Origin of the sequence: Pseudomonas sp. P105, assembly GCF_032614175.1 — a bacterium.
GTDB classification, from domain to species: Bacteria; Pseudomonadota; Gammaproteobacteria; order Pseudomonadales; family Pseudomonadaceae; genus Aquipseudomonas; species Aquipseudomonas rhizophila.
Genome location: NZ_CP126693.1, coordinates 56927 through 113424 on the forward strand (window position 1 = coordinate 56927; position 56498 = coordinate 113424).

A 56498-nucleotide genomic window follows, 5' to 3' on the forward strand; every position below is an offset into this window, starting at 1 on the left:
ACCTTGAAGCGCAATACACCAATCACCTGGCCATTTTCCGTCAGCACCCGCACCTGCCATTTACCGGTGGGGTCTTCCGGGAAGTTCTGCTTGTGGGTCCAGGCGCGATAGCCTTCCTTGCGCCCGCCATGAATGTCCAGGGCAATACGGTCCACTTCTTTGCCGTTGAATTGCCAGACGTGATAAATCCGCTCATCGAGCCCTCGCGGCGCATTGATAGCGGTGTAGGCATACAGACCGTTGCCGCGGATCTGGTCAGCGGTGACTTCCTTCAGGCTGGCGCCCGGCGTGCGGTCCTCCAGTTGGGTGCTGATCGCCACCTCGGTCATCCACAAGGTTGCCGGCGGCACCCAGGAGCGCAGCACCCACCCGGCCGCGCCGATCCCCACCGTGATGCACAGAATCGCCAGGGCGTTGCGCACGGTGCGGATCGGAAAGATCGAAGCCAGGCTGGGGAACGACAACAGCATGGCAGTGCCCAGCGCCAGCTTGAAGCTCTGGTCGGTGGTCAGGTGCAGGATGATCGGCAGTGCGGTGAGCAGGGCGGCAAACAGCGTCAGGGTGTGCAGCGCCAGGAACGCCCAGCGCCGGGGCGCCAGCCATTTGTAGTACAGCGGATCAATGATCGAGACCAGTGCCGAGGCCGCCAGCAGGCCGGTGAAAATCACTTGGCTGCTGTTCCAGGTGGTGGTGATGAAAAAGAACGGCAAGACGAAAAACAGGCTTTCCTGGTGAATCATCTGCGTGGCGTAACGCAGCAGCGGCTGGGGGATTTCCCGTTTGAATATGCGGGTAAAAAGCCGGGTCAGGCTGTTCTCCAGCATCAGCCAGAGCCAGCTCACCAGCATGATGATGGTGATCCAGGTCGCAAGACCCTGCTGGCGGTCCACCAGCATGAAACTGCCGACTCCAGAGATGAAGCCACCGAGTGCGATGACCCCTGGATAGCGCTTCATCAATTCGAGAAGGCGCTGGATGTAGTGAGTCAGGTTCGGCATTCGGCAGTTCACAGTGAGTCGTAGGAAATATCCCTGACAGAGTATCGCCAGGACATCGATGTGACGAGCGCTCTAAGCCCTGCGACGCAATCTCCACCCGACCAGGACCAACAGCAACCCCAGCAGACCGGCCACGCCCCAAACCAGCTCATCGTCGCCGAGCATGGGTTTCTCGATGCGCAGGTAGCCCGGGTCCTTGAGCAGTTCACGCAGGGCCTGGTTGGCCTGTTCCAGGCTCACCGCCTGAAGGCGCACGGCCGGATTGGTGAAGCGGCCGTCGTCGTAATCGCCAAGGGCACCCCAATAGTAATCGGCCAGTGCGCTGTTGCCTTGAACCGCCCACGATTGATGGGCGATGGCGGCGCGTTTGATGCGCACGAAACTCTCCGGGTCGAGGCCATCCTTGAGCAACGTGGTGCGCATTTGCTCCAGCGCCTGCTCGGCCTGGGGCAGGTCATCGCGGGCCAGGTCCGCGTTCAGGCTGAAGAAGCCAACGCCGCCAAACACCTCTCGCTCCACCCACGGCCCGTAGGACAGGCTGCGGGCCAGGCGCAGCTGGCGATAGAGCGCCCAGTCCAGATAGTCCTTGAGCAGGTCGAAGGTTTCGTCGTGTTGCTGTTCCAGCACCGGCTCCGGAAACAGCCAATGAAGCTTGGCGCTATTGCCCACCAGGCCGCGCATCAGGTTGCGCTTGGTGACCGCGCTGTAGCGGATCTGCGGTAACGCTGCGTGAGCGCTGGGCTCGACCGGTTCCAGTTCGCCGAAGGTCCGCTCCAGATAGGCCGGTAGCAACCGGTCCAGGTCGCCGACCACGATCAGCGTCATGTTGTTCGGTGCATACCAGGCCTTGCGTGCCTGCTCGATCCTGGCAAGGGTGAGGTGCCCGACTTCGGCGCGTTCGGCACAGCGCAGACCCAATTCCACTGCCAATTGATTGCCCGCCTTGTGGCCCAGGTCCTGATGATCGAGCCAGCGTTGCAGATGGGTGTAGTGGCCGCCATCCTCGCGTTCCACCACACGTTTGGCCGCCTGCAGGGCGTTGTCGTCGATGCGGGTACGAGTCAGCAGGGCGATCAACAGGTCCAGGACCTTGCGTTGATTGCGCGCCGGTGCCTCGATGACGAACGTGGTGTCGGCGTTGCTCGTGAAGGCATTCCACTCGCCGCCCAGCGCCTGCATACGCTCTTCCAGCCCGCCTTCGCCGCCGTCATCGACACCGCTGAACAGCAAATGCTCAAGCAGGTGGGGCAGTTCCTTGTCGGCGCAGTTGAAGTCGTCCAGTCCCACGCCCACCACCAGCCGGATCGCCACATGCCCGCGCTCGCTGCCCGGCTTGAGCAGCAGTTGCATACCGTTGGGCAGCACATACCCCTCGACCTGGAATCGATCCAGCGCGACCGACGGCAGTGAACCGAGCAAAAGAACGGCGAGCAACAGACAACGCATAGCGAGCTTCCTGGCGGCTGATTGGAGGTCCATGTGCCGGGCAGGCCGTCATCGCAGGCAACTTCGCGCCCCACCTCGAACCCGATGGATTTCCATGGCGACGTGGGGCCGGCTTGCGTGCGAATGGTTTAAGCCCAGGCCAATCTTACTGACTGAGCAATGCGCCAGTCGTTCAAGGCGAATGGGTGACGTCGGAAATTTCATCAACCGCGAGCGCACCGGTCTCGGAAGTCCCCAGCACCACGTAGGCGCTGCCGCAGAACAGCGAGTTGAGGCGTTTCATGTCGGCGATCAGTTCTAGGTGCAGGGAACTGGTCTCGATGCTTTGTACGATTTTTCGCTGTAGGCGGCTGACGTGTGCGTGGGCCAGTCGTCTTTCCTGCGCTCGAAAGCGACGTTTCTCACGCAACAGCTGACGGGCGCTCTCCGGGTCGGCACTGAGGAACACCGACAATCCCAGCCGCAGATTGGCGATCAACTGGCTGTGCAGCGTCGCCAACTCTTCCAGGCCAACCTCGGAAAAGGACCGACGTTGCGCGGTTTTCTGTTGCTGGACCTTGCGCAACATGCGTTCGATGAGGTCGCTGGCCAGCTTTAGGTTGATCGCCAGCTCAATGATTTCCGCCCAGCGGCGGCTGTCCTGTTCACTGAGGTCCTCACGGGGCATTTGGGCCATATACAGCTTGATGGCGCTGCACAGCGCCTCGACGTCATCGCCCATGCTCCGTACTTGTTGGGTGACTGCGGTCTGCCCGCCGCGCAGTACGTCGAGCATGGCTTCGAGCATGGTTTCGATCAGATCACCGATGCGCAGGGTTTCCCGGGCAGCATTAGCCAGGGCCAGGCTCGGCGTGGCGAGGGCGGTGAGGTCCAGGTGGCGGGGCTTGGCCGTGCCGTTGGTGTCAGGACGCTCCGGCAGCAGCCAGGCACACAGCCTGGCCATCGGCCCGACGCTGGGCAGCAGCACGAGGCAGCGCACGGTGTTGTAGAGCAGGTGAAAACCGATCACCGTTTCCTGGTGGCTGAAATCCAGGCCGTCCAACCAGCCCACCAGCGGATCGAGCACTGGAATGATCAACAACAGGCCGATCAACTTGTACAGCAGGCTGCCCAGCGCCACCTGGCGGCCGGCGGCGTTCTGCATGCTGGTGCTGAGAAAGGCCAGCACGCCGCTGCCGATGTTGGCGCCGATCACCAGGCCGATGGCCACCGGCAGACTGATCACCGCTGCGCCGGCCAGTGTCGCGGTCAACAGCACGGCGGCGAGGCTGGAATAGGAGATCATCGCGAACAGCGCACCCACCAGCGCATCGAGCAGGATGTCGCCGGTCAGCGAGGCAAAGATAACTTTCACGCCCTGGGCCTGGGTGATGGGCGCGGCGGCTTCGACAATCAATTGCAGCGCCAGGATGATCAAACCCAAGCCGATGCCGACCCGGCCCATTTGCCCCAGGCGGGTCTGTTTGCGCGACAGGAAAAAAATCACCCCGAGGAAAATCAGCAGCGGCGATAACCAGGACAGATCAAGGGTCAGTACCCGCGCCATCAGCGCCGTGCCGACATCGGCGCCGAGCATGGTCGCCAGGGCAGGGGTAAGCGCCATCAGGCCCTGGCCAACGAATGAGGTGACGAGCATGGCCGTGGCGTTGCTGCTCTGGACCATGGCAGTGACCATGATGCCTGCGACGAACGCCAGCCAGCGCTTGGACATGTTTTGGCCAATGACATGGCGCAGGTTCGTGCCATAGACCCGCAGAATGCCGGTACGGACGATGTGCGTGCCCCAGATCAGCAGGGCCACGGCGGAGAGCAAGTTCAGCAGGGTCAGCATGAGAAGCCCCCTGTTAGCGTCCCAAAGGGACCAATTGACGGTGCCACATTTTTCTTCGTTGTACTTAAGCTGTAGTTGGCCAACGGTTCGAGCGCCAGCATTGCACAGCTAAAGACGGGTTTGAAACAAAACTGTCATAAAAAGCCATTGACCAAAGACACCACGAAACCCTGTGGGAGCGAGCCTGCTCGCGATAGCGGACTGTTAGCCCATGAAGATGTTGAATGTTGTGGCTTCATCGCGAGCAGGCTCGCTCCCACAGGTTTTGCATCCAGCTACTTTCCGGCAGGCATGAAAAAGGGGCTCGAAAGCCCCTTCGTTCATTGCCCTGTGCCGCTTACTGGCCTGGCATATCCTTACGCAGTTTCACCGGATCCTGCTGCTTGCGCTTGCGCGCCATGGCAGTGCGCATCTTGATGTTGAATGCTTCGACCGCCAGGGAGAAGGCCATGGCGAAGTAGACGTAGCCTTTTGGCACGTGCACGTCCAGGGACTCAGCGATCAGCACGGTACCGACCACCAGCAGGAACGACAGCGCCAGCATCTTCAGCGACGGGTGCTTGTCGATGAACGAGCTGATGGTGCCCGCCGCCAGCATCATCACCAGCACCGCCACGACGATTGCCGCGACCATCACCGGTACATGGGAGACCATGCCCACGGCGGTGATCACCGAATCCAGGGAGAACACAATGTCGATGATCGCGATCTGGACGATGGTGTAGATGAAGCTGCCGCCCGTGCCCGCAGGCGTCTCGCCGGTTTCGTCTTCGCCTTCCAGCGCGTGGTACATCTCCTGGGAGCTTTTCCACAGCAGGAACAAGCCACCGAAGAACAGGATCAGGTCACGACCGGAAATGCCCTGGCCGAACACTTCGAACAGGTCGGCGGTCAGGCGCATGACCCAAGTGATGGACAGCAGCAACAGGATCCGCGTGATCATGGCCAGGGCCAGACCGAAGATCCGGGTGCGTGCCTGCATGTGCTTGGGCATGCGGCTGACCAGGATCGAGATCATGATGATGTTATCGATGCCCAGGACAATTTCCAGGGCGGTCAGGGTGAAGAAGGCAACCCAGATTTCCGGGTTGGTCAGCCATTCCATGTGAGTTCCTTTAGCGAGTGTTGGGCCGCGCCGCGCCTTCGATTATCCAAAGGAGCGACGCAGCGGGCATTGCTTTTATAGAGTGCTGAACAGCGGAAAAATCCCCATCAGCAAGGCGGCAAACATTATGCACAGGCAAACCAATACTGCCCACTTCAAGGTGAAGCGTTGGTGATCGCCAAACTCGATCCCCGCCAGGGCCACCAGCAGGTAAGTCGATGGAACCAGTGGGCTCAGCAGGTGGACGGGCTGGCCAACAATCGAGGCGCGGGCCATTTCAACGGCAGTGATGCCGTAATGGCTGGCCGCTTCGGCCATGACCGGTAACACCCCGTAATAAAATGCATCGTTCGACATGAAGAAGGTGAACGGCATGCTCGCCAGCGCGGTAATCACTGCCAGGTATGGGCCCAGGAAATCCGGGATCACCGCCAGCAGGCTCTTGGACATGGCGTCGACCATGCCGGTCCCGGACAGGATGCCGGTGAAGATACCCGCCGCGAAAATCAAACCGACCACCGCCAATACGCTGCCGGCATGGGCCGCAACGCGGTCTTTCTGCTGTTGCAGGCAAGGGTAGTTGACGATCATCGCGATACTGAACGCCACCATGAACAGCACCGGCAGCGGTAACAGGCCGGCGATCAGCGTGCACATCAGGCCCAGGGTCAACGCACCGTTGAACCAGATCAGCTTCGGACGACGGGCGTCCGGGAACTGGGAAACGCTGATTTCGCTGTGGTCGATCTCATCACCGGCGAGGTGCAATTCACCCAGACGGGCGCGCTCGCGTTTACCGTACATGTAGGAAATCGCCAGGATCGCCGCTACACCCGCGAGCATCGCAGGAATCATCGGAACGAAGATGTCGGACGGATCGACATGCAGCGCGCTGGCTGCACGGGCCGTCGGGCCGCCCCAGGGGGTCATGTTCATCACGCCACCGGCGAGAATGATCAGGCCGGCCATGATCCGTGGGCTCATGCCGATGCGGCTGTAGAGCGGCAGCATGGCGGCCACGCAGATCATATAAGTGGTCGCGCCGTCACCATCGAGGGAAACGACGAGCGCCAGAACGGCGGTGCCGACCGAAACTTTCAACGGGTCGCCCTTGACCAGCTTGAGGATCTTGCGCACGGCCGGGTCGAACAGGCCGGAGTCGATCATCAGGGCAAAATAAAGAATCGCGAACATCAGCATCACCCCGGTCGGGGCAAGCTTGGTGATGCCTTCGAGCATCATCGGACCGATCTTCGGTGCAAAACCACCGAACAGAGCGAACAGGATCGGGATGATGATCAGGGCAATCAGCGCGGACAGGCGCTTGGTCATGATCAGGAACATGAACGTGATGACCATGGCAAAGCCAAGGAAAGTCAGCATAGGAAATACTCCAGGCGTGGCGCGACGGGCAAAGGCAGACCGAACAGGTCAGCGCAGAATGCAAAGCACGGGACGGACGGAGGGAGTGGGTTCAGCGGGGCGGGTAGCAGCGGACATCAGAATCACCATTGTTGTTGTTAAAAGGGCCTAACGAGCCTTAGCCGCTCGCTTCTGGCCACCGGTCTGTTGCCGGTAGTGGGGGCGATCCTAATCGCGCAAGCTTTCAGCCACCTTTCGCCGCTGTAATGGAGTTTTTCTGTAGGGCAAGGCTTACCTGTAGGAGCAAGCTTTGTTCCCACAGACAATCTGCGCTCCACCGATAAATCAAAACACCGAAAGATCCAACGGCCGCACCGCGCCCATCCAGATCGCATGCTCGGTGTGGTCCGTCAGGTCGTCGCCGGTGTCCGGGTGAAGAAATATCACCAGGCCTTTGCGATTGAGCGCCAGCCACGGCAAGACCACGCCGATGTGCTGTGGATCGAACGCCAATTGGCAGCTCCAGTCCGGGTGCGGCCCGACTGGGCGTTGGTGGATACGGCCCATTTTCAGCCCAAACAGTCGCGTTGCTTCCTCGCACAGTGCCCGCGCCTGGTCGATGGTGTTGGCGTCGAAATAGACATGGGCGTGGTAGCCCTTGATCCGCTGCATGTGCTTCTCCTCGAGAACTGGCCGAACCGAGGTTGTCTCCCGCGGGTCAGAGCCTTTACATGCGGGACAAAAAAGGAAAAACAGCCATGAAAAATGCCGAAACCCCGGTCACCAAAGTGGTGCTCTATGGTGCCATGAGTAGCCTCGGCAGTGCGTTGATGGCTGAAATGCTGCGGCGCCAGCACGAAGTCATCGCTGTTCTCGACGACCTTACGGCCCTGGCGCCGCGCCCCGGCCTGCGGGCCAAGACCGGCGACCTCTACGATCCCCAGCGGGTCAAGCAAAGCGTGGCCGGCGCCAATGCCGTGGTGTGTCTGTTGAACGCTCCAGGGTTGCCGATGAACAGCGAGCACGTGGAGCGCACGCTTATTCCCGGTCCCGTGGAGCAGGTGTTGGCGGTGGATGCGCTGATCGCCGGGATGGAGGCAGCGAGTATTTCCCGGCTGTTTCTGGTGGGCGATTTCGCCGTGCTCGACGAGGAGCCGGCAGACGATGTATTGCAGCGCCATGCCGCCGAAGAAGTCCTCGACGCCCTGAACAACAGCACGTTGCAATGGACCCTGATTGACTCACCCTACGCAACGCCCGGTTTGAGCATCGAGCACTTCAGCCAGATCAGCACCAGCCTGGAGGCCGGCATGGCCGAATCACTGGAGCGGCTTGGCCGTGTGGCCGTCGGCATTGCCGATGAGCTGCGCCTGAACCTGCATGTGGGCCAGCATGTCAGTTTTGTCGCCGCCGATTAGCCTGTGCGGTCGCCGTCTCCCGAGTTGGCGCAGGGGCGGGCTGGTTACACCGCAATGGAAGGCAAGGCCAACCCCGTGAGCGATTCGGCGCTGTTGGCCTGCTCCTCCATCAACCAGTCCACAAACTGCCTGATCAATACCCCGCGCCGTTTACGCTGGGGCAACACCACGTAATACCCTGACCGCGACAACACTGTTTCAGCGACCGGACGGCACAGCAGCCCTTGGGCCAATAAGTTATCCACAAGGTATCGCCAGCCGATGGCAACGCCCTGACCGCCAATCGCCGCCTGGATGAGCAAGGTGTAGTTGTCGAACCGCAACTGCCCGGGTGCCGGGGGCGAGGTAATGCCCAGCTCACGGAAAACGCCACTCCAGTCAAACCAGTGGCTACTGTTTTCCCCGCGCAAATGCAGGAGCGGGAACTCCGACAAGGCTTGAGCCGACAAGGGCAGGGAGCGTTCCTTGAGCAACAGCGGGCTGCACACGGGAAAGACTTCTTCGCTGAAAAGCCAGCGACTTTCGCCTTGTTTGAAGCGACCATCTCCAAACAGCACCGCAACGTCGATATCCGTGCGCAGCATGTTGTGATTGCGTTCGCTGGTCACCAGGCTGACGTCCACCTGTGGGTTGGCGGCGTGAAACCGATGCAAGCGGGGCATCAGCCAATAGGCGGCAAACGCAAAATCGGTGGCCACTTGCAGTACTTCATGCTGGTCATGGGCGGTGATCGCGCTCAATCCTGCGTCGATATTCTGCAAACCGACCTGCACCTGCTCGAACAGGATTGTTCCGGCCTCGGTCAGCTCGATGCCGCGGTAGATGCGATCGAACAATCGCGTACCCAGTTGTTCTTCCAGGCGCTTGATCTGCTGGCTGATGGCCGGTTGCGTGGTGCCCAGTTCGATCGCCGCTGCCGTAAAGCTGCGGTGGCGGGCCGCGGCTTCAAAGGCGCGGAACAGGTCAAGGGACAGGTCACCCAGGGCTTCATACATAAGCTGTGCTTATCCTAGTCATTGCCTTACGTGGGCTTTACCCATAAAGGTGGGGGCTACATGCTCAATCGCAGCAATTTCGCATAACTGTTTACTATGGAATGCCGCGAATACATGAAGCGCAAGAACATTCTTTTCATCATGGCCGATCAAATGGCCGCGCCAATGTTGCCGATCTACGGTCCTTCGCCGATCAAGCTGCCGAACCTGTCGCGCCTGGCCGAGCAGGGCGTGGTGTTCGACGCCGCGTATTGCAACAGCCCACTCTGCGCACCGTCGCGCTTTACCCTGGTGAGCGGTCAGTTGCCCAGCAAGATCGGCGCCTACGATAACGCGGCGGATTTTCCTGCGGACGTCCCGACGTACGCCCACTACCTGCGGCGTCTGGGTTATCGCACGGCGCTGTCCGGCAAGATGCATTTTTGCGGGCCGGACCAGTTGCATGGCTATGAAGAACGCCTGACCAGTGACATTTACCCGGCCGATTACGGCTGGGCCGTGAACTGGGACGAGCCCGACGTGCGGCCAAGCTGGTATCACAACATGTCTTCGGTGTTGCAGGCCGGTCCGTGCGTGCGCACCAACCAGTTGGATTTTGACGAAGAAGTGGTGTTCAAGGCCCAGCAGTATCTGTTCGACCACATCCGCGAGGATGGCGACCAGCCGTTCTGCCTGACGGTGTCCATGACCCACCCACACGACCCGTACACCATTCCCAAGACCTTTTGGGATATGTATGACGACAAGGACATCCCGCTGCCGCAAACCCCGGGGCAAACGGAGCTGGACCCGCATTCCCAGCGCCTGTTGAAAGTCTATGACCTGTGGGACAAGCCACTGCCTGTGGATAAGATCCGCGATGCGCGCCGCGCGTACTTCGGTGCGTGCAGCTACATTGACAGCAACGTCGGCAAGTTACTGCAAACCCTGGAAGACACCGGCTTGATGGACGACACGATCATCGTGTTCTCCGGCGATCATGGAGACATGCTCGGTGAAAAAGGCCTCTGGTACAAAATGCACTGGTTCGAGATGGCGGCTCGCGTTCCCTTGCTGATCAGCGCACCGGGCCAGTTCGCCAGCGGGCGGGTCGGGGCGGCGGTGTCCACTGCCGACTTGCTGCCGACTCTGGTGGAGTTGGCCGGTGGCCGGCTTGAGCCCGGACTGCCGCTGGATGGCCGGTCGCTGGTGCCCCATCTGCAGGGGCAGGGCGGTCATGACGAGGTCTTTGGTGAATACATGGCCGAAGGCACCATCAGCCCGTTGATGATGATCCGTCGTGGCCCCTGGAAATTCATCTACAGCGAAGACGATCCATGCCTGCTGTTCGATCTGCGCAATGACCCCAAAGAACTGGAGGACCTTAGCCAATCGGCTGAGCATCAGTCCCTGTGCGCGGATTTTCTCGCCGAGGCGCGAGCTAAATGGGATATCCCAACCATTCACCAACAGGTGCTCGCCAGTCAGCGACGTCGACGTTTCGTCGCCCACGCGTTGACCCTGGGCAAACTCAAGAGCTGGGATCACCAGCCGCTGGTGGACGCCAGCCAGCAGTACATGCGTAACCACATTGACCTCGACGATCTGGAACGCAAGGCCCGTTATCCACAACCCTGCCAAAACCAATAACGTAAGGGGAAGCACATGCAAAAGTTATCCACAGTACTGACCGCTGGGCTGTTGGCGCTTAGCAGTTCGGCGTGGGCCGAGCAAAGCTGCGAGACGGTAAAGATGGCCGACCCCGGTTGGAGTGACATCGCTGCGACCAACGCGATCACGGGTTTTCTGCTCGATGGCATGGGCTACAAGGCCAAGGTTGACACCCTCGCAGTGCCGATCACCTTCGGCGGCCTCAAGGACGGCCAGGTTGATGTATTTCTGGGTAACTGGATGCCGGCGCAGCAGGGGTTCTACGACAAGTTCGTGGCCACTGGCGATGTCACGCAACTGGCCAAGAACCTGGACGGCACCGAATTCACCCTGGCGGTCCCGGATTACGTGTGGGATGCCGGTGTGCATAACTTCGCTGACCTGAACAAGTTCGCCGATAAGTTCGACAAGAAGATATACGGGATCGGCTCCGGCGCCCCGGCCAACCTCTCCCTGAAGGAAATCATCAAGACCAACGATTTCGGCATGGGCGAGTGGAAACTGGTGGAATCGAGCGAGCAGGCCATGCTCGCGGAAGTCTCCCGGGCGGTGAGGAAACAGAAGTTCGTGACCTTCCTTGGCTGGACGCCACACCCGATGAACGTGCAACTGAAAATGCACTACCTCAAGGGCGGCGAGAAGTATTTTGGCGACACGGGCAGTGTCTATACATTGACTCGCAAAGGTTATGCACAGGCCTGCCCGAACGTAGGCAAGCTGTTGACCAACCTGAGTTTCACCCAGGAAATGGAAAACAGCATCATGGCCGAGGTGGTGAACAACAAAGTCAGCAATGCCGATGCGGCCAAGGCCTGGATCAAGGCGAATCCGGCGGTGCTGGATAAATGGCTGGATGGTGTGAAGACGCTGGATGGCAAGGATGCGTTGGCGGCGGTGAAGGCCAAGCTCTGACAATCATGTGGCGAGGGAATCTATGTGGGAGCAAGGCTTGCCCGCGATGAAGACGACTCGATCTTTCAGACCGAGCTGCCTGTTTCGCGAGCAAGCTTTGCTCCCACATTAATCTCCTCGCCACAGGGAGAACGGCGCCTTGTCCTGATACTCTTGCGCCAAACCCGATCCTTGAGGCCCCATGGCATTGCCCACCCGCCATTCACTCTTTCCGTTCCTGAGCTGGCTGCCGCGGCAGACCCGCGCCAGTGTCGGCCGTGACCTGATCGTCGGCCTGAGCGGTGCGATTCTCGCGTTGCCGCAGTCGATTGCCTACGCCCTGATTGCCGGACTGCCGCCGGAATACGGCTTGTATGCGGCGATAGTGCCGGTGCTGATCGCCTGCTTGTGGGGTTCGTCGTGGCACCTGATCTGCGGTCCTACGGCGGCGATTTCCATTGTCCTGTATGCCAGCGTCAGCCCCCTGGCCATGCCGGCTACCCAGGACTACGTCACCTTGATCCTGTTGCTGACGGTGCTGGCGGGGGTTTTCCAGTGGCTGCTGGGGTTGTTGCGTTTCGGCGCGCTGGTGAACTTCGTCTCACACTCGGTGGTGCTGGGTTTCACCCTGGGCGCGGCGGTGGTGATCGCCCTGGGGCAGTTGCCCAACCTGCTGGGTCTCGATCTGCCCAACGAAGCCACGGCGTTGAAAGGGCTGCTGATGTTGGTCAGTCATATCGAGGCTGTGGATAAGCCTTCTCTGTTTCTCGGTTTGGGCACGCTGGTGCTGGGCGTGGTGCTCAAACGGCTGCTGCCGCGCTGGCCGAGCCTGTTGATCACTTTGGTTATCAGCAGCCTGGTGGTCTGGCTGTGGCCAGGGATGTTCGGGCATGTCGCGCTGGTCAGCGCATTTGCCGGGCGCTTGCCGCCGTTCTCTGCGCTGCCGCTGGACCTGGATCTGATCCTGCGCCTGCTGCCCGGCGCGGTTGCGGTGGGCATGCTCGGGTTGGTGACCAGCCTGTCCATTGCTCGCTCGTTATCGGTACGCTCGGGGCAATTGCTGGATGCGAACCAAGAGGTCAGGGCGCAGGGGCTTTCCAATATTGTGGGAGGGTTCTTTTCCGGATCCTTGTCAGCGGGTTCCTTTACCCGTTCCGGCCTCAGTTATGAAGCCGGCGCTTGCTCGCCCCTGGCCGGGGTGTTCTCGGCACTGTGGGTGGCCTTGTTTGCGGTAACCGGTGCCAAGCTGATTTCGCACATTCCGATACCGGCCATGGCCGGCAGCATCCTGTTGATCGCCTGGGGGCTGGTGGATTATCGCGGCGTCCGGGCGTTGTTTCGCGTGAGCCGCGCCGAATTCGTGGTGATGAGCCTCACTTGCCTGGCCACGCTGCTGCTGGAGCTGCAGACCGCTATCTATGCCGGCGTGCTGGCGTCGCTGTTCTTCTACCTCAAGCGCACCTCGCAACCGCGGGTGCAACACACCCGTGAGGGTGAAGCTGACATCCTGCGGGTTGGCGGTTCGATCTTTTTTGGTGCCAGCCATTACCTGCAAGTGCGTCTGCAACGGTTGCAGGCACAACGGGTGGTGATCGATGCCCAGCAGATCAACTTCATCGACTACTCCGGCGTGGAAATGCTGCACCAGGAAGCCCGGCGCTTGCGCACCCAAGGGCGCAGCCTGACGTTGCGTAGGGCCAGGCCCCATGTGGTGGAAGAGTTGAAGAAGCTGGAAGGGCCGGAGCACTGTCCGATCCATTTCGAAGACTAGGGCTTAAGGTAGACACACCCTGTGGCGAGGGGATTTATCCCCGCTGGGGCGCGCAGCGGCCCTGGTTTTTTGGGACGGCTTCGCAGTCCAACGGGGATAAATCCCCTCGCCACAACAGTCTGTAGCCTACAGTGCGAGCTGGCGCCGCAATTCGGCCAGCACTGGCGCGGTGTCCGGGCGTACCCCGCGCCACAGGTAGAACGCTTCGCCCGCCTGCTCGGCGAGCATGCCCAAGCCATCCATCGCCACCGCCGCGCCGTGTTCGCTGGCCCAGCGACAGAACGAAGTGGGCTCCTTGCCATACATCATGTCGTAGCAGAACGTCATGCCGGGCTCGATCAAACTTGCGGCAATCGGCGGTACATCACCGGACAGGCTCGCCGATGTGGCGTTGATAATCAGGTCCACCGGCTCTTGCAGCCAGTCGAAACCGCTGGCCGAGACCGGGCCCAGGTCGGCGAACAACTCGGCCAGCAACTCGGCTTTTTCCACCGTGCGGTTGGCGATGATCACCGAGGCCGGCGCTTCGGCCAGCAGCGGTTCCAAGGCACCGCGCACAGCACCGCCGGCGCCCAGCAACAGGATGCGTTTGCCCTTGAGGTTTAAACCTGCGTTGACGGTCAGGTCCCGTACCAGTCCGGCACCATCGGTGTTGTCACCCAACAGATGGCCATCGGCCAGCTTGCTCAAAGTGTTCACCGCCCCGGCCCGCTGGGCCCGCTCGGTCAGGCTGTCGGCCAGGCGGAAGGCGTCTTCCTTGAACGGCACGGTGACATTCGCCCCACGACCCTCGCGGAAGAATTCCCGCACGCAGCCGGCGAAATCGTCCAGGGGCGCGAGCAGCGTGCTGTAGTCCAGTGTTTGCCCGGTCTGCTCGGCGAAGAGACGGTGGATCAGCGGCGATTTGCTGTGGCCGATCGGGTTACCCATTACAACGTAGCGGTCCATGGATAGTCCTCGTTCAGGCCGTCGCCAGCCAATCGCGATCCTGCAGGAAATACTCGGTCAGCCGCGCCTCTTCGCTGCCCGGTTCGGCTTTCCAGTCATAGCCCCAGCGCACTTGCGGCGGCAGGGACATCAGGATCGACTCGGTACGCCCGCCAGATTGCAGCCCGAACAGGGTGCCGCGGTCGTAGACTAGGTTGAACTCCACGTAGCGTCCGCGGCGAAACTCCTGGAATTCCCTTTGTTTGGCGGTAAACGGGTCCTGCTTGCGGCGGCGCACGATAGGCAGGTAAGCCTCGATGTAGGCATCGCCGATGGCGCGCATGAAGGCGAAGCTGGTGTCGAAATCCCACTCGTTCAGGTCGTCGAAAAACAGGCCGCCAATGCCACGGGGCTCGTTGCGATGCTTGATATGGAAATAGCTGTCGCACCAGGCTTTGTAGCGCGAATACACGTCGGGGCCGAACGGGGCACAGGCCTGTTGGGCAACGCGGTGCCAATGCACGCAGTCTTCTGCCACGCCGTAGTACGGTGTCAGGTCGAAGCCGCCGCCGAACCACCAGACCGGCTCTTCGCCTTCCTTTTCAGCGATGAAAAAACGCACATTGGCGTGGGACGTAGGCACATGAGGGTTGTGGGGATGGATGACCAATGACACACCCAGCGCTTCGAAGCCGCGCCCGGCCAGTTCCGGCCGATGGGCGCTGGCCGAGGGGGGGAGACCGCTGCCGAAGACGTGGGAAAAGTTGACGCCGCCCTTTTCGATCACCGTACCGTTTTCAATCACTCGCGTGCGACCGCCACCACCGGCGGGGCGGGTCCAGGCATCTTCGACGAAACGAGTACCGCCGTCTTCGGTTTCCAGGGCCGCACAGATGCGGTCTTGCAGGTCGAGCAGGTAGGCTTTCACGGCCTCGGTGCGAGTGGTCATGACATCACCTTGATCAGGGCTACGCTACGCGGCTTGCAGCGGGCCGGTGGCAAATGGGCGCACAGGATACCACCGCACTTGCCTACGCCACAGTTGACGAAGGTCAAGCTTAGGAGTCCGATAGCAGGCTTGGTAAAAAGTCCACGACAAGGAGAAAGTGAAGATGGCCAAACGTATTCAGTTCAGTTCCCACGGCGGCCCCGAAGTGCTCGAGTACGTGGGCTACCAGCCTGCCGAACCGGGCCCACAGCAGGTGCGGGTCAGCAACAAGGCCATCGGCCTGAACTTCATCGATACCTATTATCGCAGCGGTCTTTACCCGCCACCGGCCTTGCCGTCGGGCTTGGGGGCCGAGGGGGCGGGTGTGGTCGAGGCCGTCGGTTCAGACGTCACGCGGTTCAAGGTCGGTGACCGGGTAGCTTATGGCAGCGGTCCGCTGGGGGCCTACAGCGACGTGCATGTGTTGCCCGAGGCCAATCTGGTGCATTTGCCCGAGTCCATCAGTTTCGAACAAGCGGCCGGCGTGATGCTCAAGGGCCTGACCGTGCAATACCTGCTGCGTCAGACCTACGAGCTCAAAGGGGGGGAAACCATCCTGTTCCATGCCGCTGCTGGTGGCGTGGGCTCTTTGGCCTGCCAGTGGGCCAAGGCCCTGGGCGTGCGATTGATCGGCACCGTCAGCTCAGCGGAAAAAGCCGCAATCGCAAAATCCCACGGCGCTTGGGAAACCATCGACTACAGCAAGGAAAACGTCGTACAGCGGGTGCTGGAGCTGACCGACGGCAAGAAAGTCCCGGTGGTCTATGACGGTGTCGGCAAGGACACTTGGCTGACCTCCCTGGACTGCGTAGCGCCCCGTGGCCTGTTGGTGAGTTTCGGCAATGCTTCCGGTGCGGTGGACGGCGTGAACCTGGGGATACTCGCGGCCAAAGGCTCGCTGTACGTCACCCGTCCGACCCTGGCCACTTACGCCAATAACGCCGAGAACCTGCAGCGCATGGCCGATGAGCTGTTCGGCATGATCAGCAGTGGCAAGATCAAAGTGGATATCAACCAGCGTTATCCACTGGCCGAAGCGGCCAAGGCCCAGGCGGAGTTGTCGGCGCGGCGTACAACTGGCTCGACGATTCTCCTGCCCTGATTTAAAGGTTGCTAAAGAACCTGTGGGAGCGAGCTTGCTCGCGATAGCGGAGTATCAGCCAACATCTATGCCAACTGATCCGACGCTATCGCGAGCAGGCTCGCTCCCACAGGGTTTGATGCAAGATCCGGAAGGTGTGTTCGGGCTCAGTCCGGCCGCACCACGTTGCCGGTCGCCAGGTCGCGAATCACGCTGGGGTTCTTGCGCCCACCCAGGTTACCGCCCAGCACAAGGTCGATCTGCCCACGGAAATATTGCTCGACGCGAATTCGCGTGCGCGCCGCCGGGCGGCCCTGAGGGTTGGCCGAGGTGGACACCAGCGGCCCCACCAGTGAGCACAAGTCGCGCACGGTGGGGTGATCGCTGACCCGCAGCGCAACCGTGTCGTGCACACCGGTAATCCATTGCGGCAGCAGATTCTGGTGCGGCACCAGCCAGGTATTAGGCCCAGGCCAGGTGCTGGCCATTCGATCCATCCAGGTTTCAGGGAAATCTTCGAACAGAAAGTCGAACTGGTGGATGTTGTCAGCCACCAGGATCAAACCCTTATCGGGCAGCCGCGACTTGATCGCCAGCAGGCGCTCCACCGCGTCTTCGTTCCACGGGTCGCAGCCCAGGCCCCAGACCGCTTCGGTTGGATAGGCAATCACCGCCCCGGCGCGAATTTCTCGCGCGGCTTGTTGCACACGCCAACTGTTGACCATGAAAGACTCTCCACAACGCAAATAAGGCTGTGCGCAGTTTACCGATCTTCCCCATAAAACCTAGCGCGCAAACCAGCGCCCGTTGTCACAGACCGCCCGTCCCTCCATTTCCAGCTCAGTCAGCGCCGCCAGTACTTTGGGCAAGCTCCAGCCGCTGGCGGCGGCCAGCGCTTCGCTGCCAAGCGGCGCGGCATGGAGCAAGCGCAACAGCGGATGGGTGACGGGCGCCGGTTCCATGGACAGCGGCAACTGCTGCCAGCCCCGCAATGCTTCAAGGATGTGCTTGACGGTTTCCACCAGCGCCGCGCCGTCGCGGATCAACTGATGGCAGCCCTTCGCGCCGGGGTGGTGGATCGACCCCGGAATGGCGTACACCTCGCGCCCTTGTTCGGCCGCCAAGCGTGCGGTGATCAGCGAACCGCTGGCGACACTGGCCTCCACCACCAGTACACCGAGGGACAGACCGCTGATGATCCGGTTGCGACGAGGAAAGTTGCTGGCGTGGGGCGGCGCGTCCAGCGGGAACTCCGACAGCACCGCGCTGCCTTGGGCGATCATCGCGTCCGCCAGCCGACGATTGCGCTGTGGATAAAAATTTTCCAGCCCTGTGCCCAGCACGCCAATTGTTTGCCCACCCACATCCAGCGCTGCTTGATGGGCCGCCGCGTCGATGCCCAGGGCCAGGCCGCTGGTGATGACAAAACCGGCACCGGCCAGGCTTCGGGAAAACGCCGCGGCGGTGTCCATGCCCGGTCGCGATGCCCGGCGGCTGCCGACCATCGCCAGCTGTGGTTTTTCCAGAATGGTCGCGTCCCCGGCGACGAACAACAGCGGTGGCGCATCGCTGATCTGCGCCAGCAGCGCGGGGTAGTCAGGCTGGTCCCACATCAGTAAACGCTGGGCCGAACCCTCCAGCCAGGCCAATGCATGGGCGGCGCCGTCACGCACATCCGGGTTGCGCCGAGCCTCGGCACACGCCGCGGGCAACCTCAGCGCTCGCCAGGCGCTGGCCGGTGCGCTGATGGCTTTGGAGGCCGAGCCAAAGGCCTCCATCAGGGTCATGAAACGTTTGGGGCCCAGTTCCGGCAAGCGGTGCAGGCGCAGACGGGCCTCCAGTTCCGCAGGGGAAACCGAAGCAGATTCAGGCAATGACATGGATCATCCTTGATCGTTATAAGCCCCGTCGAAACGGGAACAAGCTGTGGATAACTCTGTTGGTAACTTGTGAGACCCGTTATGGATTGCGCACTTTGTCGAGTACCGCCAGCGAGCGCGAGGCGTATAGCACCAAGCCATAGCTGAGCTTGTCGTAGGTGCGAAAAACCATCAGCAGGCCAGCACGTTCATCGGGAATTTTCACCTGCTCGCCGGTGATGCGGTCACGCACGGTCTCGCCGGTCTTCATCACCGCCAGCACATTGCCTTCGGCCAGCCCGTCGCGACGGCCCTTGTTCAGGGTTACCACATCCAGGGCGCCGATCTGGGTGACGCCGCGGGGTACATCGAGGATCAGCCCGTTGATCTCCGATTTCGGTGCGCTGGGCATGAACGTCGAGTTGATCGAGCGTTCTTCGCCACTGAACAGGCGATCGCCGAGGCGCACCTCCTGGGTCGTGCGTTGCAGGGCCAGGGTTGTGATGTCGCCTTCGCTCGCCACGACTTCACCGCTGCCGATGTCATCGGCGTTGATGCCCAGGAACTCCTTGGTTTCGGGATCGGTGTAGACCTTGCCCTGCCGGAAGATGCCATACGCCGACTGGTTTGCGTCGAAGGGGCCGCGGGCAAAGATCCGGTCTCCCGTGCCGCTGAGGACCCGTTCGGCATCGCCGGCAACGATGTAGGGCGCCTTGTCGAAATCCTCGGCCGTGTCGACGATGCGGTTGCTCAGCAAAAAGCTGTTGATGGCCTGCAGCGGGATGCTCGGGATCGCGTCGGCCACCGGCGAGCTGCGAATGCGCGGTGACAGCTTGATGGTGCCCCGCGAAGCGCCGCGATTGAGGGTCAGGCGCGGTTGACCGTTGACGTAGACCAGCGACAGGGTGTCGCCGGGATAAATCAGGTTGGGGTTCTCGATCTGTGGGTTGGCTTGCCAGAGTTCGGGCCATTTCCACGGTTCACGCAAGTATTTGCCGGAGATGTCCCACAGCGTGTCCCCCGTCACCACTGTGTATTGCTGGGGAAAACCTTCCCGAAGTTGCACTTGCCCGTGCGCGATACCGGCCGAGGCCAGAAGCAGCAGGGCGAGTAGTGATTTCCTCATGCGGTGAATCCCTTTATTATGTGCGTTCGCGTAAAACGCCAGAGCCCCCGTGGCTCGCTCCGTGATTGAGGAGCAACGTTTTACAACGGTAGCCTGCATCCCAAGACACGCCAGGCCAGCCACCCGACTTTACTTCACACGTGCATTTATCAAGCTTATGGCCATTTTGAACATTCTCGAATTTCCGGACCCGCGCCTGCGCACTATCGCCAAACCGGTGGCCGTAGTGGACGACGAAGTGCGTCAGTTGGTCGATGACATGTTTGAAACAATGTATGAGGCGCCAGGCATCGGCCTCGCCGCGACCCAGGTCAACGTGCACAAGCGTATCGTCGTGATGGACCTTTCCGAAGACCGCAGCGAGCCCCGGGTGTTCATCAATCCCGAGTTCGAAACCCTGACCGACGAGATGGACCAATACCAGGAAGGCTGTCTCTCGGTGCCCGGCTTCTACGAAAACGTCGACCGCCCGCAGAAGGTCAAGATCAAAGCCCTGGACCGTGACGGCCAGCCTTACGAGCTGATCGCCGAAGGGTTGCTGGCGGTGTGCATCCAGCATGAGTGCGATCACCTCAACGGCAAGCTGTTCGTGGACTACCTGTCTACCCTCAAGCGTGACCGGATCAAGAAAAAACTGGAAAAACTTCATCGCCAGAATGCTTGACGCCCCCTTCAAAGGCTTGCCGCGGCAAGCCTTTTTCTTTTGCGACTGCTTTGTAAATGAGAGCTTCCCATGACTGAGCCACTGCGCATCGTCTTTGCCGGCACTCCCGAGTTCGCCGCCGACCACCTCAAGGCCCTGCTGGCCAGCCCCCATGAAATCATCGCGGTCTACACCCAGCCGGATCGGCCGGCCGGTCGCGGGCAAAAACTGATGCCCAGCCCAGTCAAGCAACTGGCCCTGGAGAGCGGTTTGCAGGTCTTGCAGCCGCCGACCTTGCGCGACGCTCAGGCCCAGGCCGACTTGGCCGCACTCAAACCCGACTTGATGGTGGTGGTCGCCTACGGCCTGATCCTGCCCCAAGTGGTGCTGGATATTCCGCGCCTGGGTTGCATCAACAGCCACGCCTCGCTGCTGCCACGCTGGCGCGGTGCGGCGCCGATCCAGCGCGCCGTGCAAGCCGGCGATGCCGAGAGCGGCGTCACCGTGATGCGCATGGAAGCCGGCCTGGACACCGGGCCGATGCTGCTCAAGGTCAGCACGCCCATCAGCGCCGAAGACACCGGCGGCAGCCTGCATGACCGCCTCGCACTGATCGGCCCGCCGGCCGTGGTCCAGGCCATCGCCGGCCTCGCCGCCGGCACGCTGGAAGGCGAAGTGCAGGATGACAGCCTCGCCACCTACGCCCACAAACTGAACAAGGACGAAGCACGCATCGACTGGAGCCGCCCGGCCATCGAGCTGGAGCGTCTGGTGCGTGCCTTCAACCCGTGGCCGATCTGCCACAGCACCTTGAACGGCGAGGCCCTGAAAGTGCTGGCGGCAAGCCACGCCGAGGGGCAGGGCGCGCCGGGTGAAATCCTTGGTGCCAGCAAGGACGGCCTCGTTGTCGCCTGTGGCGAGCAGGCCCTGTGTCTGACACGTCTGCAATTACCCGGTGGCAAGGCGCTGAACTTCAGCGATTTGTACAACAGCCGTCGTGAGAAATTTGCCGTCGGCACGGTGCTGGGCCAAGCGGCGGACGCTTCATGAACCCGCGTCTGGCCGCCGCCAAGGCGCTTGCTGCGGTCCTGAGCGGAAAAGCCTCACTCAACAGTTCCCTGCCGACCCAACTGGACAAGGTTGAAGACCGTGATCGCGGCTTCACCCAGGACCTGGCGTTCGGCACCGCCCGTTGGCAGCCACGGCTGTCGGCCCTGGCGGCGAAGCTGCTGCAGAAACCGTTCAAGGCCGCCGATGCCGACGTCGAAGCGCTGCTGCTGGTGGGGCTCTATCAATTGCTCTACACCCGCGTGCCTGCCCACGCCGCCATCGGTGAAACCGTGGGCTGCGCCGACAAACTGAAAAAGCCGTGGGCCAAGGCCCTGCTCAATGCCGTGCTGCGCCGCGCCCAACGGGAAAGCGAAGCCCTGCTGGCCGAGCTGGAACACGACCCGGTGGTGCGCACTGCCCACCCGCGCTGGCTGCAAAAATCCCTGAAAGCCTTCTGGCCCGAGCAGTGGGAGGCCATCTGCGCGGCCAACAATGCCCATCCGCCGATGATCCTGCGGGTCAACCGTCGCCACCATACGCGCGATGCCTACCTGGCGTTACTGGGCGAGGCTGGTATCCCGGCCATCCCGTGCCAGTACAGCCGCGACGGTATCGTGCTGGAAACCCCCGGCGATGTACGCACGCTGCCGGGCTTTGCCGACGGTTGGATCAGCGTCCAGGACGAAGCCGCGCAACTGGCTGCCGACCTGCTGGAGCTGGCGCCCGGCCAACGCGTGCTGGATGCCTGCTGCGCACCGGGTGGCAAGACCTGCCACATCCTCGAGGCCGAGCCGAAACTGGCCGGCGTGGTGGCGGTGGACCTGGAAGCCAAGCGCCTGGTGCGCGTGAAGGAAAACCTCGAACGCCTTGGCCTGGACGCCGAACTGATTGCCGCCGATGGCCGCGACACCGCCAGCTGGTGGGATGGCAAGCCATTTCAACGCATCCTGCTGGACGCACCGTGTTCGGCCACCGGCGTGATCCGCCGTCATCCCGACATCAAGCTCACTCGCCAGCCGGACGATATCGCCGCACTGGCGGTATTGCAGGGGCAATTGCTCGATGCGTTGTGGATAACCCTGGAAGTGGGCGGCATGCTGCTGTATGCCACGTGTTCAACGTTGCCGACCGAGAACACCGAAGTGATCGAAGCATTCCTCGCCCGTACCCCCGGTGCCCGGGAGCTGGACATTGCCAGCCAGGCCGGGGTGAAGCAGCCCCATGGTCGGCAGTTGCTGGCCCAAGAGGGCGGCCACGACGGGTTCTACTACGCCAAACTGATCAAGATCGCCGCCGCACGCGGTTAAAACCGATTCGATAGGAGTGACCGGATGAAAATCATCATCCTCGGCGCAGGGCAGGTCGGCGGTTCGCTGGCTGAACATCTGGCCAGTGAAGCCAACGACATCACCGTGGTCGACACCGACGGTGACCGCCTGCGCGATCTCGGTGACCGCCTCGACATCCGTACCGTACAGGGCCGTGGCTCATTGCCTACGGTGCTGCGTCAGGCCGGTGCCGACGATGCCGATATGCTGGTGGCTGTCACCAACAGCGATGAAACCAACATGGTGGCCTGCCAGGTCGCTCACACGCTGTTCCACACCCCGACCAAGATCGCCCGGGTGCGCGAGGCGGCCTACCTGACCCGCGCCGACCTGTTCGACAACGAAGCGATCCCGGTGGATGTACTGATCAGCCCCGAGCAAGTAGTGACCAACTACATCAAGCGCCTGATCGAACACCCGGGCGCTTTGCAGGTGATCGACTTTGCCGAAGGCAAGGCGCAATTGGTCGCGGTCAAGGCCTACTACGGCGGACCGCTGGTGGGCCAGCAACTGCGCCAGCTGCGCGAGCACATGCCGAATGTGGAGACGCGGGTCGCGGCGATTTTCCGACGTGACCGGCCGATCCTGCCCCAGGGCGATACCGTGATCGAAGCGGACGACGAGGTATTTTTCATCGCCGCCAAGGCCAATATTCGCGCGGTGATGAGCGAAATGCGCCGTCTCGACGAAAACAACAAGCGCATCGTGATTGCCGGCGGCGGGCAGATCGGCGAGCGTCTGGCCGAAGCCATCGAAAGCCGCTATCAGGTCAAGATCATCGAGATGAACCCGGCGCGCTGCCGTTACCTCTCGGATAACCTCGACAGCACCGTGGTGTTGCAGGGCAGCGCCTCGGACCGTGACTTGCTGCTGGAAGAAAACATCGCCGACGCCGACATCTTCCTGGCCCTGACCAACGACGACGAAGCCAACATCATGTCCTCGCTGCTGGCCAAGCGCCTAGGGGCGAAGAAGGTGATGACCATCATCAACAACCCGGCCTACGTCGACCTGATCCAGGGTGGCGAGATCGACATCGCCATCAGCCCGCAACTGGCAACCATCGGCACCTTGCTGGCCCACGTGCGGCGCGGCGACATCGTCAGCGTGCACTCCCTGCGCCGTGGCGCGGCCGAAGCCATCGAGGCGATTGCCCATGGCGATGCCAAGTCCAGCAAAGTCATCGGCAAGGCCATCCGCGACCTCGGCCTGCCGCCAGGCACCACCATCGGCGCGATCATCCGCGACGAACAAGTGCTCATCGCCCATGACGACACCATGATCCAGACCGGCGACCATGTGATCCTGTTCCTGGTGGATAAAAAGCATATTCGTGATGTGGAGAAGCTGTTCCATGTGGGGTTGAGTTTCTTCTGATCCAGAATTTGCGGTGATGGACCGGGCCTCATCGCGAGCAGGCTCGCTCCCACAGAGGATCTCCATTGCTCACAAATATCGTGGGCAACCCCAACCCCTGTGGGAGCGAGCCTGCTCGCGATAGCTATCTAGCAGCCAGCGGATCAACCCCTGACACAACCGATAAGGACGCCGCCATGCTCGACTCCCTGGAAAAAATGCTCGCCAAGGGTGTGGATAACTCATTGCTGCGCTTCGGCCTGGGCAAGGGCTATCTGGACCTCGGCGAATTCGCCCGGGCCGCCGAACACTTCCAACGCTGCGTCGAACTCGACCCAAAATACTCAGCAGCATGGAAACTCTTAGGCAAAGCACACCAAGGCCAAGGCGACCTACCGGCAGCCCGCCAAGCCTGGGAACAAGGCCTTGAAGCCGCCCGCGCCCACGGCGACAAACAAGCCGAAAAAGAAATGACCGTGTTCCTGAAAAAACTGGATCGCCACTCCTGAATTCACACAAAACCGCTTTTGTGGCGAGGGAGCTTGCTCCCGCGTGAGTGCGCAGCACTCATAAAAAAGCCCACAGTACCCCAATGCCAATCAACCAAGCAGCCAGCACACCCCGAACCCTGTGGCGAGGGGATTTATCCCCGCTGGGCTGCGCAGCAGCCCCAAACAGCCAGCGCGGTTTATCTGGCGGCTTAACTGACAAATATTCACCGCTCCAGCATTGGTCCCCAACGCACCCTCTCGACCCTAGTCATCAAGACTTGACTGGAGACGCGCATGTCCGAATTACCCAAGTGATCATTGCCCTTGGGATTGTTCCTGAAACGGTGGCGGTTTGAGCAAATTAGCTGAACGGGAAACGGAACGTATTTAATATCATAGATAAATTCGTCCCCTTATTCCGAAAGCCCTGTAGTCCATCTCCTAAGCTGTCATTGAGGTATTGAGACCCCTACATCTCCGTGCTTAATTAGAAATCCAGACAAGCGGTTCTGGCCACAGCACATTTAACTTTACGATCAAAAGGACTTGAGCTCATGAAGCAGAACGGAATTGATTTACCCCCGACTCAGGTAAATGGTACGTGGCGTGGCTCTGCAGGAGGATATTGGTCCACGGACGGTATCATAATTGATGGTACTTATATATTTCCACCGCCTCAGCCAGACGTACTAACAGAAGATGATGATTTTTACATAACTGATCTTATAAAAACTCAAACCGGGCTGGACGACTTCACTTTCAACCTTAAAATTCTCGACAAGGCTATAAATCATAAAAACGCTTATGGTGCAATAAAAGATATATGGCAAATTGTCGAGCGGGAACGCGGCTGGGTAGCGCCTTACTGGCGTATAAATGACGTATTCTTCAAAAATAAAGCTATCTGCTTTAGCTTGGCTGATGCGCTTGAGAGAAGCGGTTTTACGTCGAGGGAAGCTATTATAGCCATCGCCCACTCAAAATACGCCCGCAGTACAACATTCAAATTAGAAACACCAAAATTATCGGGAGGCACATTCAGCCCGGTTAAAGCATTGGCGCATTATTTATGGGGAAAGGGAGAGAAGCTTGAGGTCGATATCAATACTATTGGTTTACAAATAAGAGAGCACAAGCTCTCATTATTGAAGCAGACTATCGAGAGCACTAAATCACCGGGCACATATCATCTGGTAGACCCAAAGGTGGCATATGACACCGGCAAAGACAGTCTTATCAGTGGTGCTTACCTTGGGGGAATCACGCTCCGTGTTGAGGGTGATTTCACTCGCAACCAAGATACATCTTGGCAGTTTCTGGGAACGGTCAAAGCCTACCATGACTTCTATGACTTCAATAAAAGCGATAGACCGCTCGCGCTTGAGCAACTAACTACAGCTGGCAGAGCCCTACCAGGAAAAGGGTACAAAATAAACATCTCGGGCGAGCATAAAATTCACTTGATAGGAAAAGGCTTTCAGACTCCTAACTTTTAAACAGTAGTGCCATGGCAAGGGGTAACACTGTTGTCATGGCACAAGGACAAAAAATATGAAAATAAGGCATTCTTTGTTTTTTTATTTGGCAAGTCTCTCGGCTACTCCAATAATCGGTGGCTACAATTTGTACTCTAATTTCGAGAATAACTTGTATTCGGCCGAACATGAGACTATAGCTATCCCATTCGCAGCAATTATTGGCACGTTGCTCCTATCACTGCTAGTTCTAATGCTGCAGCGACCTTATCGATTAAGAAAATCAAGCAACATGCCCCGCTCCCTTCTTGCAAAATCCGCAAGCATCCTCGCCACAATCGTAACGGCAGTCCTATTGCTGGATAACCTAATCTACTGGTTACACCCCAACCATCTGCCAACCTTCTTGGTATTTTTAACGGCTTCCTATTTTTATATTTATTATCAGCTACAGTTTTATGGTATTAAAAGTTCCGTCCCTCATCACTAGCGTTTCAGGTTACTGCCGGCAAGGCGAATCATTTGAATCCAATACGCTCGTTAATGAAATCCCACCGACCTACCATGCTGGCGATGTACTGGTCAGCATCGCGGCGTAGGTCAACAGTGGTATTGGCCCGCAACTTCAACCAGCCTAGCGTTATCTTGGGCAGTTGCCGGAGACCGGTTGCATCGATAGCAGAAGGTCGCCCAAGAATCTCCCTTCGTCTCGTAAAGTGGCAACCTGACTGACCCCTGCCTATAGTCTTTGGCGCTAGATAGCTACCGGAGGCATGGACATGAGCCAGAGCATTTCACCCGCCGCTTCAGCTGCGCGGAACACCGGCATGGTCGCCACGACCTTATGGGGCTCGGACAAAATCGCAGGTATCACGGTCGATCCGGACGGTGCTATCTGGCTTGGCGCTTATAGCCGCCTGGGGCTAGGAGGCGAAGAGGATTCAGGCTTCACCGGCAGCCTGGTCCGGTTCAATGCCAACGGTAGCCTGGACCGCGACTTCAGCGGCGACGGTAAATCCCTCCTCCCTGTGGCGCTCGATATCGAGGACGGCGGTAATGCCGCCGTGCAGCCGGGAGGAAGCTACCTGGTGGCGCGCTACGTGAAAGTAGGCGACGCCTGGGTGTCGGGCATCACTCGTAACTTGGCCGACGGCAGCCTCGATACGAGTTTCGGGAACGGCGGCACCGTGACAGTGCCTTTCTATTGGAATGAAGATCTAGGCCAGCAAGCGTCGTTCTCCGTGCAACGCGACGGCAGCTTTTTCGCCAGCGCTGGATATCCCTCTGGGGAGATCTATATCGCCCGCTTCGACGCGACGGGGGCCTTGATTTCGTCTTTTGGAGAGGCCGGGGTCCTGCACCTACCCGCGTCCGTCGGCATTCACCCCAGCGGCACGTTCGACGTTTCATTGCAGGGAGACGGGAAGGTATTGGTCACGGGGCGAGAGACCCTGACCCGCCTCAACCCGGACGGTACGCTGGATAGCAGCTTTGCGAACGGCGGCAGCCTGGCCCTGGATGTTCACGCAGACGCCCTGGTCATCCAGGATGACGGCAAAATCCTGCTGGCGGGCGCCTCGGGCGGCGTGGCGACCGTCATCCGACTCAATGCCGACGGCTCACTCGACAGCGATTTCGGTGAACAAGGTCGGGTAAGTTGGGGCTCGGAAAGCGCTCCTTTCGCAGTCGCCGACATGATCGTGCTGGCCGACGGCAAGCTATTGATTGGCGGAAGCCAAGGGACGAGCGCGGACGGCTATCTGGCCGCCTTGGTCCAGTTGAACCCCGACGGTCGTCTGGACAACAGCTTTGGCAATCCCGACGACGGCTATTACCACCTTGACGGTGGCCGCGCTGATGACTTCTTGCTCGGTACCGCCTCGTTCGACGATGCAATCTTTGGCGGAGCCGGTAACGATCTGCTCGATGGCCAGCAAGGTCGTGACCTGCTCACGGGCGGTGCCGGGGCCGACACGTTCCGTTACCAGTCAGTCACAGACAGCTACCGAACTGCAACCGCGGCCCATAGCGACCGCATCACCGACTTCGAGCCCAGCAGCGATACCCTCGACCTCTCCTCCCTGGGCTTCCTCGGGCTGGGCAATGGACATGACGGAACGCTGGCGATACGCGTCAATGAAAGCGGGACGCGGACCTACCTCAAGAGTTTCGAGGCCAACGCCGATGGGGAACGCTTCGAAGTGGTCTTCGACGGTAACTTGGGCCAAGCGCTGAATGAAACCAACCTCCTGTTTCAGCAGGCCAGGTTGATGGGCACCGAAGGGGATGATCGTTTACAAGGCAACGCTCGAAGCGAAATCATCGAAGGGTTCGCGGGCGATGATCGCCTTTATGGCGCGCTAGGGAATGATGTGTTGGTTGGCGGAGAGGGCCGGGACCTATTGGCGGGTGGCGGTAACAACGATGTGTTCCGCTTCGACGGACTGAGCGACAGCTACCGTACCGCCACCGAAAACCACACTGATCGCCTGATGGACTATACCGCGGGTGAAGACACGATCGACTTGTCCGCCTTGGGTTTTACCCGACTGGGAAATGGTTACGACGGCACGCTGGACGTGATTTTCAATGAAGCCAAGAACCTGACTTACTTGAAGAGCTACGAAGCCGACGCGTCCGGGGCTCGATTCGAGTTGAGCTTGGTGGGGGACCATTCCGGTTACCGCGACTTGAACATCATCTTCGCCGAGCCCTTGGATGAGGAGGCTATTCAATTGATTGGAGTGGCTAACGACTTCTGGGTGTAAAACACAAACTTGACCAGTTCAGATCGCCACTCCTGACTTCGCATAGGACCGCTTCTGTGGCGAGGGAGCTTGCTCCCGCTTGAGTGCGCAGCACTCATAAAAAAGCCGACCACGTCTTCAATAACAGCCCGCCAAACAGCCAACACACAAAACCCTGTGGCGAGGGGATTTATCCCCGCTGGGCTGCGAAGCAGACCCAAAAAAGCCAACGGAATCAGCCTGACACACTGCGACTCCTGCGCATGACCAACACACCCTGCCGGCAAGGCGAAATGATTTGAATCCAATCCGCTCCTTGTAGAGAATCGCCACCTTTACCCCAAAAGGATATGGGCGATGAAGTTCGAAGGGACTTTCCAATACATGGGCAATCACGGGATCGTCTTCAACGTCTCGCAGATCACCCTCACCGACAGCGAACGTGGGCGCTTGCGCGAGCTGCATTTTGGCGAAGCGAAAAGTGCCCACTATGAGGTCAACAGCAAGGTCGTCGAGGTGTACGACAAGATGCTGGCCAAAAACCTGCCGTGCGTGATGATGATCGGCATCTCCAAGCCGCTGACCCGGCAACAGGGCGATGCCCTCAATACCCAGCGCACCACGATCGCCACCCTTGCAGCCGCGGCCTTCACTGCCGCCGCCAAGGCTGTGGCCCCCTCTTACGTGGCGGCATCTGTAGGGGCCGGTGTGCGCACGTATGCCAATGAAATCCTGCCCACCTACCATGCGGGCGACGTACTGGTCAGCATAGAAGCGCAGGTCAACGGCGGCATCGGCCCGCAACGCACCCTCTCGACATTGATCATCAAGGCCTGACTGGAGACGTACATGTCCGTAATTACTCAATTGGTCATTGCCTTGGTGTTGTCCTTTCTGCTCGATCGATTCCTCAAACCCTATCTGCTACGCAAGTGGCTAGGCGTGGTGTTGGTGGTGGCGGGTGCGGTTGGCTGCGTTTTGGCCGGTCAGACCCGCTTGTTGGGGTTTGATCTGGGGTTGCTGTCGGTTTTTGCCGTGGCGATAGGGATGGGGTTGTTCATGAAGCGGCGGCGGTTTGAGGAGGTTGGCTGAATGGTAAAGGGGAGAGTTCTTCTGAAAATGTATTCTTCGCCTTTCGCTCTTTTTATGCACCCGTCGCGATGAGGAGCCGTTGATGCAATTTCGAGGTTTTACGTTTGGCCACATTGAGGTCGAGGCCGAAGGACGAGCCCACGACCTACATAACTTCTATGCGGCCAGCGCCATTCACTATGCAGCGCTAGAGCGCACACTCATTCTCAGGTTTACTCGGCGCACCGAAGACTGGGTGCCACCAGAGGAAGCGAGACAGATCACCGTGAAATTCCGTGAGGTGAGCTACTTTCGTGCCGAGGGGCGCGATCCGGATTTGGCCGAGGATGATTGTGTACTTCATGCGATTGGAACTGTGGAGTCTGGTGCTGAGACGAAAAATTTTTACCTGGCGGATAACATTCCGGCAGACCAGCACTTAGTTGTGTGCTTTGCGTCAGGGCTGACGTTACGGATACAGGCGGAGGAAGCAATATGTGAGATTGATGTCTAGGCGCCCGCTGTGGCCGATTCTCGACTGTCGTCACCGGCAGAGAGCGGCCCCTGGACATCCTGATGGCGAAACAGTAGCTTTTTTAGCTAGTAGGCGAGAAATACTCAATAGCGAATCATCCTCCTCATGCCGCACTTCACTTGGACTATGTCGAGAAATGGGACCGAAAACTGAAGAGCTGATCTGCATTCTTGATCAGCTTGCAATAGTGCTTGAAAGCGGCGGAGACACCCACTGGAGTTTCTGGATGCGTAAGGCAAGGGCACTATTGCTGGATTCTGATTACTCTGGGATTGAGTATCTACTGTCAGCCTATGGCGGAATGGGCTCATTAAATGATCTCATTCTTGGTCAAAGCTATGTCGGTGGCGTCCTTTCCTGGAATCCAGGTCATGTCGAGCTAAACGAAAAATTCATTGAATTGCGCAACAACGCCGAGCAGCTCGCCTACGCAATAAAACGGTCTCAAGATTGATCAGGCACCTAAACAACGTCCCCCGCAGCCGCGTTTGTGCATTCCCTTCGCGTCAAACCTTAGACGGCAGTAGATGAATCCAACTCTCGACACGGAAGTGTCTAGTCCTGAAACAGGTGTAAACCTTATTCAGGACTAGACAAAATAAATCTGAGAATCATCTGGCCGGCCTTCCCCCTCACAGAGGTGGCGCAAAATTCAAGGTGCGAACTTAGACTTCTGCTGAGGAGGCTGTGATGAAATTCTGTGGCATAGACCTGCATTCGAACAGCAGCGTTGTAGTGCTGGCCCTGGTCCTCACGCTGTTCGGCTGCGCTACCGCGTCGGACCCGCCGAGGAGTGCGGGTGGCGATTGGCGGTCCTTCTATGTAGTGAATCATGGCCTGCATACCGGGTTGGTCATTGCGCGCCCCGATCTGCTTCAGGTGCTTCCCACACTGGCCGAAGCGTTCAGCGACGGCGACTTCGTGGAGTTCGGTTGGGGTGACGAGGATTTTTACCGAGCCCCACAGGCCACCTTGAGCCTCGCCCTGCGAGCCTTGTTCGGGTCGAAGGCAACCGTGCTGCATGCGGTCAAGATTGACGGGGATCCCAGGCGGCGTTTCGCCACAAGCGAGGTCATCGAGGTGCGGGTGACGGAGGACGGTTACCGACGACTGCTCGCGTTCGTGGCCGGGACCTTCACTCACTCAGCGACGGGCACCTTGGTGGTGCTCGGGCCTGGCTTGTATGGAGAGAGCCGGTTCTACCAGGCCGAGGGTCGCTATTCGCTGTTTTATACCTGCAATACCTGGGTCGCAGAGGCGCTGACCGCGAGCGGTTGCCCAATGTCGCCTACGACGGCGATTACGGCGGGGAACGTCATGTCGCAGTTACGCCGGGCGACAGCGGTCGGTGCGTCCTGCCTTGACTGAAAAGGGGACGACTGAAAAAGGGAGACTGACAAGGGGAAAGAGAGATCTTCTGAAAATGAATCCCTTTGTCCAAGGAGAACCGTGATGTGGCCTAGTCAGTCGACATTTCCAATGTTCGCGAGAAAAATCCTGGTGTCCCGATTAGACCGCAGACAGACTACGCGGCATGCCGATGGCGCAGTCGCCACAAGTTGTTCCATCTTCGCTCGTGCTGATTTTTTCGTCCGCCACATGAACCTGAAAAACTCCGGCAGATTAGCCAGTCGTTCGGGGCAGTTCTCCGGCAAGTCAGGCCGAGATCGACCGTGCTTAAGCAGCGTTCTGAGCAGTACGCGCCAGAATCTAAGCGTCGCCGATCGATCAATCCATATCAAAAGATCTGCGCGGCTCAATCGGTTGTCCCAAGTAGCTGAATGGCCTCCTTCGAATATCCAGCGATCACGGGCCTCGACCTCGCGACAGAGGCGCGTTTTTTCGTCACAGGTTCGTTCGACCCATCCTGGCAGCCAGTGAATAGTGTCGATATGAACGACAGGCAAGCCCGTATGCTCGCCAAGCTTACGTGCCAAGGTGCTCTTTCCAGACCCAGGCTGACCAACAATCATCACCCGTTGCATCGAAGCTCCTTTTCGCTATGCATGCTGATTTTGGGGGCGCGATTTTACGTCGATGCGCGTCTCCGTCAACTGCAAGGTGGGTTTACGTCCTTGGCGCTACTTCGGAAAGAGACCATGATTTTGCGTTCACCTGTAACCGGACCGTCTCATCATCGTGGGCTGTCGCCGTTTCAGTGAGTGGCTAGGGAGCTGTTGTCCCGAATCTGGTTGATACACCACCGAATCCATTATCATCAGCCCGCGATTCGGCAGCCCCAAGCCCCGGAAAGGTCAGGGCACCCAATGGAAATCAGGGAGAGATGGATGTACCTCAATCAAAAGTCCGGCCGCTGTATCTTGTTGGCCGGTGCGCTGGTAATTAGCGGTTGCACTTCTTTTTTGCAGGGCAAGCAGTATGTCGTTCCCGGCCCCAATGAACCCTCCGCAACGGTTCGCCTCAAGGCTGGAAATGGTGCGAGACTGGATGCCATGACCTTCAGCGATAATGGATGCTATGCGGGTTACACAATCCTGCCCTCTAACGGCGACTACATCGAATCCCGGGTTGCCGTGGACAAGGAGCTGATCCTGACCTATGGGCAGGTCGCAGGAAGCAGCGTGTGTCAAATACCGTTCTCCTTCACGCCACAGAACGGCGCCACCTACACCTTGATCCAAGGCTCCTGGAGCAAGCCCAAGGTGGGCATTCTCCCAATCTTCAACCGCGACGAATACTTCTGCGGGGTAGGCGTGATCAAGAAAGTCGGCGATCAGGAGAGCGTCGAACCCATTCAACAGCTGCAAATCAAGACTGGGTTCGCATGCCTGAGGTTCGTTAAATAAAGGCACTGCACGGCATCCGTTGCGCGTCGGTTGAATCTTTTCGGACGGATACTGAAGAATGAATTTGGCCTCGTTTTCAAATCTGCTCAACAACGCGGCACCGTCCGTAACACCAATGATTTCATGGATCACGGCGATTTTTAGGGGCGTGTGATCGAGCTGAAAATCTGAGTTGTTGCGGGAACTGGGGACAGATCACGATTTTGCGCTCACCTGTAATCGGACCGTCTCATAATCGTGGTCTGTCCCGTTTCCTTCCCCGTTTCCGCGCGTTTGCCCATGTCCCCGTTTCCGCAGGCGGAAAAGGAAATGACCGAGTTTCTCAAGAAACTGGACCGTCACCCCTGATACCCCCAGCGACTCGATCTACCGTGGCGAGGGCGCTTGCCCCCGCTTGAGTGCGCAGCACTCATAGAAAACATCAGAAATAAATCCGCTTCTATTGAATGATAGCAATGCATAGCAAAAACTAGGTATTTCAGCTAGCTTTAGCTATCTTTCTATAGATTTTGCTATTTCGTGAGGTCGACATGGATCCCTACCGTAATCCGTTTGCGCCCGGGGCGGGCAGCAGGCCCCCTGAACTGGCGGGGCGCGACCTGATTCTTGAGGCGGCAAGAATTGCCTGTGGGCGAGCCGTCAATGGGCGAAGTGCTCGTTCCATCATGCTCCTTGGCTTAAGAGGCACGGGTAAGACGGTCCTGTTGAATGAGATAGGAAAAATTGCAAAGGAGGAAGGTCTTTTCGTCTCCAAAGTGGAGGCGCCAGAACGTGAAAGCCTTGCACGTCTTCTTTATCCTGAAATGCGAAAGGTCATGCGCGCGCTTTCCAGCGTTGAGGTCGCCAAGCAAATTGCTAATCGTGGGCTAAAAGGACTTCGCAGCTTTGCATCAATCTTCAAGATTGATATTGGCGGTATTGAGATTGGTGTTGAGCCTGAGCCTGGACTCGCGGATAGCGGAAATCTTCAATACGACCTTCCAGATCTTTTTACTGTAATAGGTGAAGCCGCACAGGCCGCCGGTAAAGGCTGGATTCTTCTCATTGATGAAGTCCAATACCTCACCGAAGCAGATCTATCGGCACTGATTGTCTCTATCCATCGCATGTCGCAAGAAGGGCTTCCGGTGCTGCTGGTCGGTGCAGGTCTTCCGCAAGTTGCTCGGTTGGCGGGTGAGGCGAAGTCATATGCCGAGCGGCTTTTCCTTTACCCGGAGGTGGGGGCGCTTGATCAACCGTCTGCGGCTCAAGCCGTTCAAAAGCCGATCCTAGAGGAGCAAGCCTCTATCGACACTGCAGCTCTGGACAGCATTGTTGATCGGACGCAGGGCTATCCTTTCTTTCTTCAAGAGTGGGCATCCACGGCATGGAACAACGCCGAGGGACCTGAAATTACCGCTGACGATGTCGAGCATTCTTATTCGGAGACATTGGCCTCTCTCGATGCGGGCTTCTTCAGGGTCCGTATCGATCGGCTTACACCTTCGGAGGTTCAGTTTGTAAAAGCCATGTCCACCCTTGGCGATGGCCCCTATGCCATCGCTGATGTTGCGAAGGTGATGGGGCGTCCTCAATCATCGCTTGGTCCGACTCGGGCTAACATCATCTCCAAGGGAATGATCTACAGCACAGATCACGGATATCTGAATTTTACAGTTCCTCTTTTCGCAGAATTCATGCGTCGCCAGGAATGAGGGCCTGCAATGTGTGGCGAGGGGAATATCTCCTCGCCACACAGCTTGATGGTGTTGCGGTTAACGTGGGTCGACGTTATCCAACACCCGATTCGCCAGCAACGAACTCAGCTCAATCAACTGCTGAATACCCTGCGCCACATGGCGCCTCGATCCATCCAGATCAAACGCCAGATCACTCACCATGGCATCAGCCGAAGCCAGGGTTTCGCCGAGGTTGGCAAGCAAGCATTCGTTATCGAGACCTTTCACGACGGTGTATAGCTGCCCCGGTTTGGGGTCGTCTTGAGACTTTTCAGATTTCGGCAGCAAGTAGTGATCCAGCACGCGTTTGGTGGTTTCGTCTTGCTGCTTGGCTTTCGATTTTGCGGATGTAGAAGTGGAATCTGCCTCTGGCGGATTCGGGGTTATTTTGAACATAGGTGTGGGCCTCATATTAGGCCGCACCATCTCGCTACTAAACGAAAGGGTGGCGGCTGTGCGCAAGTTAGTAGACCGGTAACCCACACCAAACCCGGCGCGCCCAAGGGCGCCATGCGCACAGCCACCATCGAGAACAGGCAAATGCCTGACTGATGAGACTTGTACAACCGAAGTGGGACCCGGGCTACTAAACCCGACCACTGATGGGCAGTGGCAGGAAAGACAATAGAGCCCAGGGAAAAGGCGCACAAGCGGGCGGATTCTGGCGTAGTTGTAGGCAAAGGCGCAAGGATGCGTGGCTTGATGAGGTGTGTAGGCAGGTTCTGTAGGAGCGGGGTTTGCCGGCGATGCGGGTGACTTGTTTTGGTCTGGAACCGAGTCGATTTCATCGCGAGCAGGCTCGCTCCCACAGGTGAATGGCGGTGGGAGCGAGCGTTCTGTGATGGCCTTATTTGCGTTTCAGCATCTCTGGCAACTGCGCCACTAGCTTCTGGTTGTTCAACGGCGCACGAATAAACCCGCGTTGAGTACCGTCCGGTCCGATGACTGCGAGGTTACCGCTGTGATCAACCGTGTAGTTGGGTTTGCTGGTGTCCGCCGGGATGAACGGAATGCTCACCGCGTTGGCGAGTTTCTGCAGGTCTTCGATCGATGACGGGGTCAGGCCGATGAACTGCGGGTCGAAGTAGCCCAGGTACTGCTTGAGTTGCTTGGGCGTGTCGCGGTTCGGGTCGACGCTTACCAGCACGATCTGCAATTTATCCACAGCCTCGGGCGGCAGTTCGCTTTTGATCTGGCGCAGTTGGGCGAGGGTGGTCGGGCATATGTCCGGGCAGAAGGTGTAGCCGAAGAACAGCAGGCTCCATTTGTCTTTCAACCCGTCCATCGTCACTGGCTGACCGTCCTGGTCGGTCATTTTCACGTCCGGCAGGTTGCGGCTTTGAGGCAGCAGGATGATGCCGGCGTCGATCAGCGCCGTGGGGTCGCCTTCGCCTTTGCCGGTCAGCACTTTATTGATGGTAAGGCCGAGGATCAGCGCGATCACGGCCACGAGAATGAAGACGGTTTTCTGGGTTCGAGTCATAGGCTCAACAGTAAGTAGTGATCTACAAGCAGGGCGATGAACAGCAGGAACAAGTACCAGATAGAGTACTTGAACGTGTTGATCGCCGCGTGCGGCCGACTGCCACGGTACAACACCACGGCCCATTGCAGAAACCGGGCGCCCAGCACGAGGGCGCAAACCAGATACAGCAAGCCGCTCATCTGGATCACAAAGGGCATCAGGCTCACCGCCAGCAGCGCCAGGGTGTACAGCAGGATATGGATTTTGGTGTAGTGCTCGCCATGGGTCACCGGCAGCATCGGGATATCGGCCTTGGCGTATTCCTCCTTGCGATGAATCGCCAGGGCCCAGAAATGCGGCGGGGTCCAGGCGAAGATGATCAGCACCAGCAGCAGCGGTTCGGCGCTGACATGACCGGTGGCGGCCACCCAGCCCAGCAACGGTGGTGCCGCGCCGGCCAGGCCGCCGATGACGATGTTCTGCGGCGTCGCCCGTTTGAGGAAACCGGTGTAGATCACCGCATAACCGAGCAAGGAGGCCAGGGTCAGCCAGGCGGTCAGCGGGTTGGTGAACGCCAGCAACAGCGCTTGGCCGGCCACAGCCAGTGCGAGGGCGAAGGTCAGTGCGGCGGCCGGTGAGACTCGGCCTTCGGCCAGCGGGCGTTTATGGGTACGGGCCATCACCGCATCGATGCGCCGGTCCACCACATGGTTGACCGCCGCCGCGCCGCCGGCACACAGGGCGATGCCCAGGTTGCCGAACACCAGCACCGTCCACGGCACCCCGGCGCGGGTGGCGAGGAACATGCCCACCAGCGAGGTGATCAGCATCAGCACCACCACTTTGGGCTTGGTCAGCTCCAGATAATCGCGCCAGATCGCTTGGCTGTGGCGTTCACCGGTCAAGGTTGCCATGGCATCTCTCCTTTTATTGTTATGGGGCTGGGGCCGTGTTTATGCGGGTTGAAGCGCCAGCGCAGCGGGACTTGATGCTTGACCCGGACCAGGCTGGTACGGGCGTGATAATTGACCAACACCAGGCTCAACAACAGCGCGGCGCCTCCGGCGTTGTGGGCCACGGCGACCGGCAGCGGCAGGTGGAACAGCACGTTGCTGATGCCCAGGCTGATCTGGGCCGCCAGGGCTATCAACACCAGCCCGGCCAGGCGTGTCATGCCGACGGTCTTCAACTGCCAAGCCAGCCCCAACAGCACCACCGTCACCAGCAACGCGCCGATACGGTGGGTCAAGTGAATGGCGGTGCGCGCATCGCTGTCGAGTTGGCCACCCAGGTAGTTGGGGCCGATGTGCTGGGTCAGATGAAAGCCGTTGGCAAAATCCGCCGGTGGTAGCCATTGGCCGTGGCAGGTCGGGAAATCGATGCAGGCTACGGCGGCGTAATTGGAGCTGACCCAACCGCCGAGGGCGATCTGGCCGATCACCAGCAGTAACCCGGCGGTGGCCCAATGTTGCAGACGCTTGGGCACGGTCAGCGCCGGCAACACACCAGACAATCTCAACGTAAGCAGAAACAGCAGGCTGAGGGTCGCGAACCCGCCCAGCAAATGCCCGGTCACCACTTGCGGCCACAGCTTGAGGGTCACGGTCCACATGCCGAACGCCGCCTGGGCAAAGACCACCGCCAGCAGAAACAGGGGCAGCTTCAAGGGCAGGCCTGGGTGACGCCGGTTCATCCAGGCCCGGGCAGCCAGCACGGTAATCATCAGCCCCAGCAGGCCGGCGAAGTAGCGATGGACCATCTCGTTCCAGCCCTTGTGGGCTTCCACCGGGGCGTCGGGAAAGTGCAGTTCGGCATGTGCCAGCTGGGCTTCGCTCTTGGGTACGCTGATGAAGCCGTAGCAACCGGGCCAGTCCGGGCAGCCGAGGCCGGCGTGGGTGAGCCGGGTGTAGGCGCCCAGCAGTACGACGATCAGTGCCAGCAACGTGGCAAACAGCGCGAGGCGAAATCCAGGTTTGGCCATGTCGTTGCCCTCATCCGATGTTCGACAGTTTCAACAGATGTCGCAGGTCGTTGAGCAGTGCCTTGCCCTTGACCCGGGCGTCATAGCGCAGCACCAGGTTGCTATGGGGATCGATGATCCACAGCTGCGCTTCGCCGCTGCCTTGGGCGCCTTTCTGATAGGCCGGCAGGTCCAGCGGGTAGCGTTGCAGTTGGGGGTATTCGCGTTGCAGTTGGGCGTCGTATTGCGCGTCCAGCGGCTGGGCGATGGCCAGGGCATGGCTGGCGCGGGAGGCGTCGCGACCCAGGCCGATCTGCACCTGACGGGCCAGGTAGACCAGTTGCCGGCAATCAGCCGAACATTCCTGCGGCGCCGTGACCAGGATCTGCCAGCGCCGCTCATCGGCTTGTACGCCGATCTCGGCGCGGGTCTGGCCGTTGCCGATCAGTTCGCCGTGGTAGCTGCGGCTTTCCGGGACCCAGAACTGGAATTTGTACATGCCGGTGGCCAGGATCATCGGGCCGATCACCCCGAGCACGATCAGCAGCAGTTGCAGGCGCCCCTTGCGACGGTTGCGCGCCGTAGGTGCCTCAGACGTGTTGGTTGGATTCATGGTGGTTCCCATGCTGTCTCCCTGCGTTGTGCCATCCGAGATAAAGAAAGAGGCCGAACAGCGCCGCCGCCATGGCGAACCACTGCACGGCATAGCCGAGGTGTTTTTCCGGCCCCATGGCCACTACCGGCCAATCGGTCCGATAGGCGCCGGGGCCGCTTTGTTGGCGTAATTGGTAGGCGAAACCGTTGCGGCCCAGTTCGGCCCAGAGCTTGTCCGGCTCGACCGCGGTCACCAGTCGCGGCCACGGGGCGTCGGCTGGGTCGGCGTGGAGCTGGAACGTGGTGCCCGGAGCAACGTAGACCCAGGCTTGAAGGTTCACCGCTTGTTCGGGGGTGCTGAAGGCCGGCGGAGTGCGCCGGTCAGGCCAGGGCAACCAGCCACGATTGACCAGCAGCCAGAGCCCGGTCGCCTGGTCTAGAAAGGGTTGTAGCAACTCCACGCCGACCTTGCCGTCGTGCTGGCGGTTATCCAGCAGGATGCTGTGTTCGGCGTCGAACTGGCCCCGCAGGCTGACCGGTCGAAAGGCCGGGTCCGCCGTGTGTTGCAGCTCCACGCTTGCCATCGGCTGCGCCACGCGGCGTTCGGCGTAACTGTCCATGAGCACGCGCTTTTGTTCGCCCCGGCTCAATTGCCAGAACCCCAGGCACACCATCACCGGCAACAGCACGGCTACCACCAGTGACGGCACGATGCCTGGCCGGAAGCCTTTCATGGCGCCGTTCCAAAGCTGTCGAACGAGATAGCTATACTCACGTGCATCGCGTCCCCCCGGAGTGTCCCTAATGCTAAAAGCAGCCATCGTCCTGATGCTGATTGCCACGATTGCGAGCCTGTTCAGCGGCCTGTTTTTTCTGGTCAAGGACGACAGCAGTTCCAATCGCCTGGTCATCGCCCTGGCGATTCGGGTCAGTCTGGCCGCCGCCACCGTCGGCTTGATTGCCTGGGGTTTTTTCAGCGGCCAGTTGGTGTCGCATGCTCCTTGGTAAAGAGCCGCCTTGGTAACGGCTGCCTCAGAGGATGTAGACGAAGAAGAACAAGCCGATCCACACCACATCGACGAAGTGCCAGTACCAGCTCGCGGCCTCGAAGCCGAACTGATGCTCGTTGTCGAAATGCCCGCGCATGATGCGCATCAGCATTACGAACAAAATGATCGTGCCGATGGTGACGTGAGCGCCGTGGAAACCGGTGAGCATGAAGAACGTTGCGCCATAGATGCCCGAGCCCAGCGTCAGGCCCAGCTCTTTATAGGCGTGGATGTATTCCTCGGCCTGGAAGCCCAGGAAGGCGCAACCCAGCAGCACGGTGATAGCCAGCCAGATTTTCAGCGCACCGCGATGGCCTTTTTTCAGGGCATGGTGGGCGATGGTCACGGTGACGCTGGAACTGACCAGCAGGATGGTGTTGAGCAGCGGCAAGCCCCAAGGGCTGATCACATCCTTGGGCGGAGGGAAAAGCTTAGGGTCGGGGTTGTTCAGCAACGGCCAGACGTATTCGAAGTTCGGCCAAAGCATCTCCGACAGGCCCTTGCTGCCTTCACCGGCTAAGCCAGGCGCCGAGATCATGCGCACATAGAACAGCGCGCCGAAGAAGGCGATGAAAAACATCACTTCAGAGAAGATGAACCAGCTCATGCCCCAGCGAAACGAGCGGTCGAGCTGCGCACTGTAGAGCCCGGCGCGACTTTCCTTGATGACCGCGCCGAACCAGCCGAACAGCATGTAGGCCAGCAACAGGCCGCCGACAAAAAAGATCAGCGGGCCGTTGGAGTCGGGCCGGTCAGCCTTCAGGTCGTTGAACCAGGTCGCCAGGCCGTACACCGTGACGAACATCCCGACGGTGGCGATGATCGGCCATTTACTCTGGGCCGGAACGTAATAGTGTTCGTGAGTTGCCATTTATTGTTCTCCTTATCGGGCACGCTATCGGTCAGTGTTTACAGCCACCGGTGGATGACGAGCGGTGATATCGAACAGCGTGTAGGACAGCGTCAGGTGCTTCACTTCCTTGGGCATGTCCCGGTCAACGATGAAGCGCATGGGCATTTCGATACGTTCGCCGGGTTGCAGCACTTGCTGGGTAAAACAAAAGCATTCGGTCTTGTGGAAATAGGCCGCCGCGTTGCTCGGCGCGATGCTGGGGACTGCCTGGGCGCTCATCGGCCGATCGGTGGGGTTGTGGGCAATGAACACCATCTCGTTCACGGCCCCGGGCTGAACCACCAATTGGTCGGCTTTAGGATAGAAATCCCAGACCATGTCCACGGAGTTGGTCGACAGGAACTGCACGCGAACCTGGCGCGATTGATCGACGATTTGTTCACCTTCGTACTGCCCTGCGGTTTTGCCGTTGATGCCGAATACCCGGCACATCACGTCGTAGATCGGCACCAGGGCAAACCCGAAGGCAAACATGGCCACCACTACCACTAGCAGGCGCGTGACCAGTTTCTTCAGCGAAATCGAGTCAGCCATGACTCCTGCTCCTTGCACATAACCCTGTGGGAGCGAGCCTGCTCGCGATAGCAGTAGGCCTGGCACACCGCGTCGGGCCTATCGCGAGCAGGCTCGCTCCCACAAAAGCTTGCATGTTCATTTCACTTCCGGCGGCGTAGTGAAGGTGTGATACGGCGCCGGTGAAGGCACGCTCCACTCCAACCCCTCAGCCCCATCCCACGGTTTGGCCGGAGCCGGTTCGCCGCCACGGATGGTCTTGATCACGATGAACAGGAAGAACAACTGCGTGGTGCCGAACATGAACGCGCCGATGGACGAGACCATGTTGAAGTCGGCGAACTGCAGGTTGTAGTCCGGGATCCGCCGGGGCATGCCCGCCAGGCCTACGAAGTGCATCGGGAAGAACGCCAGGTTCATGCCGACGAACGACAGCCAGAAGTGCAGCTTGCCGAGGGTTTCGTCGTACATGTGGCCGGTCCATTTCGGCAGCCAGTAGTAGGCCGAGGCGAAGATCCCGAAGATCGCGCCGGGCACCAGCACATAGTGGAAGTGCGCGACCACGAAGTAGGTGTCCTGGTACTGGAAGTCCGCCGGGGCGATGGCCAGCATCAGCCCGGAGAAGCCGCCGATGGAAAACAGGATCACGAACGCCACGGCAAACAGCATCGGCGTCTCGAAGGTCAGCGAGCCTTGCCACATAGTGCTGGCCCAGTTGAACACCTTTACCCCGGTGGGCACGGCGATCAGCAGGGTGGCGTACATGAAGAACAGCTCGCCCACCAGCGGAATGCCCACCACGAACATGTGGTGCGCCCAGACGATGAACGACAGGAACGCAATGGCCGCTGTGGCATAAACCATGGAGGTGTAGCCAAACAACGGTTTGCGGGAGAAGGCCGGGATGATCGAGCTGACGGCACCGAAGGCCGGCAGGATCATGATGTACACCTCGGGATGGCCGAAGAACCAGAACACGTGCTGGAACAGTACCGGGTCACCGCCGCCGGCAGCACTGAAGAAGCTGGTGCCGAAGTGGATGTCCATCAGCATCATCGTCACGCAGCCGGCCAGCACCGGCATCACCGCGATCAGCAGGAACGCGGTGATCAGCCAGGTCCAGACGAACAGCGGCATTTTCATCAACGTCATGCCGGGGGCGCGCAGGTTGAGGATGGTGGCGACCACGTTGATCGCGCCCATGATCGAGCTGATGCCCATCAGGTGGATGGCAAAGATAAAGAACGTCACGCTTTCCGGCGCATAGGTGGTGGACAGCGGTGCGTAGAAAGTCCAGCCGAAGTTCGGCCCGCCGCCGGGGGTGAACAGGGTCGACACCAGCATCAGGAACGCCGCCGGCAACAACCAGAAACTGAAGTTGTTCATCCGTGGCAGGGCCATGTCCGGCGCCCCGATCATCAGTGGGATCATCCAGTTGGCCAGGCCGACGAAGGCCGGCATCACCGCGCCGAAGACCATCACCAGGCCATGCATGGTGGTCATCTGGTTGAAGAACTCCGGCTGCACGATCTGCAGGCCGGGCTGGAACAGCTCGGCACGGATCACCATGGCGAACGAGCCGCCCAGCAGGAACATGGAGAAGGCGAACCACAGGTACAGCGTGCCGATATCCTTGTGGTTGGTGGTCAGTACCCAGCGCATCAGCCCTTTGGCGGGGCCGTGGGCGTGGTCGGCATGACCGTGGTCATCGATCACAGCACTCATGTCCTGTCTCCTTCGAACGAGTGGGCTGGGCGGCGCGCGGCGATGAGCTGCGACCGGTTGCGGGAACAAACGTCAGGCCGGCTCATTGGCTTTCTGCCTGTTTGAGTTCCAGCACTTGTTTAGGCGTAACCATGTCGCCCTTGTTGTTGCCCCAGGCGTTACGTTCATAGGTCACGACCGCCGCGATATCGACTTCCGACAACTGTTTGCCGAACGCCGCCATGGAGGTGCCCGGTTTGCCGTGGAAGACAATGTTCAGGTGATCAGCCACAGGGCCAGTGGCGATTTTCGAGCCCTTGAGCGCCGGGAACATCGGCGGCAGGCCCTGGCCTTCGGCCTGGTGACAGGCCACGCAGGTGGTGTGATAGACCTTGTCGCCACGTTCGATGAGCTCTTGCAGGGTCCATTCCTTGCTGGTCAGCTCTTTGAGTTGCGCCGCTTCGGCCTTGCGCTCGGCCAGCCATGCTTCGTAGTCGGGCTTGCTCTTGACCTCGACAACGATGGGCATGAACCCGTGGTCCTTGCCGCACAGTTCGGCGCATTGGCCGCGATACAGGCCGGGCTTGTCGACGCGGGTCCAGGCTTCGTTGACGAAGCCGGGAATCGCATCGCGTTTGACCGCGAACGCTGGCACCCACCAGGAGTGGATCACGTCGGCGGAGGTGACCAGAAAGCGCACCTTGGCATCGACCGGCAGCACCAGCGGCTTGTCGACTTCCAGCAGGTAATGTTCGCCCTTGGCGCTCTGGTTATTGATTTGTTCGGCGGGGGTGGCCAGGTTGCTGAAGAACTCGACGTCCTGCCCCAGGTACTTGTAGTGCCACTTCCACTGATAGCCGGTGACCTGGATATCGATGTCCGACTCGCTGGAGTCGTACATCTTGATCAGGGTCGCGGTGGCGGGAACCGCCATGGCAACCAGGATCAGGAAAGGCACGATGGTCCAGAGGATTTCGACGCGGGTGTTTTCGTGGAAATTGGCCGCGTTCTGGCCGGTTGAGCGGCGGTGCATCATCATCGACCAGAACATGGCGCCGAAGACGATGATGCCGATCACTACACAGATCCAGAAGATGGTCATGTGCAGGTCGAACACTGCATTGCTGATCTGTGTCGCTCCAGGCGCCATATTCACAGTCCAGGCCGCTTGCGCCTGGCTGAAAATCGACCACAACAGGAGGCCCATCCATACGTGTGGATGTCGCGTCATTGCGGGTTCCCCTTATCGTTCTTGTTATCCCGTCGGCGTAACGCCAGCGGCAAGGGATCGGCTACTTCAGACTACCAACTTGACTCGCCGCGCCTTGCTGCACATGCAATCGGGTGTCATCAGCTAACTCCATTCCAAACCGAGTATAGACAGCGACTGCAACCTCGCAACGCGATGGCGTAAATCGTTTGAAACAGGCAGGGCTTGCGCTAGAGCCCACGAATGGAGAAGGATGCGAACCTGAGTGATGGCAAACCGATATAACTGCGACGTATCAAGGATGAGTAGGTTTATGAAAAATAGGTCTTAGGAGTGTTTTTGCGCCAGCTAAGTTATGTCTTCCTTATTTCATTGCCTTGTTCCCTGGAGTTGTCATGAACACCGCCGCATTGCGCGAGCAGATCCAAAAAGCCCAACAACATGAGGCCGAGACCGGCCAACTGACGCGTCAGCTGGAAGCCCAGCTGCCGAACCTGCACGCCGCGATCCAACTGCCGGACATCGACGCCAAGGGCGTGATGACCCGCTTTGTCACCGCGTATATCGAGCAAGTGCCCGACCTGCTGGACGCAGCCAACGAGGTGGCCCGCGAAGCCGGCATCGAATCGCAGATCAAACCGGTGCTGAAAATCGCCGAGCAGTTTTTCCTCCAGCCACCCAAGGTCATGGAGGGTCACGTTGGCCTGGACAGCCTGCTGGACGAAGCCTACCTGGCCCATCGGCTGGTGGAAGAGGTCAACGACCTGTACATCAAGCACTTCGGCCAGCCGCTGATTCCGTTGGATATGACGGTGGCCAACCTGATCGCTCACCATTTGATCGGCGAACCCTTTGCCAATCAACTGGATGAAGCGGTGCATCACGCGGTCGATGAAATGCTCGACGAAGACAGCTTTGCGCTGGAGTCGGTGGAGTCTTACCGGGAAAAACTCAGCAACCCGGACACGGGCGCTGCCTGGAAACGCTGGCCGTGCCTGTCGCGGCAGTTGGGAGTAGGGCTGGAGCTGGATCAGCCGGCGGCTTGATCTGGCTGAAACACTCATCCCCTTGTGGGTGTTCACAGAAATTGTGTCCACCACAGATCCCTGTGGGAGCGAGCCTGCTCGCGATAGCGGTTGAACCTGCAACATTAATGTCGACTGATTCACCGCTATCGCGAGCAGGCTCGCTCCCACATTTTGCTCAAGGTGTCAGGTAGCTGCTGCGCCCACCCCCACCGTGGTGCGCAAGCGCCCTTCCAGCCTGCGCTTGAGCCCACGGGATTCGATCAACAACTTCGAACCCTTGCTGGCATTCGCCCGGCCCCATTCTTCCAAAAGCTCCAGGCACGAATGGTCGATGTAGCTCAGGTTATTGAGCGGCACATGCACCGTCGCGCCTGTCGGAATGGTGCCCAGCACCTGGGTCAGCGCCGGAACCTTCAGGAAGGTTGCCGCCCCCACCAGTCGCAATTCCATCTCACCCTCCTGGGGCAGATCGATCAGGCTGATTTTCAGTCGGGAGGCTTTCCAGGCCAGTTTTGCCAGGGTCAGGCCGAAACCGATCAATACGCCGGTCAGCAGGTCGGTGAAGATGATCGCCAGCGCCGTCGCGGCATAGGTGAACATCGGCATCCGGCCATACCGTCCCAGCCCGCGAAACGCCTTGAGATCCACCAGTTTGAAACCGGTGTACACCAACACACCCGCCAGGCTCGCCACCGGAATGCTCTGTAGCACGCTGGACAGCAGAAGCACGAAGAGCAACAGCCACAGGCCATGGAAAATCGTCGACATCCGCGTGGTGGCCCCGGCCTGGACGTTGGCCGAACTGCGCACGATCACGCCGGTCATCGGCAGGGCGCCGAGCAGACCGCAGAGCATATTACCGATGCCCTGGGCGGACAGTTCCCGGTCGAAGTCTGCGCGTTCGCCGCTGTGCATGCGGTCCACGGCGGCGGCCGAGAGCAGCGTTTCGGCACTGGCGATGAAAGCGACAGCGAACGCGGCGATCAGCAACGTGGGGTCGGCCAGGTTCAGCAGGTCCGCCGGGCGCAGCCAATCAATGGCTTCGGCAAGGTTCTCCGGGACTTCCACGCGCTTGACCTGCAAGGCCAACAGCAGGCTGGCAATGGTCGCCAGGCCCACGCCGAGCAAGGCACCGGGAACAAAGCGCAAGCTGTGAGGGCGAAACTTTTCCCACAGCCACATCACCGCGATCGTCGACAAACCGAGCAGACCCGCCTGCCAGCCGAACGACGGCAACGCCTGGGCCACTGCCGCAGGGAACGCCGCCAGATTATCCAGCCCCGACGGCTTAGGCGCCGCGTCGAGCATCACATGGACCTGGGACAACACGATCAGCACACCGATACCCGCCAGCATCCCGTAGACCACCGCGGGCGCGGTTACCCGGAACCAGCAGCCCAGGCGAAAGCGCCCGGCCAGTAACTGTAGAAGACCGGCCAACAGCAGAATCGGCCCGAGCATCGCGACGCCGTGCTGGCGCACCAGTTCGAAGACCAGTACCGCCAACCCGGCGGCCGGGCCGCTGACTTGCAACTTGGAGCCGGCCAGAAAACCCACCACCAGACCACCGATGATGCCGGTGATCAGACCTTTGGCCGGTGGCAGGCCGGACGCGATGGCAATGCCCATGCACAAGGGCAGCGCCACCAGAAACACCACCACGGAAGCCAACAGCTCCCGTGGCAGAACAGCTTTTAATTGAGCAGCACGCATGGCGACTCTCCCGAAGTTTTCTTCAGGCATGGCAAGGCCCGACCGCTCAAATGGCAGGCTGGGCTTGTACCACGCAAGGATGTTTAGGAGTGGTTAGAAGCGCGCTTTAGGCGTCGCCACCGGTATCGGATGGCTGCCATCGAGCGGCAGGAAACAGCCCTGGTCCGCGTCGTAGGCTTTGATCTCGCTGGTCTCGATGTTGTACACCCAACCATGGATGAACAACTGGCCGTTTGCCATGCGAGAGGCGACCGAGGGATGCGTTCGCAAATGCTGCAACTGCGCGATCACGTTCTCTTCGGTGAGGATGGGCATGATCTGTTTTTCGTCGCCGCACGGGCAGTTGTCATGAACCATGGTCTTGGCCACTTCGGCGTGGCGCAACCAGGCTTTGACCGTGGGCATTTTTTCCAGGGTGTCGGGATTCAACACTGCACGCATGGCGCCGCAGTCGGAGTGACCGCAGACGATGATGTGCTGCACACCGAGGGCCAGCACGGCGTATTCGATGGCGGTGGAGACGCCGCCGTTCATCTGCCCGTACGGCGGAACGACGTTGCCGACGTTGCGGGTCACGAACAGGTCGCCTGGGGAGCTATGGGTAATCAGCTCGGGCACGATGCGCGAATCGGCGCAGGTGATGAACATCGCCCTGGGCGCTTGCGCCGTGGCGAGTTTCTTGAAGAGCTCTTCCTGCTGGGGAAAGATTTCGTGATGGAAATGCAAAAAGCCGTCAACAATATGCTGCAGCGCTGCATCGGCGGTTTCCGCCTCGGGTTGGGCTGAAGCCGACGCAGCCAACGGCTGTTTATCCTTGTCACTCATGATTCATCCTCTTTGACGGTATAGCGCCAGTGGCTGGTTAAAAAACATCCAGGTCGAAATGTTCGACTTGTCAGTCACTCGATGAACAAGGTAGCGACCGAAACTTAACTCAAACTGAATCAAAGGCTCTAGAACAACGATTACAGGTGTGACCGGGAAGCAAGCGTCGCTCATGCCTGCCCATGCCCCACGTTCAACTTTAATCAAATCAAAGACATCTGTCGGCCCGGCGGACAAAAGGCGTTGCAATCGAGATTGTAACCTTCCCGGCGCTCAAGCCCCAGACGCTTGAGCGCCTTGGCGAAACGCTGGGCCAGCAGGTCGGCGAACGGGCCTTCGCCACGCATCCGAGAACCGAAGCGGCTGTCATACAGTTCGCCGCCACGGCTCTGGCGAACCAGGCTCAGTACATGAGCCGCGCGTTGCGGGTAGTGCGCCTGCAGCCATTCTTCAAACAGCGGCGCGACCTCCAATGGCAGGCGCAACATGATGTAGGAAGCACTCTGCGCGCCGGCGGCGTGGGCCTCGGCCAGCAGATTTTCAATCTCGCTGTCATTGATCATCGGGATTATCGGCGAACACAGCACCCCCACGGCAATGCCCGCCTCGCGCATGACCTTGATCGCCCGTAATCGCGCCTTGGGCGCCGCCGCGCGCGGTTCGAGGATGCGCTTGAGTTCATCGTCCAGGGTGGTGAGGCTGATCATGACCTTTACCAGGCGCTGTTGCGCCAGCTCGGTCAGCAGGTCCAGGTCGCGCAGAATCAGCGAGCCTTTGGTGACGATGGTCACCGGATGACGGTAGCGCAGCAGCACTTCGAGAATCCGGCGCGTAATGCGATGTTCGCGTTCGATCGGCTGGTAAGGGTCGGTATTGGAGCCCAGGTTGATTGGGGCGCATTGATAGCCACGCCTGGACAGCTGTTCCTCCAGTACGTCGGCGGCATTGGTCTTGGCGATCAGTCTGGTTTCGAAATCCAGCCCGGGCGACATGTCCCAGTAAGCGTGGCTGGGCCGCGCATAGCAGTAGATACAGCCATGTTCACAGCCCCGGTATGGATTGATGGAGCGGTCGAAAGGCAGATCCGGCGAGGTGTTGCGGGTGATGATGGTCTTGGCTGTTTCGATCCGTACTTCGGTGCCTTGGGTCGACGGTACTTCCTGATACCAGCCATCATCCTCGACCACCGAGCGACTCGGGGCGAAGCGGTTGTGCGGGTTGGTGGCGGTGCCACGGCCACGGGGCGGAAGAGAGATGGACATTGGAAGGCTCCGTTGCTGTATGTGCATACAGTATTCGCTGGAATTCAATTAGGCCAGCGCCGTTCAGCAGCCCACCGCTATGGATCGTGTTCACGTCGTGTTGACGTCTTGCTCACAGGCCTTTAACCGGCTCGTGCCGAAACTGACCGTCTCGTTCTTCTTCGTTTCGGTCGTCCACGCATGTTCAAACTCTATTCCCGCTCGCTGCTCCTCCTGTCCTTGTTCCTGGTCTTTGCCGAGTCCCAAGCCCTAGCGGCCGATCTGGGCGAGGCAAGGTCTTCCGAATGGGCCCAGCCGGTGGAAAAGCGCTACAACCTTTATCAGATGTCGCCGGCGCTTTACCGCAGCGCCTTGCCGGACGCGGATGCTTTGCCTCTGCTGACGAGGCTCAACATCGGCACAGTCATCACATTTCTGCCGGATTCGGACGCGAGTTGGTTGTCCACACCCGGCGTCAAGCAAGTGCAGTTGCCTTATCGCACCAATCATGTGGACGACAGCGACATCCTCGCCGCCTTGCGCGCCATTCAGGCTGCCGAAACCGATGGTCCGGTATTGATGCACTGCAAGCATGGTTCGGACCGCACCGGGTTGGTGGCGGCCATGTACAGGGTGGTCGTACAGGGCTGGAGCAAAGAGGAGGCCTTGAACGAAATGACTGAAGGCGGCTTCGGCAACAACCCGCACTTCAAGGACGGGATTCGTTACATGATGCGGGCCGATGTTGAGAAGCTCCGCGTTGCGCTGGCCAACGGCGACTGCAGTACCAGCGTTTTTGCTCTTTGCTCGCTGCAAAGCTGGGTCGGTTCCGTCATCACGACTCGTCAGCCCGACCCACAGGTTATTCGCCCTTCACCCTGACGGCTGACATCCCTGTAAAAGCTGCCACGGACTCGGCCAGAGGCCTTGAATCGCCAGGGCCGAATATTGTTTCACGCAACGCCCGGCCTTTTGTCCCGTTGAACAACCCCTCCTGCTCAAACCTTTGGAACGCGGTGATTGCCAACGCTTTTGACCAGGCATAGGCGTAAATCCGGGCCGCATAACCGGTCACCATGTAATCCAGGCCATTGGGCCAGCGTTCGCTCCCCCATACGGGCAGATGCCCGACTTGGGCGCTGACTTGATCGAATACCTGCTGAGCCGTGCGCCCATCGCCGTGGGTCAGGTGCAGTTCCATGTCAAACAGCGCGTTGCGCAGCAGCGAGGCGGTTTCCCAGCTGGCTTGAGTGTTGGCGAAGGTCAGCAACTGATCGGCGATGGCATCGGGCATGGCCGCGCCGGTCTGGTAATGCTTTGACAAACGGACCAGGCATTGCCGGGTAAAGCACCATTGTTCCAGTAGCACCCCGGCAAATTCCGAGGTGTCCCGGGAGAGCTCGGTGATGCCCGACACGTCGCGATACTCGGCGCGGGTCAACACATGGTGCAAGCAATGGCCGAACTCATGAAAGAGAATTCGCAGTTGCAGATGGTCGAGCAAGACCGGCGATGCATCTGAGCTGCGCGCCAGCCAGCCGTGCAACACGGCGATGGGATGTCGGGGCCGGCCCTCGGCCGTGATGCGGCGGTTTCGCAGGGTGGTGGTGTTCGGGTAACCGTCTCTGTTCGCATGCTCGAACGGATCGAAATAGATGTAGCCGATGGTCTGGTCCCACTCGCGGACTTCGAAAAGACGCACGTCCGGATGCCACGTGGCCGCGTCAGCGCGTTCGAGAATGTCCACCCCAAACAGATCCTTGGCGATCAGCAATAGCTGCGAAAAGGTGGACTCCAGCTCGAACCAGGCGCTGAGGGCCAGCTTCGAGATGCCGGCCGTATGCTGACGAAGTTTTTCTACCAGATACGGGTAATCCCAAGGTTGAAGCTCGGTGAAACCTTGCCTTAGGGCAAATGCCCTGAGCTGTTCGGCGTCGCGGGCAAAGAGGTCCTGTTGTTGTTCAAGCTGATCGCGCAAGAACCCCATCACCTGTTCGGGAGACTCGGCTTGCTCAGGCTCGATCACCATTTGAGCGAAATTCGAATAACCCAGTAACGTGGCATATCGACGACGATCTTCCAGCAACCGTCTGAGCACCTCGCTGTTATCAAACCGGCCAGCGTCGGGGCCTTGGTCCGAGGCGCGCGTGCTGTAGGCCAGGTAAACCTCTTTGCGCAAAAGACGATTGTCCGCGTAGCTGGTGACGATGCCAAACGATGCATCACTGAGGGTCAGCAGCCATCCCGTGCGCCCGGCCTCGCGGGCCTGTTTGGCCAGCTGTTGTTTGAATTGCGGCGCCAGGCCGCTCAACTGAGCCTCATCGTCGAACGCTTTGCTCCAGGCCTTGTTGGCCTTTTGCAACTGATCGAGGAACAATTCCCGGCCCTGTTGAATGCGTTGCTGCAGGGCTTTCAAGTCTGACGCTGCGGTATGGGCCAACCCGTGCTGGCGAAACTGGCGCAGGGCCTTCTCCAGAACTCTTTTACGAGGCGGTTCGAAGTGCCTGGCAATCTCGCTGTCGGCCAAGCGCTGATAGAGTTGGAACAATTGGCGATTGTGTCTCAGCGCGTTCTGGAAATCTTGCATCCGTTCGCTGCAGTCGAGCGAAGCCTGGACCCAGTCGTCTCCCGGCCGGGTGGACGCCAGCAGATCCAGCAGGTCGTCGAAACCCTTCAAGCGGGCGTGAATCTCGTCCATGGCCAACACCAGATCGTCCCAGGTGGGGAAGGGTGTCTGAGTCTTGATGATGTCGGCCACTTGATCGCGGCTCTCGGCAAGGATCCGGTCGAGGGCCGGTGAAAAATGTTTGGCTTGGATCTGCGCAAAGGGGGGCAGGTCATAGGCCTGCAACAGCGGATTGTCATTGTCGGGCATGGCAGCCTTCCTGTCTGTCTGGACTGGGGAACAGTCTGGAGAGGAAGGCGTGACGCGTTGCGGTATATATGTATCGCTTCCGGGCCGGGCGGCCCGGAAGGTGATGCCGAAGATTTCAGTCGGTTTTTTTCTTCAACTTGGGATTGGGGAAAAACTGTACCGCCTGGACCTTGGCGTCCGGGACTTTGAGCGCCGATGTGTTGACCCGGGTGCCCAACTCCTTGGGCACCGACAGGCCTTGTTCGTTGAGCGTGTCGGAATAACCGCAGGCCACACACTCACGGTGCGGCACGCCGTCTTCGTTCCACATCATCAACTTGTCCGGTTCGCTGCACGCCGGGCAGACTGCCCCGGCGATAAAGCGCCTTTTGGTAATCACAGGCCCCTCGCTCATGCTGCTGCGTCCTCGGTCAGGCCGCTGTGGCGCAAGAGTGCGTCAATCGATGGCTCACGGCCACGGAAGTCGACGAACAGCACCATCGGCTCCTGGGAGCCGCCACGGGCCAGGATCGCTTCACGGAAGGCGCGACCGGTGTCGGCGTTGAGTACGCCGTCCTCTTCGAACTTGGAGAACGCATCGGCCGACAACACTTCCGCCCACTTATAGCTGTAGTAGCCCGCCGCATAACCGCCGGCGAAGATGTGGGCAAAGCTGTTGGGGAAGCGGTTGTAGGCCGGTGGACGCATCACCGAGACTTCGTCGCGCACGCCTTCGAGCACTTGCAGCACGCTGCGTCCATCGCCATGGGTGGCGTGCAGCTCGAAGTCGAACAGCGAGAACTCCAGTTGGCGGACCATCATCAGGCCGGACTGGAAGTTTTTCGCCGCGAGCATTTTTTCCAGCAGGTCCTGGGGCAGCGGTTCGCCGGTTTCATAGTGACCGGAAATCAGCGCCAGGCCTTCGGGCTCCCAGCACCAGTTTTCCATGAACTGGCTCGGCAGCTCCACGGCATCCCAGGCCACACCGTTGATGCCGGACACTCCGGCATGTTCGACGCGGGTCAGCAGGTGGTGCAGGCCATGGCCGAACTCGTGGAACAGGGTGGTGACTTCGTCGTGGGTCAGCAGCGCGGGTTTGCCGCTGTCGGCCGGGGTGAAGTTGCACACCAGGTTGGCGACTGGGCTTTGCAGCACGCCATCGAAGGTGCGCCGACGGTCGCGGGCGCCGTCCATCCAGGCGCCGCCGCGCTTGTTGGCGCGCGCGTAGAGATCGAAGAAGAAGCGGCCGACGTGCTGACCGTTCTCCTTGATTTCGAACAGGCGCACGTCCGGGTGCCAGGTGTCGAAACCTTTCAGTTCGGCGATCTCGATGCCGTAGAGGCGCTGCACGATGGCGAACAGGCCGCTCAGTACCTTGTCGATCGGGAAGTAGGCGCGCAGGGCTTCCTGGGCCACGCTGTAACGCTGCTGGCGCAGCTTTTCACCGTAGAAGCCGCTGTCCCAGCTTTGCAGGTCGGGGCAGCCCTGTTCGGCGGCGAACGCCTTCAGCTGTTCCAGATCCAGGGCGGCAAATGGTTTGCTGCGCTTGGCCAGGTCGCGCAGGAAACTGAGCACCTGATCGCTGGATTCGGCCATTTTGGTCGCCAGGCTCAACTCGGCGAAGTTGGCGAAGCCCAGCAGTTGGGCCAATTCCTGGCGCAGGTCGAGGATTTCTTCCATCACTGGAGTGTTATCGTTCTGACCGGCGTTGGGGCCCTGGTCTGACGCGCGTGTGCAGTACGCGGCGTAGACTTCTTCACGCAGGGCGCGGTCTTCGGCGTAGGTCATCACCGCGTAATAGCTGGGGAATTCCAGGTTGATCAGCCAACCGTCCAGCTCTTTGGCCTGGGCGGCCGCGGCCATTTGCGCCTTGGCCGAGTCGGTCAGGCCGGCGAGGGCGGCCTCAGAGGTGATGTGTTTGGTCCAGGCCTGGGTCGCGTCCAGCAACTGGTTGGAGAAGCGGCTGCCCAGTTCCGACAGTTTGCTTTGCACTTCGGCATAGCGTTGCTGCTGCTCGGGCGGCAGATCGATACCCGACAGACGGAAGTCCCGCAGGGAATGTTCCAGGATGGTTTTCTGCGCCACGTCGAAACCGGCGGCTTCGGGGCTGTTCGCCAGGGCTTCGAAGGCCTGGAACAGCTCGCGGTTCTGGCCCAGCTCCGTGGAGTAAGCACTCAGCGCCGGCAGGCAGGCCTCGTAGGCTTCGCGCAGTTCGGGGCTGTTGCGCACGGCGTTCAAATGGCTCACCGGGCTCCAGGCCGCGCCCAGGCGATCATTGAGCTCGTCCATCGCCAGCACCAGGCCGGCCCAGGTAGGCTGAGTGCCCTGGGTCTTGAGGATCTCCGCAATGGCGGCACGGTTGTCAGCCAGGATCTGCTCGATGGCCGGTTGCACGTGCTCGGCACGGATCGTCGAGAACGGCGGCAGGTCGTAGGGTTGCAAAAGAGGGTTGTTCACGCTCACGGTTGACACCTTGGCTGGAAGAAACATGGACCCATCTTAATTACAATCGACGTTCACCGCAGCTAGCAGCGCCTATCACCGGATAAGAGAGAGCCTATCGTGACCCTTCGCACGTACCAGAATCACAGCCCACGGCTTGCCCGCGGCGCTTTTGTCGACAGCACCGCGGTGGTGATCGGCGACGTTGAAATCGGCGAAGACAGCTCCGTCTGGCCGCTGACGGTCATTCGCGGCGACATGCACCGCATCCGCATTGGTGCCCGTACCAGCGTCCAGGATGGCTGCGTGCTGCACATCACCCACGCCGGTCCCTTCAATCCCGATGGCTTCCCGCTGCTGATCGGCGATGACGTGACCATTGCCCACAAGGTCATGCTCCATGGCTGCTCGGTGGGCAGCCGGGTCTTGATCGGCATGGGCAGCATCGTCATGGACGGCGCGGTGGTTGAAGATGACGTAATCATCGGCGCCGGCAGCCTTGTACCGCCGGGCAAACGCCTGGAGAGCGGCTTCCTGTATGTAGGCAGTCCGGTAAAACAGGCCCGGCCGCTGACCGACAAGGAACGCGCCTTTTTCACCTACAGCGCGGCGAACTACGTGAAGCTCAAGGACCTGCATCTGGCCGAAGGCTACGACCGGCTCTGAATCGTCCCGCCCTTACCCAGGAATTTGCATGCATTACCAGACCGTACTCTTCGACCTCGACGGCACCCTCACCGACCCCCGCGAGGGCATTACCCGTTCGATCCAGTTCGCCCTGAGCCAACTGGGCATCGACGAACCCGACCTGACCCGTCTCGAACACTTTATCGGCCCGCCACTGTTGCAGGCCTTCATGCAGTTTTATGACTTCGATGAGGCGAAAGCCTGGGAGGCGGTGAATTTCTATCGCGAACGCTTCAAAGTCACCGGGTTGTACGAAAACCGCGTCTTCGACGGTGTGATGCCCCTGCTGGAAACCCTGGGCGAGCAGGGCCGGCAGTTGTACATCGCCACCTCCAAACCCTGGGTCTTCGCCCGCGAAATCGCCCGCCACTTTGACTTCGCCCGGCACTTCAAAGTGATCTATGGCAGTGAGCTGGACGGTACGCGCACCGACAAAGTTGAGTTGATTGCTCACCTGATGGCTGAAGAAGGGCTCGACCCGGCGAATACCTTGATGATTGGCGACCGCAAACACGATTTGATTGGCGCTCGTAGCAATGGGCTGGATGCCGCGGCGGTGGGCTATGGGTTTGGCAGTTATGAGGAGCTGAATGCCGAGGGCCCGGCGTATCACTTTCAGACGCTGGATGAGTTGCATCGGGCATTTTTGCAGGGGTAGTCATATTGCGATCGCGGGCAAGCCTTGCTCCCACAAGGGGGCGGTGTTGTACATGCAAGCCGCGTTCACTGAGATCTATTGTGGGAGCGAGCCTGCTCGCGATGAGGCCGGTTCAATCACCAGAAATTTTCGATCCTGCCAGCGCCTTCAGTGCCGCTTTGCGCTCATCAATCGGCAAACTGCCAAGCTTTTCCACTGCGGCATAAAACGCAACCCAGTCTCCGCCTTCCTGTTGAAACAGCGCCGCAAACGCTGGCACCCACTGGCTATACAGGCCGAACGGCAATAGCCGCGCATTGTTCAGCGGCGCATAGATCCACGCGTCGTAGCGTTTGTCGCCTGCCCACCGGGTGTCGCGCAGTCGCTGATAATCAGCGCGCAGGCGCTCGAACTCCTGGGCCTTGCGCTGGCGCATCTGTTCGGCCGGCAGGGGTTGGGTATAGAGCTGTTCCAGCCGCTGACGCGTGTCCAGGACCAGTTGGATGAATTGCTCGCGCTGGCGCATCCGTTTGCCATTGTCCGGGGCCAGCCCGCGACTGGCGCGCCATTGCCGGGTGCCTTGCTGTTCGACGAAGGTGGCAAAGGATTCATTGAATTCGGTGTCGTCCTTTACGTAGAAGCGCTGGTGCGCCAGTTCATGAAAGATCAGCGTCGCCAGGCGTTCGTCGCCCCAGTGCATCATCGAGCTCAGGATCGGGTCGTTGAACCAGCCCAGCGTCGAGTAGGCCTCTACGCCACCAATCGCCACATCCATGCCCCGCAAGCGTTGCAAGGCTGCCTCGCCACGGGCGGCGCCCTGGCTGTAGTAGCCGCGATAGGCCACGCAACCGGCGATGGGGAAACAGTGGTTTTGCGGGGCCAGGGAAAATTCTGGCGTGGCGAAGACATTCCAGACCACGAATGGGCGGCCAATGTCCGCATACAGGCGGTAGCTTTTGTTGTCCGGCAGGTGCAACTGCGCACTGGCGAATGT

General features: G+C 59.8%; 54 protein-coding genes (2 of these 54 running past the window's edge). 24 read left to right on the plus strand and 30 right to left on the minus strand.

Annotated features, from left to right (window positions below; genetic code table 11):
• The 6 genes from QOM08_RS00270 to QOM08_RS00295 all read right to left on the minus strand — a co-directional run.
• Positions 1-998, minus strand: the 5' portion of a protein-coding gene (locus QOM08_RS00270) for a DUF5924 family protein (RefSeq protein WP_047229801.1). It extends 31 nt beyond the left edge of the window; only the first 998 of its 1029 coding nucleotides appear in the window; its start codon is at positions 996-998; the stop codon falls past the left edge of the window.
• A 72-nt stretch (positions 999-1070) separates the two neighbouring features.
• A complete protein-coding gene (locus QOM08_RS00275; RefSeq protein WP_047229802.1) occupies positions 1071-2444 on the minus strand; it encodes a M16 family metallopeptidase in 1374 nt (457 codons plus the stop codon).
• Between the two features lie 172 nt (positions 2445-2616).
• Positions 2617-4275 carry a Na/Pi cotransporter family protein gene (locus tag QOM08_RS00280; RefSeq protein WP_047229803.1) on the minus strand — a complete coding sequence of 553 codons (1659 nt, stop codon included), beginning with the start codon at positions 4273-4275 and terminating at the stop codon, positions 2617-2619.
• 337 nt (positions 4276-4612) lie between these two features.
• Entirely contained in the window at positions 4613-5380 is a 768-nt protein-coding gene (locus QOM08_RS00285) for a TerC family protein (RefSeq protein ID WP_076383142.1), read from the minus strand.
• A gap of 75 nt (positions 5381-5455) precedes the next feature.
• On the minus strand, positions 5456-6763 hold the full coding sequence (locus QOM08_RS00290) for a CitMHS family transporter (RefSeq protein WP_316912408.1): 1308 nt from the start codon (positions 6761-6763) through the stop codon (positions 5456-5458).
• A 324-nt stretch (positions 6764-7087) separates the two neighbouring features.
• Positions 7088-7414: a DOPA 4,5-dioxygenase family protein gene (locus tag QOM08_RS00295; RefSeq protein ID WP_160891468.1), complete on the minus strand. Its 327-nt coding sequence runs from the start codon at positions 7412-7414 to the stop codon at positions 7088-7090.
• 86 nt (positions 7415-7500) lie between these two features.
• On the opposite strand from QOM08_RS00295, the gene QOM08_RS00300 reads away from it, so the two are divergent.
• Positions 7501-8160 (plus strand): NAD(P)-dependent oxidoreductase, encoded by a 660-nt coding sequence (locus tag QOM08_RS00300; RefSeq protein WP_274090620.1) that lies wholly within the window; start codon positions 7501-7503, stop codon positions 8158-8160.
• A 44-nt stretch (positions 8161-8204) separates the two neighbouring features.
• On the opposite strand, the gene QOM08_RS00305 is transcribed toward QOM08_RS00300, so the two are convergent.
• Positions 8205-9155, minus strand: coding sequence for a choline sulfate utilization transcriptional regulator (locus QOM08_RS00305; protein WP_188252224.1), 951 nt, complete (start codon positions 9153-9155; stop codon positions 8205-8207).
• Positions 9156-9269: 114 nt separating this feature from the next.
• Between QOM08_RS00305 and betC the strand changes: the two genes are divergently transcribed.
• From betC to QOM08_RS00320, 3 genes are all read left to right on the plus strand, one after another.
• The gene (gene betC, locus QOM08_RS00310) at positions 9270-10784 is read left to right on the plus strand and encodes a choline-sulfatase (RefSeq protein WP_047229809.1); all 1515 of its coding nucleotides are present in this window, start codon (positions 9270-9272) and stop codon (positions 10782-10784) included.
• Between the two features lie 15 nt (positions 10785-10799).
• The gene (gene choX, locus QOM08_RS00315; protein WP_047229810.1) at positions 10800-11717 is read left to right on the plus strand and encodes a choline ABC transporter substrate-binding protein; all 918 of its coding nucleotides are present in this window, start codon (positions 10800-10802) and stop codon (positions 11715-11717) included.
• Between the two features lie 181 nt (positions 11718-11898).
• Positions 11899-13467 carry a SulP family inorganic anion transporter gene (locus QOM08_RS00320; protein WP_316912409.1) on the plus strand — a complete coding sequence of 523 codons (1569 nt, stop codon included), beginning with the start codon at positions 11899-11901 and terminating at the stop codon, positions 13465-13467.
• A gap of 126 nt (positions 13468-13593) precedes the next feature.
• On the opposite strand, the gene aroE is transcribed toward QOM08_RS00320, so the two are convergent.
• On the minus strand, positions 13594-14415 hold the full coding sequence (aroE, locus tag QOM08_RS00325) for a shikimate dehydrogenase (protein WP_316912410.1): 822 nt from the start codon (positions 14413-14415) through the stop codon (positions 13594-13596).
• A 13-nt stretch (positions 14416-14428) separates the two neighbouring features.
• Positions 14429-15343, minus strand: a complete 915-nt coding sequence (gene hemF, locus QOM08_RS00330) for an oxygen-dependent coproporphyrinogen oxidase (protein ID WP_047229813.1) — start codon at positions 15341-15343, stop codon at positions 14429-14431.
• A 163-nt stretch (positions 15344-15506) separates the two neighbouring features.
• Here hemF and QOM08_RS00335 point away from each other — a divergent pair, with 163 nt between their 5' ends.
• Positions 15507-16484 (plus strand): NADPH:quinone reductase, encoded by a 978-nt coding sequence (locus tag QOM08_RS00335; protein ID WP_047229814.1) that lies wholly within the window; start codon positions 15507-15509, stop codon positions 16482-16484.
• Between the two features lie 146 nt (positions 16485-16630).
• On the opposite strand, the gene QOM08_RS00340 is transcribed toward QOM08_RS00335, so the two are convergent.
• The 3 genes from QOM08_RS00340 to QOM08_RS00350 form a co-directional block, all read right to left on the minus strand.
• The gene (locus QOM08_RS00340) at positions 16631-17188 is read right to left on the minus strand and encodes an L-threonylcarbamoyladenylate synthase (protein ID WP_047229815.1); all 558 of its coding nucleotides are present in this window, start codon (positions 17186-17188) and stop codon (positions 16631-16633) included.
• A gap of 60 nt (positions 17189-17248) precedes the next feature.
• Positions 17249-18343, minus strand: coding sequence for a DNA-processing protein DprA (dprA, locus tag QOM08_RS00345; RefSeq protein ID WP_316912411.1), 1095 nt, complete (start codon positions 18341-18343; stop codon positions 17249-17251).
• Between the two features lie 79 nt (positions 18344-18422).
• The gene (locus QOM08_RS00350; RefSeq protein WP_107323189.1) at positions 18423-19448 is read right to left on the minus strand and encodes a LysM peptidoglycan-binding domain-containing protein; all 1026 of its coding nucleotides are present in this window, start codon (positions 19446-19448) and stop codon (positions 18423-18425) included.
• Positions 19449-19605: 157 nt separating this feature from the next.
• Here QOM08_RS00350 and def point away from each other — a divergent pair, with 157 nt between their 5' ends.
• From def to QOM08_RS00410, 12 genes are all read left to right on the plus strand, one after another.
• Positions 19606-20112, plus strand: a complete 507-nt coding sequence (gene def / locus QOM08_RS00355) for a peptide deformylase (RefSeq protein ID WP_003196300.1) — start codon at positions 19606-19608, stop codon at positions 20110-20112.
• Between the two features lie 69 nt (positions 20113-20181).
• Positions 20182-21141, plus strand: a complete 960-nt coding sequence (gene fmt / locus QOM08_RS00360; RefSeq protein ID WP_316912412.1) for a methionyl-tRNA formyltransferase — start codon at positions 20182-20184, stop codon at positions 21139-21141.
• Entirely contained in the window at positions 21138-22448 is a 1311-nt protein-coding gene (gene rsmB / locus QOM08_RS00365) for a 16S rRNA (cytosine(967)-C(5))-methyltransferase RsmB (protein WP_316912413.1), read from the plus strand. Before fmt ends, rsmB begins: the two co-directional genes overlap by 4 nt.
• A gap of 24 nt (positions 22449-22472) precedes the next feature.
• The gene (gene trkA, locus QOM08_RS00370) at positions 22473-23846 is read left to right on the plus strand and encodes a Trk system potassium transporter TrkA (protein ID WP_047229820.1); all 1374 of its coding nucleotides are present in this window, start codon (positions 22473-22475) and stop codon (positions 23844-23846) included.
• A gap of 176 nt (positions 23847-24022) precedes the next feature.
• Positions 24023-24334 (plus strand): tetratricopeptide repeat protein, encoded by a 312-nt coding sequence (locus QOM08_RS00375; RefSeq protein ID WP_316912414.1) that lies wholly within the window; start codon positions 24023-24025, stop codon positions 24332-24334.
• 536 nt (positions 24335-24870) lie between these two features.
• Positions 24871-25812: a lipid II-degrading bacteriocin gene (locus tag QOM08_RS00380; RefSeq protein ID WP_316912415.1), complete on the plus strand. Its 942-nt coding sequence runs from the start codon at positions 24871-24873 to the stop codon at positions 25810-25812.
• Positions 25813-26570: 758 nt separating this feature from the next.
• Positions 26571-28559, plus strand: a complete 1989-nt coding sequence (locus QOM08_RS00385) for a M10 family metallopeptidase C-terminal domain-containing protein (RefSeq protein WP_316912416.1) — start codon at positions 26571-26573, stop codon at positions 28557-28559.
• Positions 28560-28895: 336 nt separating this feature from the next.
• A complete protein-coding gene (locus QOM08_RS00390; RefSeq protein ID WP_139048731.1) occupies positions 28896-29375 on the plus strand; it encodes a hypothetical protein in 480 nt (159 codons plus the stop codon).
• Positions 29376-29387: 12 nt separating this feature from the next.
• On the plus strand, positions 29388-29630 hold the full coding sequence (locus QOM08_RS00395; RefSeq protein ID WP_139048732.1) for a hypothetical protein: 243 nt from the start codon (positions 29388-29390) through the stop codon (positions 29628-29630).
• Between the two features lie 82 nt (positions 29631-29712).
• Positions 29713-30123, plus strand: coding sequence for a hypothetical protein (locus QOM08_RS00400; RefSeq protein ID WP_139048733.1), 411 nt, complete (start codon positions 29713-29715; stop codon positions 30121-30123).
• A 157-nt stretch (positions 30124-30280) separates the two neighbouring features.
• Positions 30281-30598, plus strand: a complete 318-nt coding sequence (locus QOM08_RS00405) for a DUF6966 domain-containing protein (RefSeq protein ID WP_139048734.1) — start codon at positions 30281-30283, stop codon at positions 30596-30598.
• A 236-nt stretch (positions 30599-30834) separates the two neighbouring features.
• The gene (locus QOM08_RS00410) at positions 30835-31512 is read left to right on the plus strand and encodes a DUF2459 domain-containing protein (RefSeq protein WP_139048735.1); all 678 of its coding nucleotides are present in this window, start codon (positions 30835-30837) and stop codon (positions 31510-31512) included.
• Between the two features lie 95 nt (positions 31513-31607).
• Here the strand turns inward: QOM08_RS00410 and QOM08_RS00415 are convergent, their stop codons facing one another.
• On the minus strand, positions 31608-32129 hold the full coding sequence (locus QOM08_RS00415; RefSeq protein ID WP_139048736.1) for an AAA family ATPase: 522 nt from the start codon (positions 32127-32129) through the stop codon (positions 31608-31610).
• A gap of 303 nt (positions 32130-32432) precedes the next feature.
• Between QOM08_RS00415 and QOM08_RS00420 the strand changes: the two genes are divergently transcribed.
• Both QOM08_RS00420 and QOM08_RS00425 read left to right on the plus strand, forming a co-directional pair.
• Positions 32433-32951: a hypothetical protein gene (locus tag QOM08_RS00420; protein ID WP_139048737.1), complete on the plus strand. Its 519-nt coding sequence runs from the start codon at positions 32433-32435 to the stop codon at positions 32949-32951.
• A gap of 530 nt (positions 32952-33481) precedes the next feature.
• Positions 33482-34645 carry an ATP-binding protein gene (locus tag QOM08_RS00425; RefSeq protein ID WP_107323203.1) on the plus strand — a complete coding sequence of 388 codons (1164 nt, stop codon included), beginning with the start codon at positions 33482-33484 and terminating at the stop codon, positions 34643-34645.
• Positions 34646-34705: 60 nt separating this feature from the next.
• Here the strand turns inward: QOM08_RS00425 and QOM08_RS00430 are convergent, their stop codons facing one another.
• The 6 genes from QOM08_RS00430 to QOM08_RS00455 form a co-directional block, all read right to left on the minus strand.
• A complete protein-coding gene (locus QOM08_RS00430; RefSeq protein ID WP_316912417.1) occupies positions 34706-35065 on the minus strand; it encodes a DUF6124 family protein in 360 nt (119 codons plus the stop codon).
• A gap of 451 nt (positions 35066-35516) precedes the next feature.
• A complete protein-coding gene (locus QOM08_RS00435) occupies positions 35517-36152 on the minus strand; it encodes an SCO family protein (RefSeq protein ID WP_076383131.1) in 636 nt (211 codons plus the stop codon).
• A complete protein-coding gene (gene cyoE, locus QOM08_RS00440) occupies positions 36149-37048 on the minus strand; it encodes a heme o synthase (protein WP_107323205.1) in 900 nt (299 codons plus the stop codon). Before cyoE ends, QOM08_RS00435 begins: the two co-directional genes overlap by 4 nt.
• The gene (locus QOM08_RS00445) at positions 37036-38115 is read right to left on the minus strand and encodes a COX15/CtaA family protein (RefSeq protein WP_316912418.1); all 1080 of its coding nucleotides are present in this window, start codon (positions 38113-38115) and stop codon (positions 37036-37038) included. Before QOM08_RS00445 ends, cyoE begins: the two co-directional genes overlap by 13 nt.
• A 10-nt stretch (positions 38116-38125) precedes the next feature.
• The gene (locus tag QOM08_RS00450; protein WP_316912419.1) at positions 38126-38719 is read right to left on the minus strand and encodes a hypothetical protein; all 594 of its coding nucleotides are present in this window, start codon (positions 38717-38719) and stop codon (positions 38126-38128) included.
• On the minus strand, positions 38685-39422 hold the full coding sequence (locus QOM08_RS00455; protein ID WP_047230050.1) for an SURF1 family protein: 738 nt from the start codon (positions 39420-39422) through the stop codon (positions 38685-38687). The genes QOM08_RS00450 and QOM08_RS00455 overlap by 35 nt, the downstream gene beginning before the upstream one ends.
• Positions 39423-39492: 70 nt before the next feature.
• Here QOM08_RS00455 and QOM08_RS00460 point away from each other — a divergent pair, with 70 nt between their 5' ends.
• Complete coding sequence (locus QOM08_RS00460; protein ID WP_014335867.1) at positions 39493-39696, plus strand: twin transmembrane helix small protein; 204 nt, start codon at positions 39493-39495, stop codon at positions 39694-39696.
• Between the two features lie 24 nt (positions 39697-39720).
• Here the strand turns inward: QOM08_RS00460 and QOM08_RS00465 are convergent, their stop codons facing one another.
• The 4 genes from QOM08_RS00465 to coxB all read right to left on the minus strand — a co-directional run bounded on the left by QOM08_RS00465 (position 39721) and on the right by coxB (position 44098).
• On the minus strand, positions 39721-40608 hold the full coding sequence (locus tag QOM08_RS00465; RefSeq protein ID WP_047230051.1) for a cytochrome c oxidase subunit 3: 888 nt from the start codon (positions 40606-40608) through the stop codon (positions 39721-39723).
• A 24-nt stretch (positions 40609-40632) separates the two neighbouring features.
• Positions 40633-41184, minus strand: a complete 552-nt coding sequence (locus QOM08_RS00470; protein WP_047230052.1) for a cytochrome c oxidase assembly protein — start codon at positions 41182-41184, stop codon at positions 40633-40635.
• 117 nt (positions 41185-41301) lie between these two features.
• Positions 41302-42888 carry a cytochrome c oxidase subunit I gene (gene ctaD, locus QOM08_RS00475; RefSeq protein WP_047230053.1) on the minus strand — a complete coding sequence of 529 codons (1587 nt, stop codon included), beginning with the start codon at positions 42886-42888 and terminating at the stop codon, positions 41302-41304.
• Between the two features lie 82 nt (positions 42889-42970).
• Positions 42971-44098: a cytochrome c oxidase subunit II gene (gene coxB, locus QOM08_RS00480; RefSeq protein ID WP_047230054.1), complete on the minus strand. Its 1128-nt coding sequence runs from the start codon at positions 44096-44098 to the stop codon at positions 42971-42973.
• 374 nt (positions 44099-44472) lie between these two features.
• Here coxB and QOM08_RS00485 point away from each other — a divergent pair, with 374 nt between their 5' ends.
• Complete coding sequence (locus tag QOM08_RS00485) at positions 44473-45123, plus strand: hypothetical protein (RefSeq protein ID WP_047230055.1); 651 nt, start codon at positions 44473-44475, stop codon at positions 45121-45123.
• A gap of 165 nt (positions 45124-45288) precedes the next feature.
• Here the strand turns inward: QOM08_RS00485 and QOM08_RS00490 are convergent, their stop codons facing one another.
• The 3 genes from QOM08_RS00490 to QOM08_RS00500 form a co-directional block, all read right to left on the minus strand.
• The gene (locus QOM08_RS00490; RefSeq protein ID WP_316912420.1) at positions 45289-46818 is read right to left on the minus strand and encodes a SulP family inorganic anion transporter; all 1530 of its coding nucleotides are present in this window, start codon (positions 46816-46818) and stop codon (positions 45289-45291) included.
• A gap of 93 nt (positions 46819-46911) precedes the next feature.
• A complete protein-coding gene (locus QOM08_RS00495) occupies positions 46912-47643 on the minus strand; it encodes a carbonic anhydrase (protein WP_047230057.1) in 732 nt (243 codons plus the stop codon).
• 203 nt (positions 47644-47846) lie between these two features.
• Positions 47847-48905 (minus strand): PA0069 family radical SAM protein, encoded by a 1059-nt coding sequence (locus tag QOM08_RS00500; protein ID WP_316912421.1) that lies wholly within the window; start codon positions 48903-48905, stop codon positions 47847-47849.
• 180 nt (positions 48906-49085) lie between these two features.
• Between QOM08_RS00500 and QOM08_RS00505 the strand changes: the two genes are divergently transcribed.
• Positions 49086-49766: a tyrosine-protein phosphatase gene (locus tag QOM08_RS00505; protein ID WP_316912422.1), complete on the plus strand. Its 681-nt coding sequence runs from the start codon at positions 49086-49088 to the stop codon at positions 49764-49766.
• On the opposite strand, the gene QOM08_RS00510 is transcribed toward QOM08_RS00505, so the two are convergent.
• From QOM08_RS00510 to prlC, 3 genes are all read right to left on the minus strand, one after another.
• Positions 49747-51759, minus strand: coding sequence for a M3 family metallopeptidase (locus tag QOM08_RS00510; protein ID WP_316912423.1), 2013 nt, complete (start codon positions 51757-51759; stop codon positions 49747-49749). The genes QOM08_RS00505 and QOM08_RS00510 overlap by 20 nt on opposite strands.
• A 115-nt stretch (positions 51760-51874) precedes the next feature.
• Positions 51875-52153: a YheV family putative zinc ribbon protein gene (locus QOM08_RS00515; RefSeq protein WP_047230061.1), complete on the minus strand. Its 279-nt coding sequence runs from the start codon at positions 52151-52153 to the stop codon at positions 51875-51877.
• Complete coding sequence (gene prlC / locus QOM08_RS00520) at positions 52150-54201, minus strand: oligopeptidase A (protein ID WP_316912424.1); 2052 nt, start codon at positions 54199-54201, stop codon at positions 52150-52152. Before prlC ends, QOM08_RS00515 begins: the two co-directional genes overlap by 4 nt.
• Before the next feature lie 99 nt (positions 54202-54300).
• On the opposite strand from prlC, the gene QOM08_RS00525 reads away from it, so the two are divergent.
• A complete protein-coding gene (locus QOM08_RS00525; protein WP_139048747.1) occupies positions 54301-54846 on the plus strand; it encodes a gamma carbonic anhydrase family protein in 546 nt (181 codons plus the stop codon).
• Between the two features lie 28 nt (positions 54847-54874).
• A complete protein-coding gene (locus tag QOM08_RS00530; protein WP_047230063.1) occupies positions 54875-55525 on the plus strand; it encodes an HAD family hydrolase in 651 nt (216 codons plus the stop codon).
• Positions 55526-55637: 112 nt separating this feature from the next.
• Here QOM08_RS00530 and QOM08_RS00535 read toward each other — a convergent pair whose 3' ends face one another.
• Positions 55638-56498, minus strand: the 3' portion of a protein-coding gene (locus QOM08_RS00535) for an aminopeptidase (RefSeq protein ID WP_316912425.1). It continues 231 nt past the right edge of the window; the window shows 861 of its 1092 coding nt (coding positions 232-1092); the start codon falls outside the window, past its right edge; the stop codon is at positions 55638-55640.

Bases quoted from the DNA above. Each gene is read 5' to 3' on its own strand.
- QOM08_RS00410 (WP_139048735.1), top strand. From the start codon at position 30,835: ATGAAATTCTGTGGCATAGACCTGCATTCGAACAGCAGCGTTGTAGTG.
- QOM08_RS00435 (WP_076383131.1), bottom strand. From the start codon at position 36,152: ATGACTCGAACCCAGAAAACCGTCTTCATTCTCGTGGCCGTGATCGCG.
- rsmB (WP_316912413.1), top strand. From the start codon at position 21,138: ATGAACCCGCGTCTGGCCGCCGCCAAGGCGCTTGCTGCGGTCCTGAGC.
- betC (WP_047229809.1), top strand. From the start codon at position 9,270: ATGAAGCGCAAGAACATTCTTTTCATCATGGCCGATCAAATGGCCGCG.
- hemF (WP_047229813.1), bottom strand. From the start codon at position 15,343: ATGACCACTCGCACCGAGGCCGTGAAAGCCTACCTGCTCGACCTGCAA.
- QOM08_RS00400 (WP_139048733.1), top strand. From the start codon at position 29,713: ATGCAATTTCGAGGTTTTACGTTTGGCCACATTGAGGTCGAGGCCGAA.
- QOM08_RS00305 (WP_188252224.1), bottom strand. From the start codon at position 9,155: ATGTATGAAGCCCTGGGTGACCTGTCCCTTGACCTGTTCCGCGCCTTT.
- def (WP_003196300.1), top strand. From the start codon at position 19,606: ATGGCCATTTTGAACATTCTCGAATTTCCGGACCCGCGCCTGCGCACT.
- ctaD (WP_047230053.1), bottom strand. From the start codon at position 42,888: ATGAGTGCTGTGATCGATGACCACGGTCATGCCGACCACGCCCACGGC.
- cyoE (WP_107323205.1), bottom strand. From the start codon at position 37,048: ATGGCAACCTTGACCGGTGAACGCCACAGCCAAGCGATCTGGCGCGAT.
- QOM08_RS00385 (WP_316912416.1), top strand. From the start codon at position 26,571: ATGAGCCAGAGCATTTCACCCGCCGCTTCAGCTGCGCGGAACACCGGC.
- fmt (WP_316912412.1), top strand. From the start codon at position 20,182: ATGACTGAGCCACTGCGCATCGTCTTTGCCGGCACTCCCGAGTTCGCC.
- QOM08_RS00420 (WP_139048737.1), top strand. From the start codon at position 32,433: ATGTACCTCAATCAAAAGTCCGGCCGCTGTATCTTGTTGGCCGGTGCG.
- QOM08_RS00350 (WP_107323189.1), bottom strand. From the start codon at position 19,448: ATGAGGAAATCACTACTCGCCCTGCTGCTTCTGGCCTCGGCCGGTATC.
- QOM08_RS00470 (WP_047230052.1), bottom strand. From the start codon at position 41,184: ATGGCTGACTCGATTTCGCTGAAGAAACTGGTCACGCGCCTGCTAGTG.
- coxB (WP_047230054.1), bottom strand. From the start codon at position 44,098: ATGACGCGACATCCACACGTATGGATGGGCCTCCTGTTGTGGTCGATT.
- QOM08_RS00415 (WP_139048736.1), bottom strand. From the start codon at position 32,129: ATGCAACGGGTGATGATTGTTGGTCAGCCTGGGTCTGGAAAGAGCACC.
- QOM08_RS00290 (WP_316912408.1), bottom strand. From the start codon at position 6,763: ATGCTGACTTTCCTTGGCTTTGCCATGGTCATCACGTTCATGTTCCTG.
- QOM08_RS00450 (WP_316912419.1), bottom strand. From the start codon at position 38,719: ATGGGAACCACCATGAATCCAACCAACACGTCTGAGGCACCTACGGCG.
- QOM08_RS00505 (WP_316912422.1), top strand. From the start codon at position 49,086: ATGTTCAAACTCTATTCCCGCTCGCTGCTCCTCCTGTCCTTGTTCCTG.
- QOM08_RS00380 (WP_316912415.1), top strand. From the start codon at position 24,871: ATGAAGCAGAACGGAATTGATTTACCCCCGACTCAGGTAAATGGTACG.
- choX (WP_047229810.1), top strand. From the start codon at position 10,800: ATGCAAAAGTTATCCACAGTACTGACCGCTGGGCTGTTGGCGCTTAGC.
- dprA (WP_316912411.1), bottom strand. From the start codon at position 18,343: ATGTCATTGCCTGAATCTGCTTCGGTTTCCCCTGCGGAACTGGAGGCC.
- QOM08_RS00460 (WP_014335867.1), top strand. From the start codon at position 39,493: ATGCTAAAAGCAGCCATCGTCCTGATGCTGATTGCCACGATTGCGAGC.
- QOM08_RS00405 (WP_139048734.1), top strand. From the start codon at position 30,281: ATGGGACCGAAAACTGAAGAGCTGATCTGCATTCTTGATCAGCTTGCA.
- QOM08_RS00335 (WP_047229814.1), top strand. From the start codon at position 15,507: ATGGCCAAACGTATTCAGTTCAGTTCCCACGGCGGCCCCGAAGTGCTC.
- QOM08_RS00295 (WP_160891468.1), bottom strand. From the start codon at position 7,414: ATGCAGCGGATCAAGGGCTACCACGCCCATGTCTATTTCGACGCCAAC.
- QOM08_RS00465 (WP_047230051.1), bottom strand. From the start codon at position 40,608: ATGGCAACTCACGAACACTATTACGTTCCGGCCCAGAGTAAATGGCCG.
- QOM08_RS00275 (WP_047229802.1), bottom strand. From the start codon at position 2,444: ATGCGTTGTCTGTTGCTCGCCGTTCTTTTGCTCGGTTCACTGCCGTCG.
- QOM08_RS00490 (WP_316912420.1), bottom strand. From the start codon at position 46,818: ATGCGTGCTGCTCAATTAAAAGCTGTTCTGCCACGGGAGCTGTTGGCT.
- QOM08_RS00300 (WP_274090620.1), top strand. From the start codon at position 7,501: ATGAAAAATGCCGAAACCCCGGTCACCAAAGTGGTGCTCTATGGTGCC.
- QOM08_RS00390 (WP_139048731.1), top strand. From the start codon at position 28,896: ATGAAGTTCGAAGGGACTTTCCAATACATGGGCAATCACGGGATCGTC.
- QOM08_RS00375 (WP_316912414.1), top strand. From the start codon at position 24,023: ATGCTCGACTCCCTGGAAAAAATGCTCGCCAAGGGTGTGGATAACTCA.
- QOM08_RS00500 (WP_316912421.1), bottom strand. From the start codon at position 48,905: ATGTCCATCTCTCTTCCGCCCCGTGGCCGTGGCACCGCCACCAACCCG.
- QOM08_RS00395 (WP_139048732.1), top strand. From the start codon at position 29,388: ATGTCCGTAATTACTCAATTGGTCATTGCCTTGGTGTTGTCCTTTCTG.
- aroE (WP_316912410.1), bottom strand. From the start codon at position 14,415: ATGGACCGCTACGTTGTAATGGGTAACCCGATCGGCCACAGCAAATCG.
- QOM08_RS00425 (WP_107323203.1), top strand. From the start codon at position 33,482: ATGGATCCCTACCGTAATCCGTTTGCGCCCGGGGCGGGCAGCAGGCCC.
- QOM08_RS00530 (WP_047230063.1), top strand. From the start codon at position 54,875: ATGCATTACCAGACCGTACTCTTCGACCTCGACGGCACCCTCACCGAC.
- QOM08_RS00340 (WP_047229815.1), bottom strand. From the start codon at position 17,188: ATGGTCAACAGTTGGCGTGTGCAACAAGCCGCGCGAGAAATTCGCGCC.
- QOM08_RS00280 (WP_047229803.1), bottom strand. From the start codon at position 4,275: ATGCTGACCCTGCTGAACTTGCTCTCCGCCGTGGCCCTGCTGATCTGG.
- QOM08_RS00320 (WP_316912409.1), top strand. From the start codon at position 11,899: ATGGCATTGCCCACCCGCCATTCACTCTTTCCGTTCCTGAGCTGGCTG.
- QOM08_RS00285 (WP_076383142.1), bottom strand. From the start codon at position 5,380: ATGGAATGGCTGACCAACCCGGAAATCTGGGTTGCCTTCTTCACCCTG.
- QOM08_RS00495 (WP_047230057.1), bottom strand. From the start codon at position 47,643: ATGAGTGACAAGGATAAACAGCCGTTGGCTGCGTCGGCTTCAGCCCAA.
- trkA (WP_047229820.1), top strand. From the start codon at position 22,473: ATGAAAATCATCATCCTCGGCGCAGGGCAGGTCGGCGGTTCGCTGGCT.
- QOM08_RS00445 (WP_316912418.1), bottom strand. From the start codon at position 38,115: ATGGCCAAACCTGGATTTCGCCTCGCGCTGTTTGCCACGTTGCTGGCA.
- QOM08_RS00485 (WP_047230055.1), top strand. From the start codon at position 44,473: ATGAACACCGCCGCATTGCGCGAGCAGATCCAAAAAGCCCAACAACAT.
- QOM08_RS00510 (WP_316912423.1), bottom strand. From the start codon at position 51,759: ATGCCCGACAATGACAATCCGCTGTTGCAGGCCTATGACCTGCCCCCC.
- QOM08_RS00515 (WP_047230061.1), bottom strand. From the start codon at position 52,153: ATGAGCGAGGGGCCTGTGATTACCAAAAGGCGCTTTATCGCCGGGGCA.
- QOM08_RS00455 (WP_047230050.1), bottom strand. From the start codon at position 39,422: ATGAAAGGCTTCCGGCCAGGCATCGTGCCGTCACTGGTGGTAGCCGTG.
- QOM08_RS00430 (WP_316912417.1), bottom strand. From the start codon at position 35,065: ATGTTCAAAATAACCCCGAATCCGCCAGAGGCAGATTCCACTTCTACA.